Origin of the sequence: Nocardioides sp. GCM10028917 (assembly GCF_042666175.1) — a bacterium.
Lineage (GTDB): Bacteria > Actinomycetota > Actinomycetes > Propionibacteriales > Nocardioidaceae > Nocardioides.
On the sequence record NZ_JBHTFL010000007.1, the window covers coordinates 377,491 to 432,213 of the forward strand.

Consider the following 54,723-nt stretch of genomic DNA (forward strand, 5'->3'; position numbering starts at 1 on the left):
CGTCGCCGACCACCGCGGTCACGACGAGGTCGGGGTTGTCCATCGCGGCGCCGTAGGCGTGCGACAGCACGTAGCCGAGCTCGCCGCCCTCGTGGATGGAGCCGGGCGTCTCCGGGGCGACGTGGCTCGGGATGCCACCGGGGAAGGAGAACTGCCGGAACAGCCTCGACATCCCGTCGCGGTCGTCGCCGATCGCGGGGTACACCTCCGAGTAGGTGCCCTCGAGCCACGCGTTGGCCACCGCCGCCGGCCCGCCGTGGCCCGGTCCGCACAGGATGATCGCGTCGACGTCGCGCTCGCGGATCAGCCGGTTGAGGTGGGTCCAGACGAGGTTGAGCCCTGGGGTGGTGCCCCAGTGGCCGAGCAGCCTGGGCTTGATGTCGTCGCGCTCGAGCGGACGCTCGAGGAGCGGGTTGTCGAGCAGGTAGATCTGCCCAACGGAGAGGTAGTTGGCCGCACGGAACCAGAGGTCGAGCTCGCGGACCTGGTCATCGGTGAGGGTCGCCATGCTTCTTCGTACCGGAAACCGGCGCCGCTGAACATCCCCCGTCGCGGACCCTTCTCACCCGTCTGGAGCGGGCGCACTCAGAGCGGGAGGTACGGCGAGAGGTCCGTGCGCTCACCGCTCGCCACGATCAGCCCTGCGTCGAGCGCCTCGCCCCACGTCGTACGACCAGTGGCGAGGGCCAGCCACGTCTCGCCGTCGGTCTCCACGACCGCCGGCGGAGTGCCGCGGGTGTGGCGCACACCCGGCACGACCTGGACGGCGGCGAAGGGCGGCACCCGGACCTCGACCGACCGCCCGGGGGCGAGCAACTCGAGGCGGGCGAGGTAGTGCTTGACCAGCGCCCGGGTGTCACCGTCGGCGTGCGCCGTCGCGAGCTGGTCGGGGGTCAGGACCTTGAGTCGGGCGGGCACGCCCCGAGGCTAGTCCGACACCGTGAAGGCAGTTCGCGCCAGGTCGGTGCTCGCTGAGCGTGACGGATCGACGCCGGCGTGCGAACTGCCTTCACGGTGCCTCACCCGATCGAGTCGAGGACCTCCACGCACGCCGTCCAGGCGTCGCTGTCGGTGTCGATCACCCCGAAGTGACCGCCGGTGACCTCGACGAGGGTGGCCTCGGCACCCGCGGCGGTCGCGGCGTCGACGTACGCCTCGGCCTGGCTGAACGGGACGGTGTCGTCGTCGCGTGCGTGGACCGCCCAGACCGGGACGTCGAGAGGCACCTGGGTCAGCGGGTCGGCCTGCTCGTACGTCGCTGCGTCCGGGTCGGGGTCGCCGAGGAACGCGAGCGCGGCGCCGTCCCCGAGGTCGTCCGCGACCGCCGCCCTCAGGTCCGGCACCCCGGCCTGGCTGACGACGTGGGTCAGGGCCGGGCCGTCGGCCCAGCGGGCGAGGCGCAGTCGGGCGCCCGCCCAGGTGGCGAGGTGCCCGCCGGCCGAGTGACCGAGCGTGACGACCGGACCCGGTGCGTCGGCGGCGACCGCACCGATCGCGGTGTGGACGTCATCGAGGGTTGCAGGGAAGCCGCCGCCGTTGCCGACCCGGCGGTACTCCACGTTGGCGACCGTCCAGCCGCGCGCGACCAGGTCCTCGGCCAGCGGCGCGCCGTAGTCGGCGCCGTACTGCGCCTTCCAGAACCCCCCGTGCAGGACGACGACAAGCCCCCGGCTGGCGCCCCCCGCGGGGACGTGCAGGTCGACCCACTGGCTCGGGTCGTCGCCGTAGGTGATCCGCTCGGGTTCGCTGGGCACGCCTCCCACCCTGCCGGACGTCTCGTCGGCGCACCCGGCGAGGACGGCCGACACGCCGACCGCCAGCACGGCGCGCCGGCTCGGTCGTGTCACCCGTCGGGCTCGGTCGGCTCGTCGGGCTCGGTCGGCTCGTCGGGGTAGGGCTGCACCATCTGCACGAGCAGGTAGGTCCGGCGCTCCGGGTCGCGACCCCGCGTGCGGTCGGCCCACGACTCGACGAGGTCGTCGATCTCCTGGCGCAGCCGGCCGGCCTCGTCGTCGGTGAGCTTGAGCGCGTGGTCGGAGGTGGCGAAGACGCCGCGACCCTTCTTCCGGCTCATCGCGAAGGACCGGTCGACCACCTGGTGCAGCCAGGCGAGCCTGTTGGAGCGGAACACCTCCACGGCCGCCTTGCCGCCGGGCTCCTTGGCCAGCTTGCCCAGCTCGACCCGGTAGCCGCCCGTCGCCGAGGCCCGCCACACCCGGTCGCGCTTGTCGCGCGCCTCCTCCGGGGCCTCCTCGACGAGGCCGTACTTGCCGAGCTGGCGCAGGTGAAAGCTGGCCTGGTTGGCCGGGATTCCGAGCTCCCGCGCGATGTCTGCCGCGCGCGCCGGCCCCGACGCGCTGAGCTCGTCGAGGATGCGGTTGCGGACCGGGTGGGCGATCGCCCGCAGCACGCGCGGGTCGCTCAGGGGCTGGGGATCGACCATGGCGCCACCCTACCCGAATTGCGCACGTACTATTGCGCAACATTACGTGCGCAACATAGGGTGCGGACATGCCCGGATACCGCCAGCTCTCGCGCAACCGCGACTTCACCGTGCTCTGGATCGGCGACACCGTCAGCGAGCTCGGCAGCACGCTGTCGATGTTCGCCTTCCCCCTCATCGCCTATGCCCTCAGCGGCTCGGCGATGACTGCCGCCCTGGTCGAGGCCGCATACCTCGGCGGGCTGTGCGCCACGCTGCTGCCGGCCGGTGTGCTCGCCGACCGGGTCGACCGCAAGCGGATCATGCTCGTCTCCAGCGCCACCGGCTGCGCGGCGTACACCTCGCTCGCAGTCGCGGGAGCGACCGGCAGCCTCACGCTCCCCCATCTCGTCGTGGTCGCGCTGGTCGCGGGCGTGGCGGCCGGCGCGTTCAACCCGGCACAGCTTTCAGCGATCCGGTCGGTCGTGCCCACGGACGACCTGCCGACCGCGCTCAGCCAGAACCAGGCTCGCCAGCACGTCGCCTCGCTGCTCGGGGGACCGCTCGGCGGTGCGTTGTACGCCGTCACCCGGTGGCTGCCGTTCGCCGTCGACGCGATCACCTACGCGATCGCGTGCGCCACGGTCAGTCGCGTGCGCACCGACCTGACGGCACCGCGCCGTCGGCGCGAGCCCTTGGGCCGGCAGCTCGCCGAGGGCTTCCGGTTCATCTGGCGGCGCCCGTTCTTCCGCACGCTGGTGCTCTGGTCCTCGCTGACCAACCTGGTGACCAACGCGATCTTCTTCGTCGTGCTCCTCCGCATGATCGCCGAGGGCGTGCCCGCCGCGCAGATCGGCCTGGTCTCGATGGCCGCGGGCCTCGGCGGCATCGTCGGCGCCGTGGTGGCCCCGAGCCTGATCCACCGCATGCCGACCGGCCGCCTGACCGTCCTCATCGGCTGGATGTGCTGCCTGCCCCTCGTGCCCTTGACGGTCTCGTCGAGCGTGTGGACCGCGTGCGCGAGCACGTTCTTCCTGCTGCTGCTCAACCCGGTCGGCAACGCCGGCATCAGCTCCTACCGGATGGCCGTCACACCCGCCCACCTCCAGGGCCGGATCGGCTCCACCAGCCAGTTCGCGTCGATGTCGGTGATGCCGCTGGCACCGCTGCTCGGCGGCTCCCTGCTCGAGCACCAGGGCGGCGCCACGGCGATCACCGCGCTGGTCGTGGCGAGCGCGCTGCTCGCCGTCCTGCTCACCTCGAGCCGGTCGATCCGGTCGGTGCCGCGTCCCTCGGAGTGGGTGCCGGAGGCCGACCCGGAGCTGGTCGAGACAGCGGTCGCGGCCTAGCCGACGCGGGAGAAGCGTGCGCCGACCTCTGCGACCTTCTCCGCCAGCTCGGGCGGCGACTCGACGACGAAGTCCGCGCCGGAGCCGGCCAGCACCATCACCGGCCAGTCGAGGTCGTCGACGTTCATCTCGAGCACGCACCCGGTGCCGTCCGCGCTCACGGTCCCCCAGCGGCCCACCTGGGCGGCGAGTTCCTCGGCCAGCATCGCCACGCGGACGCGTACGGCGTGGCGCTGGGGCATCCGGCGGATGCCCTGCTGGACGAATGCGAGGGCGTCGTCGGTCGGCAGCTCGCGCGGGCGGAAGCGCTGGCCGGTGGGCTCGGGGTCGGTGACCCGGTCCAGGCGGAAGCTGCGCCAGTCCGTCCGGTCGCGGTCCCAGGCCACGAGGTACCACCGGCGGCCGAGGGAGACGAGGCGCAGCGGCTCGACGCGGCGATGGCTCACCTCGGCCTCGCGCGCGGCGTAGTCGAAGCGCAGCAGCTCACTGTCGCGGCAAGCCTGGGCCAACGTCGTCAGCACCGTCGCGTCGACCACGGGCGCGCCCTCCCACGGGCCGGGGGCGTCGGTCTGCGACGCGACGGCGTCCATCTGGCGGCGCAGCCGCGGGGGCATCAGGGACAGCACCTTGGACAGCGCCTGCACCGACCGGTCATCGGTCCCGCCGACCGCGCCGACCGCCGCCGTGCGCAGGCCGACCGCGATGGCGACGGCCTCCTCGTCCTCGAGCAGCAGCGGCGGGAGCGAACCGCCGGCGCGCAGCTGGTAGCCGCCGGCGGCGCCCCGCACGGCGTCCACGGTGTAGCCGAGGTCGCGCAGCCGGTCGACGTCGCGACGGAGGGTCCGGGGGCTCACCTCGAGGCGGTCCGACAGCTCCGGGCCCGACCAGTAGCGGTGGGTCTGGAGGAGGGACAGCAGCCGCAGCATCCGCTCGCTCGTGCTCATGGGATCCAGATTAGGTGCCAATGCGGACAGGAACTGACCGCATGGATCCCTAGCGTCGATGTCATGACCTACCAACACCACACCGGACCGGCGATCGTGACGCGTGGCCTGACCCGCCACTTCACCTCGCGCAAGCAGACGGTCGAGGCCGTGCAGGGCCTCGACCTCGAGATTCGGCAGGGCGAGCTGGTCGCCTTCCTGGGCCCCAACGGCGCCGGGAAGTCGACGACCCTGCGCATGCTGACCACCCTCATCGCCCCCACGTCGGGCTCGGCCACCGTCGCCGGCCACGACGTCGTCAGCGCCCAGCGCGACGTACGCCGGGCGATCGGCTTCGTCGGGCAGGGCAACGGTGCCGGGCACCGCCAGCTCGGCCGCGACGAGCTGATCAGCCAGGGCCGTGCGCACGGGCTGTCCCGCGTCGACGCGCGGCGCCGCGCCGCCGAGCTGGTCGAGGAGCTCGACCTCGCCGCGGTCGCCGACCGCAAGGTGTCCTCCCTCTCCGGGGGACAGCGCCGGAGGCTCGACATCGCGATGGGGCTCGTCCACCTGCCGCGGGTGCTCTTCCTCGACGAGCCCTCCACCGGCCTCGACCCGCAGAACCGCGCCAACCTCCAGGAGCTGATCCGGCGGCTGCACGCCGAGACCGGCAGCACCGTCGTGCTCACCACGCACTACCTCGAGGAGGCCGACGCGCTCGCCGGTCGCGTCGTGGTCGTCGACCACGGCCGGGTGATCGCCGACGACACCGCAGCCCGGCTCAAGAGCGGGTTGGGCGACCTGGTCCGGCTCGGCTTCGGCTCGGCCGGCGACTCCGCCCGGGCCGCCGCCCGGCTGGAGCGGGTGCCCGACGCTCGCGTCGAGGTCGACGACTCCTCGCTCGACCTGCGGGTCATGGACGGCTCCGCGATGGTGGGTGAGCTGCTCGCGGACCTGGCCGCGGACGGCGTACCCCCGACGCGGGTTGAGGTCGCGCGACCCACCCTCGACGACGTGTTCCTCGACCTCACCGGGCGCAGCCTGCGCGAGACCCAGTCCACCGACACCACCGGAGCCACTCCCACCCCCTCCACCGAGACCGAGAGCGAGGTCGCAGCATGAGCACCTTTGTCGCCGACACCTGGAACGTGATGAACCGCGAGCTCAAGCCCGTGTGGCGCGAGCCGATGGCGGTGGTCTTCGCGATGATCCAGCCGCTGGTCTTCCTCGGCCTCTTCGCGCCGCTGCTCCCCGAGATGGCCGACGGCGCGGCGCTGCAGTGGTTCGTGCCCGGCATCGTGGCCATGACCGCGCTGATGGGGGCGTCGTTCACCGGGGCCAACCTGATGGAGGAGATGCAGTCCGGCTCGCACGAGCGGCAGCTGGTCTCGCCGCTGGGCCGTCCGGCGCTGCTGGTCGGTCGCGCGCTCAAGGAGGTCGTACCGATGCTGATGCAGGTCGCGATCATCGTCGCGGTCGTCACGCCGTTCAGCTTCGACCTGCACCTCGGCGGGGTGCTCGTGGCCACGCTCGTCCTGTCGATCTTCAGCGTCGGGGTCGGCGCGCTGTCCTTCGCGCTGGCACTGGCGTCGAAGGGCCAGGACTGGATGTTCTGGACGATCCAGCAGACGCTGCTGTTCCCGACCCTCCTCACCGCCGGCGTGCTGCTGCCGGTCGACGGGGCGCCGCGCTGGCTCGAGGTCATCTCGATGCTCAACCCGATGACGTACGTCGTCGACGCGACGCGCGCGCTGTTCGCCGGGACCTTCCCGGCCGACGTCGTCCTGCAGGGGTTCCTCGGCGCCGGCGTCGTCGCGGCCCTCGGGCTCGTCGTCGGGGTGCGGGCGATGCGCCGCTCGAGCTGACGGTCGCTGCGCGATCCCCGGATATCCGGGGAACCTCCCGCTTGTCGGCTGAAACTTCGGCCGACAAGCGGGAACTTCGGCGTCGAAGTCCGCCGGTCAGGAGCCGAGGACCGCCGGAAGGGTCGCGCGCCAGGCCGCCTTGGCCTCGACGACCGGGAGGTCGAAGGCATCCTCGACCGAGATCGCGTCGCCGCCGGTGCGCCCGATCGGCGTGACGGGTACGCCGTGGCGCTCGGCCAGGGCGACCAGCGCGTCGGCCTGCTCGTCGGTCACCGTCACCAGCGCCCTGGCGGTGGACTCGGAGAAGAGCGCGACGAACGCGTCGCCGGAGGCGACCGCGGCCAGCGAGACCGAGACACCGATGTCACCCGCGAAGGTGGACTCGGCGAGCGCCTGGGCCAGGCCGCCGTCCGAGAGGTCGTGGGCGCTGGTGACGACGTCGTCGCGGGCGGCGTCCTGCAGCAGCGCGGCGAGCGCGTGCTCGGCCGCGAGGTCGAGCGCCGGCGGCAGCCCGCCGAGGTGGCCGTGCACGACGTGCGCCCACTCGGACCCGGAGAGCTCGTCGCGGGTCTCACCGAGCAGGAAGACCCGCTCCCCCGCGGCGCCGAAGCCGGTCGGCGTACGCCGGGTGACGTCGTCGATGACCCCGAGGACCGCCACCACCGGTGTCGGCAGGATCGCCGTCTCGCCGGTCTGGTTGTAGAGGCTGACGTTGCCGCCGGTGACCGGGATGCCGAGCTCGAGGCACGCGTCCTTGAGCCCGCGGCAGGCCTCGGCGAACTGCCACATCACGTCCGGGTCCTCGGGCGAGCCGAAGTTGAGGCAGTCCGAGACGGCGAGCGGGCGGGCGCCGCCGGTGGCGACGTTGCGGTAGGACTCGGCCAGCGCGAGCTGCGCGCCCGTGTAGGGGTCGAGCTTGGCGAAGCGGCCGTTGCAGTCGGTGGACACCGAGACGCCGAGGTTGGTGTCGGCGTCGACGCGCACCATGCCGGAGTCGGCCGGCTGGGCCAGGACGGTGTTGCCCTGCACGTAGCGGTCGTACTGGTCGGTGATCCACGACTTGTCGCAGAGGTTGGGCGAGGCGACGAGCTGGAGCAGGGTGTCGCGCAGCTCGGCGCCGGACGACGGACGGGGCAGCGCCTCGGCACCGTCGGCCTGGAGGGCGTCCTGCCACGCGGGACGGGCGAACGGCCGCTGGTAGGTCGGACCGTCGTGCGCGACCGACCGCGGGGGTACGTCGACCACGCGCTCGCCGTGCCAGTCGATGTGCAGCCGTCCGGAGTCGGTCACCTCACCGATGACGACGGCCTCGACGTCCCACTTCTCGCAGATCGCCATGAACGCGTCGACATCAGATGGCTCGACGACCGCCATCATCCGCTCCTGCGACTCGCTCATGAGGATCTCCTCCGGAGCAAGGGTGGAGTCGCGCAGGGGCACGCGGTCGAGCTCGACGTGCATGCCGCCGTCGCCGGCCGAGGCGAGCTCGGAGGTGGCGCACGAGAGCCCGGCGCCGCCGAGGTCCTGGATGCCGGCGATCACGCCCGCGGCGAAGAGCTCGAGCGTGCACTCGATGAGCAGCTTCTCCATGAACGGGTCGCCGACCTGCACGCTCGGCCGCTTGGCCGGGCCGGTCTCGTCGAACGTCTCGCTGGCCAGCACGGAGACGCCGCCGATGCCGTCGCCGCCTGTGCGCGCGCCGTAGAGGACCACTTGGTTGCCGGCTCCGGACGCCTTGGCGAGGTGGAGGTCCTCGTGACGCAGCACGCCCACGCAGAGGGCGTTGACCAACGGGTTGCCGGCGTAGGTCTCGTCGAAGACGGCCTCGCCGCCGATGTTGGGCAGGCCGAGGCAGTTGCCGTAGCCGCCGACGCCGGCCACGATCCCGGGCAGCACGCGCGCGGTGTCGGGGGCGTCGAGGGGACCGAAGCGCAGCGGGTCCATCACCGCGACCGGGCGGGCGCCCATCGCGAGGATGTCGCGGACGATGCCGCCGACGCCCGTTGCGGCGCCCTGGTAGGGCTCGACGAACGACGGGTGGTTGTGGCTCTCGACCTTGAAGGTCACGGCGTAGCCCTGACCGATGTCGAGCACGCCGGCGTTCTCGCCGATGCCGGCGAGCATCTTGCCGACCGGCGTCTCCTGCGGGATCTCGCCGAACTGCTTGAGGTGCACCTTGGTGGACTTGTACGAGCAGTGCTCGCTCCACATCACGCTGTACATCGCGAGCTCGGAGCTCGTCGGACGACGGCCCAGGATCTCGCGGATCCGGGCGTACTCGTCGGTCTTGAGGCCGAGGTCGGCCCAGGGCTGCTCGCGCTCGGCGTCCGTGGCCGCCAGGGCCACCGTGTCGAGGGTGCCGGTCGCGCCTGACGTCGTGAGACTGGCGTTCGTGGCAGGGCGGGACTGCGGGGCGGCGCTCGTGTCGGGCACGGCGCCAATCTACCGGCGGTCCTCGCCCACCGGGCGGCCGGGAGTCGCCTCGTGGACGACCCGCACGGCCTGACGGCGCTCCCCACCCTCCGGCTGCTCGTCGTCGGCGTCCGTCCCCGTCTCCGAGCCGCCGGGCTCACCCTCGAGCGGCAAGGTCCCGTCCGCCTCGTCACGGTCGTCGTCGTCGCGCCGCGAGTCCTTGCCGGCAGCCCTCGCCCGCGCCTCGCGCGCCGCCTCCCGCTCGGCCTTGCGGGCCGCGCGCTCGGCGCGCTTCTCCTCGAGGGCCGCACGCTTCGCCTCGCGCACGGCCTCCTGCTCCCGGGCGGCGCGGGCGGCAGCCTCCTCCGAGGCCGTGCGATCCAGCCGCGGGATCTGCATTCGGGCGGGCCCGCCGCGGCCGCTCGCCATCCCCCGCGACATCGTCCCGGCGCGCGCGGCCATGCCGGCTGCCCCCATCCCGCCGACGGGTGGCGTGCCGGTGGCCGGCAGCCTCGCCCCGCCCCCGCTGCGGCCGAGCAGCCCGCCCGCCGCGGCCGCGGACAGCGACGTCAGCCCGGCGGCGGAGAGACCCGTCAGGTCGGGGACGGCCACCGACACCGGGGCCACCGGCGGCAGCGCGGAGACGCCGGCCTGGGCCGCACCCTGCACCGAGGTAGACGCGACCGTGCCGACCCCCGACTCCTCGCCCCCGACCCCGCCGAATCCCCCGAATCTGCCCCCGGCGAGCGACAGCAGCTCGGTGCGCACGGTGACCAGCTCGGCGCGCGCCGACCGGAGCCGGGCGCTCTCCTGGTCGAGCGCCACGGCGAGCCGGTGTCGGATGTCGTCGGTCTCGGCCTGGCCGCGGGTGACCTTGCCGCGTTCCTCGTCCTCGGACGGCTTGAAGACCAGGTGCCGCGACTCGCCGACCACCTCGTGGGGCACCGCCGCGACCGTCGCCCAGGCGCGGTCGAGCTCCTTCTGCGACGACGTCATCAGCGTGGCGGACGCGCGGAGGCAGTCGGCGATCCGGTCGGCCAGGGAGGTGAAGCGGTCGAGGTGAGCGAGCACCTGCTTGCGGTGGTGCTCGTAGCTCTCGGCCGACGCCGCTTCCCACCCCTCGGTGGCGCGCCGTGCGGCGTCGACGAGCTCGTCCCCGCGACGTGACACCAGCGCACTGACCTCGGTCCACCGCTGGGCGGCGGCCTCGAGCGGCCGGACGTCGGCGCGCAGCTCCCACGGGTTGGCCGGCACGGTCAGCGACCTCCCGGGCCCGGCATCGTCCCGAACGGCCCCTCACCCAGCAGGTGAGTGGCTCGGTCGAGCTCGGCGGCGATCGAGTCGTCGGCGCGCAGGGCGTCGCGGGCGGCGTCGACGAGCCCGGCGACGCCCAGCTCGAGGGCGCCGACGAGGCAGGTCAGGACCTCGTCGGCATCGGCCAGCGCGTCGACGTACGACGCCGCGAGGTTGGCGGTGCCGGTCGCGTCGCCGAGCGCCACGCAGGCCTCGGCGAGCTCGTCGACGGCGTCCGCCCAGTCCTGCCTCATCGCGTCGAGGACGCGCTCGGAGGAGCCCGCCAGCTCCACCAGCCGGGCCGGCTCGACCTGCATCAGGGATCGCTTGCCGCTTGCTCTCACCTCAGCGGGATACCCCCGCCGACGGCGGCCAAACACGGTCACGCCTGGCCTGTGCGCAAACAGTCCGGCGGGGCCGGTTTCGCACCGTCGCGTCCGGGGAAGACGATCGGGCACTACCCGCACCGACCGCCCCGCCCGCTCCAGGAGCCGCGATGAACGCCGTGATGACCGTCGACCTCTCCGAGCTCGACGCCTGGTCCGCGCAGGTCCAGCGCGCCGGCGACGACCTGTCCGGCATCGCCCGCAACGGCGGCCATGCGCTCGTCCAGGCCGACTTCGGCCCCATCCTCGAGACCATGATGGGCGCCTACAACGCCCTGCTGCCCTCGGTGCACCAGTCGCTGGAGGACAACGGCACCGGGATGCACGACCACGCCGAGGCGCTGCGGGCCACCGCCCGCGACTTCACGCTGACCGAGGACGGCGTCGTACGCCGCCACCACGCCACCGGCGTCGACGGCCGGGACGGGTCGAGCAGCTTCTGGGACGTCGCCGACACCACCATCCGGCGGGCCGCCCCGACCGAGAGCAGCCTGCCGCAGGTCAGCTTCGGCTTCCCGTACGACACCGTGTGCGACCTGGTGCGGATGCTGACCGGCTTCGACATCCGCGCCGAGCTCGCGGAGAAGATCGGCGGCGACGTCGTCGGTGCGTCCACCCAGGGCTCGTCCTTCGGTGCCCTCGGCCAGTCGATGCACGGCGTGGCGGCCAACCTCGAGAGCGGCAGCCGGACAATCTCGCAGACGTGGCAGGGCGGCGCGTCCGACGCGGCGGTCAGGCAGATCGGCACGTGGGTCGGCTCGCTCGACGCCCAGGCCGGCCAGCTCGTCCAGATGGGCCAGACCGTCGTGCAGATCTGCCGCGACGCCTGGCAGACCGCCCTCTCGGTCGTGCAATGCGTGAAGGCGGCGGTGCAGACCGTCTCCGCCGCGCTGGCGACGATCAGCATCCCGGGCGTCGGCTGGGCCCGCGTCGTGCAGGCCGTCTTCCAGGCCTTCCAGGCGGTGATGAAGGCCCACAAGGCGCTGATGAAGCTCATCACCATCCTCCAGCAGGTGAAGTCGCTCATCACGACGGTGAAGAACTTCTTCGACGGCGACAAGGCGCCGGTCTCGACGACCGGTGCCCCCGTCTCCAGCGGTACGCCGAGCAGCGTGACGCGCGACCCGAGCACCGTCGCAACACCGACGATCGGCCAGCGCCCCGCGCCGGTCGCGCCCGTCGCACCCGCTCCGGCGTAGCCTCCCGCCATGGATGACCCCCGCAGCCAGGCGGAGATCCTCGCGGCGATCAGCGCAGCGCGCGAGGAGCTCACCTCGAGCCTCGCGGACCTCCGATCCACCGTCGACCAGCTCACCGCGCGCCCGCTGCTGACCGACGAGGAGAAGCAGGCACTCGAGGAGCAGGCCCGGTCGGGCGAGCTCGGCGAGGACATGAAGACCCTCGTGGAGAAGATCCGCGGCGGGGAGGACACCTGGGAGCAGGTTTTCTCCGGCGAGTCCCCCCACGGCGCACTGCTCCAGGGTCACCTGACCCGCATGGTCGAGGAGCACCAGGACGACATCGCGCTCGCCTTCGAGGAGCTCGTCGAGGAGGAAGAGGCGAAGGGCAACTTCCTCCTCGACGACGTGCCGACCACCGACTGACCCGCGTCGAACTACAGATCTGTAGTTCTTCCGAACGACTGTTACGCGTGTGACTGATGTGGTCCTATGGGTCGGCCTGCCCGCGACACACCCTTCCCCGCCTGCCTGGAGCCACCCATGCGCCGCGTCCGCCAGACCCGACCTCGTACGCTCGTCCGGACCGTGACAGCCGCCCTTGCGCTGGTCCTCCTCGCACCGCTCGTCGGGTCGACGACCGCGACCGCCGACGAGCCCGCACCACGGGCTCGCACGCTGGCCTCGCAGCGCCAGGTCGCCCTTGCCACCCCGGGGGACTTCACCGGCTTCGGCTTCGACCAGTGCGTGGCGCCGGCCCAGTCGGCGATGGACGCGTGGTGGAAGAAGTCGCCGTTCACCGCGGTCGGCATCTACATCTCCGGCGACTCCCGCGCCTGCCGCACCCAGCCCAACCTCAGCCCCACCTGGGTCGCCACCCAGGTCGCCCGCGGCTGGCGGCTGCTGCCCATCGCCCTCGGCCCGCAGGCGTCGTGCCAGCCGCGCTTCCCGCGCTACAAGGACGACTTCAAGATCTCGCCGAGCCCCACCGGCGGCTACGCCACGGCGGCCGCGCAGGGTGCGGCCGAGGCCGACAAGAACGCCGCCGACGCGGCGGCGTACGGCATCGGTGCGGGCAGCACGATCTGGTATGACCTCGAGGGCTTCAACCTGCAGGACACGCACTGCCGCGAGTCCGCCCTGGTCTTCACGTCCGCGTGGGTCACCCGGATCAAGGCGCTCGGCTACACCGCCGGCTTCTACTCCAGCGCGAGCTCGGGCATCAAGATGCTCGACGACGCCCGCACCCAGCGGCCCGGCAAGTTCGCGCTGCCGGACCGCATCTGGATCGCCCGCTGGGACGGCGCGGCCAACACCTCCACGACCTACATCCCCGAGGACGGCTGGCGCCCCGGCGGCCGGATGAAGCAGTACCTCGGCGGCCACAACGAGACCTGGGGCGGCGTCACGATCAACATCGACAGCAACTTCATCGACCTCGGCGCCGGTTCCCAACCGCGACCGGAGGGACGCTGCCCCGGCACCCGGCTCGGCTTCTGGAAGTACCCCGCGCTCTCCCCCGCCTCCGCGAAGTCCACGCGCGTCAAGGCGCTGCAGTGCCTGCTCGCCGAGCAGGGCACCTACTCCGGTCCGCTCAACGGCTCGTACGACGCGGCCACGATCGCCGGCGCGCGCGCCTGGCAGGCCGCCCGCAAGTTCACCCCGAGCAACACCTTCGAGAAGCGGCACTGGACCGCGCTGCTCGCCGCGGGTGCCCGTACGACGGTCAAGCGCGGGTCGGTCGACGAGTCGGTGCACCGGCTCCAGCGGGCGCTCAACGCGGCCGGCGCGGGACGCTTCCGGGCGACCGGTGTGTTCGACGCGAAGACCGAGGCGGCCGTGCGGACCTACCAGTCACGCCTCAGGATCGGCGTCTCGGGCGTCGCCACGCGCCAGACCTGGAACAAGCTGCAGCAGGGTCGCTGACCGCTCGCCCTCGCCCTGGCCGCAGCGCGGTCAGGCGGGCGGGCCGACGACGAGCGCGACACCCGTCAGGCCGGCCACGGCGACCAGGCCGACGAGCGCGCCCTGGGCCGGACGGCGGACCAGCCACCCGGTGAGCCGCTCGAGGAGCCCGTGCGGAGCCTCGGAGCGCAGGCGCCAGGAGTCGCCCAGCAGCCCCGCGCGCTCGGCGTACCGCTCGAAGGGCACCGTCGCGAACGGCGGCACGGCAGCGGCGAGGCCCAGCACCAGCCGGCTGACCGGCCACTTGTGGTCGACGAACAGGAGGACGGTCACCAAGCAGTAGGCGATGAACACGACGCCGTGGACCATGCCGAAGACCTGGACGCCCAGCTCGGTGGTCGCGGTGACGTACTTCAGGAACATGCCCGTCAGCAGCAGCGCCCACGTGACGGCCTCGGCGACGGCGACGGTGCGGTAGAGCGTGCGGGGATTCATGCGAAGGCCTTCTCGGCGAGCGAGGTGAAGAAGCCGAGACCGTCGGTGCCGGGACCGGTGAGGTCCTCGACCGCGTGCTCGGGGTGCGGCATGAGGCCGACGACGTTGCCGCGCTCGTTGGAGATGCCGGCGATGTCACGGAGCGAGCCGTTGGGGTTGTCGTCGAGGTAGCGCGCGACCACCCGGCCCTCGCCCTCGAGCATGTCGAGCGTGGACTCGTCGGCGACGAAGCCGCCCTCACCGTTCTTCAACACGATCGTGACCTCAGCGCCCTCGGCGTAGGCCGACGTCCACGGGGTGTCGACGCGCTCGATGCGCAGCCGCTGGTCGCGGCAGACGAACTTGCGGTGGTCGTTGCGGATCAGCGCGCCCGGCAGCAGGTGCGACTCGCAGAGGATCTGGAAGCCGTTGCAGATCCCCAGCACGGGCAGGCCCTTGCCGGCCGCCTCGATCACCGACGTCATCACCGGGGCGAAGCGGGAGATCGCTCCGCAGCGGAGGTAGTCGCCGTAGGAGAAGCCGCCTGGGAGCACGACCGCATCGACGCCCTTGAGGTCGTCGTCGCCGTGCCACAGCGCGACCGCCTCGTTCCCGCCGATCGTGACGGCGCGGCGGGCGTCGACGTCGTCGAGCGAGCCGGGGAAGGTGACGACACCGACCCTCATGCGCGACCGGCCTCGTGCGCGACCTCGGCGACCGAGTGCGCCTCGACGTGCACCTCGAAGTCCTCGATCACCGGGTTGGACAGCAGCGTCCCGGCGACGTCCTCGATCTGGGCGAGCACCTCGGGCGTGATCTCGCCGTCTACCTGGAGCTCGAACCGCTTGCCCTGCCGGACGTCGGTGACGAGGTCGAACCCGAGCCGGGGCAGCGCACCGAGCACCGCCTTGCCCTGGGGGTCGAGGATCTCGGGCTTGGGCATGACGTCGACGACGACTCGGGCCACGGGGATGCTCCTGGGTGACAGGGTGGGACGGGCGGGTCGATTCTACGGAGCCGCCGCGGGAGCGTGCCCGGCGGGCATGACGGTGGACTCAGCGGGTACGCGGGGGGTGGCCGCACGGCGCGCGACGGGAGCTCGACATGGCACGGATCGGCATCTCCGGCTGGCGGTACGCCGGCTGGCGTGGCCACTTCTACCCGCCCGGGCTGCAGCAGCGCCTCGAGCTGGCCTATGTCGGCGAGCGGCTGACGAGCGTCGAGGTCAACGGCTCCTTCTACTCCCTGCAGCGGCCCTCGAGCTGGCGGTCGTGGGCCGAGCAGGTCCCCGACGACTTCGTCTTCGCCGTGAAGGGGCCTCGCTTCGTCACGCACATGAAGAAGCTCAACGACGTCGAGACGCCCCTCGCCACCTTCCTCGCCTCGGGGGTGCTGTCGCTCGGCGACCGGCTGGGTCCTCTCCTGTGGCAGCTGCCGCCCAACCTGGGCTTCCACCCCGACCGCCTCGCCGCGTTCTTCGACCTGCTGCCGCGCACGACCGCGGCCGCGTCGTCGTACGCCGCTGACCACCACGACCCGGGCAAGCTCAAGGAGCCCGCCGACACCTCCACCCCGGTCGACCGCCCGCTGCGCCACGTGCTCGAGGTGCGGCACGCCTCCTTCCGCACGGCCGAGTTCTGCGAGCTGCTGCGGGCCCACGACATCGGGATGGTGGTGGCCGACTCCGCCGGCACGTGGCCGATGTTCGACGAGGTGACCAGCGGCGTCGCGTACGTCCGGCTGCACGGCGACACCGAGCTCTACGCCAGCGGCTACTCCGAAGCCTCCCTCGACCACTGGGCCGACAAGGTGCGGGCCTGGGAGGCCGGCGGCCTCGACGTCTACGTCTACTTCGACAACGACGCCAAGGTGCACGCCCCCTTCGACGCCATCGCGCTCCAGGAACGGCTGGGGATCAGCCCGGCCTGAGCCGTTGGGGAACCAGACCCAGGGGGATCGGCGTCGCGCGCCTGCATCTGGTTCCCCATTCACTCCAAGGACCGGTGATGCTCGAGCATGATCGCCTCGAACGCCGCTTCGTCCGCGTCCGGCAGCGGCGGCGCAGGGACGAAGCGTCCCGGTCGCCACCGTCGTCTGTCCTCGGGGAGCCACCTCGCCCGAGCTCGAGCCGACTGCATCCGCTCCCGCCAGACCCGCTCGGAGTCCCCGGCTACGAGGACGAAGCCCTCGAGGCCAGCGCGACGCAGCGCGTCCGCCCGGGCCTCGTCACGCCGCTGGCGCTCGCGGCTGCGGTGCGACGCGCCGTTGTACTCCCCGTAGGTGCCGGAGTCGACCTCGAGCAGGTCGACCACCGCGATCGCCCGACCGGACAGGTCGAGGACCTCGCGGTTCATCTGCGGCCGCGGAAGGTCGAGGTCGCCCTCCCACACCTGGAGCATCTCCGACTCCTTCGGTGACCGGCACTCGGCGCACGCGCGTCGCAACGCGTACGCGACGACGGCGGACGGTCGCCGCCAGGACGCGACGTCCCGGAGCCGCTCGAGGTCGACGACGCGTGCAGCGAGCGCCATGTCCACCATCACCCCGGCCACACGCTCGGACCGTGCACGCCGGAGCTCGTGCAGCAGTGCCGCCTCGGTTGGCACGCACGGGATGCCGTGCCTGACGACGGCGCCAGGGAGCCGTCCGCGCGTGCGCTCGACCAGCACCCCCGGTCCGCGGATGCGGGACGTGTGCGGCAGCAGCACGGGCACCGGCAGGGACCTGCATGTGCCGGGAGCGAGACCGTCGAAGAAGGCAGCACCGGCCAGGCGAAGCGCACCCCAGCCCGTGACCATGCCCCCTTCGGGCATCCGAACGGCTGCCTCGAGGATGCGCTGTTCGACGGTCTGCGGAACCTCGGCAGGGACCACCAGCCCGTGGCTGCTGGTGCGCCACGACGGGCCCGCCGCGGTGCCGCGTCGCGGTCCGGACCGACCCTCGGGATCAACTCGTACCGGACGCACCAGACCTGTCGGCGCGCGGCAGCAGGGATGGAAGTCGTCCACACAGGGCGCCTGCCCCGCCGGCGAGCGACGTACGCACGACGCCCTGTGCCTGTGGACGACCACTCGGGGATCCAGACGCAGGCCGAGCGACCGGGAATGCCTGCGGGTGGTTCCCCAGCGCGCCCGCGTACGTCACTCCCGCCGGCGGGCGGCGACGATCACGAGGGCGAGCCCGAGGCCGGCGACGAGGGGGCCGAGGATTGCCCAGATGCTCTGGTCGGTCATCGGGCTGCCCTCGAGGTAGCCGAGGCCCTGGAAGGTCCAGACGGCTCCGGTGATCACCATCACCGCACCCAGCGCGATGCCGAGCGCGCGCATCAGCCGAGCTCGCGCTTGAGGATCTTGCCGGTCGCGGTCATCGGCAGGGCGTCGACGAACTCGACGATGCGGGGGTACTTGTAGCCCGCCATCTGCTCCTTGCCCCACGCGACGAGCTCGTCCTCGGTCACCGTGGCGCCGTCCTTGCGGATGACGACGGCCTTGATCTCCTCCCCGTGGCTCTCGTGGGGTACGCCGATGACGGCGGCGAGCGAGACGTCGGGGTGCGTGAGGAGGACCTCCTCGATCTCGCGCGGGTACACGTTGTAGCCCCCGCGGATGATCATGTCCTTGGAGCGGTCGACGATGTAGTACCAGCCGTCGGCGTCCTTGCGCCCGAGGTCGCCGGAGCGGAACCAGCCGTCCACGATCGCCTCGGCGGTCGCGTCGGGGCGGCCGTAGTAGCCCTTCATGATGTTCGGACCCTTGATCGCGATCTCGCCGATCACGTCCTCTGCGTCCTCGACGTCCTCGCGCACGCCGGGTTCGGGGTTGATCAGCTTCATCTCGACGCCCGGGATCGGCTTGCCGATGGAGCCGACGCGGGCGGGCTCGCCCCACACCGAGAAGCTCGCGACGGGAGAGGTCTCCGACAGGCCATAGCCCTCGAGGATCGTGACGCCGAACCGGTGCTCGAACTCCTTGTGTACCTCGACCGGCAGGGCCGAGCCACCGGCCGCGGCGACGCGCATGTTGGCAGCGAGCTTCTTCACGTCGACGCCGGAGTCGTCGAGCGCGCCGAGCAGGCCCCAGTACATCGTCGGGACGCCGGCGAAGAACGTCACGCCCTCCTGCTCCATCAGCGCCAGCGCAGGGCCGGCCTCGAAGCGCGGCAGCAGCACGACGGTGCCGCCGAAGGCGAAGCCGGCGTTCATGATCACGGTCTGGCCGAAGGAGTGGAACAGCGGCAGCACGCACAGGAGCGTGTCGGGGTTGTCGGCGTCGGCGCCGAAGAGCGCGTCGCTGGCGAGCGCGTTGCTGATCATGTTGCGGTGCATCAGCTCGGCGCCCTTGGGCTGGCCGGTGGTGCCGGAGGTGTAGAGGATGACGGCGGTGTCGTCGGCGTCGACCTCACGCGTCTCGAACACCGGAGCCTGCCCCTTGAGGGCCTGGCCGAGCGTCTCGGTGCCCTCGATGGGCGAGTCCGCGGCCGGGTCAGCGGTGATGACGAAGAAGTGCTCGCACGCGTCGGTCTGCTCGAAGCCGGCGTGGCCCTCGGCGCCGATCGGCAGCTCCGGAGTCCCTTGGAAGCAGAAGTACGCCTTCGCGTCCGAGTCGTCGAGGTGGTAGGCGACCTCGCGTCCCTTCAGCAGCACGTTGAGCGGCACGACGGTCGCCCCGGCCTTGAGGATGCCGTAGTAGACGATCGGGAAGTACGGCAGGTTCGGGCAGCTCAGCGCGACCTTGTCGCCCGGCTCGATGCCGCGCGAGACCAGCAGGTTGGCGACCTGGTTGGCGGCGGCGTCGACCTGGGCGTACGTCAGGCGCGTGCCGCCCAGCACGACGGCCGTGCGGTCGGGGTAGGACGCGGCAGAGCCTTCGAGCAGCGAGGAGAGGTTCGACATGGCGCCAACCTACTCAGGGGTGGCCCATCGGTCGACGACCTCGCGCACTCGGCCTTGACGTCCGCCATGGACTTCCTCGCCAGCGTCGCCATCGTCCTCGTCGGCGCCCTGGGTCACTCCTCGGCGCGCTGCGCGATCCGGTGGCCTGCGGTCTTGAGGTCGGCGGCGATCGCCCGTCCGGCCAGCAGTCCCGAGCTCCTCGCGGCGACGGCGTACATCCCGGCGCCCGACACCTCGCCGTCGGCGACGACACGGCAGCCGTCGCGGGTGCCGGTGAAGCGCAGCCGCAGGGTCGCCTCGACCCCGCGCCACGTGCCGCGCTCGGCCCACGACCGGAACGGCTCGAACTCGACGACCTCCAGGCTCGGGCGTACGCCGACGACGGTCAGCTCGGTCCAGGTCTGCCCCAGGTGGGGCTCCTCGTCCTCGGGCACGTCGACCGACAGCAGGCTCGACTGCCACTCGGGGCGGCGACGCGGGTCCACGAGGTAGGCGAAGGCCTGCTCCGCCGAGTGCGGGAGCTCGATGGTCGCGGTGAAACGCCTGGTCGTCAGAACGACTCCCCGGTCAGCAGCTCGTAGGCCTCGAGGTAGCGCGCACGGGTGCGATCCACGACCGCCTCGGGCAACGGCGGAGGGGCCCCGCCGGACGTGCGGTCCCAGCCGGACTCGCCGGTGAGCCAGTCCCGCACGATCTGCTTGTCGTACGACGACTGCGCGCGGCCGGGCTGCCACTCGTCCGCGGGCCAGAACCGCGAGCTGTCGGGGGTGAGGACCTCGTCGGCGAGGATCGTCGTGCCGTCCGGTCGCCGGCCGAACTCGAGCTTGGTGTCGGCCAGGATGATGCCGCGCTCGCGTGCGATGGCGTGCGCCTTGTCGTAGACCTCCATGGTCAGCATCCGCAGCTCTGCCGCGGCGTCGTCGCCGATCGCCTCGACGACGGCCTCGTAGTCGACGTTCTCGTCGTGGTCGCCGAGGTCGGCCTTGGTGGCGGGCGTGAAGATCGGCTCGGGCAGCCGGCTGCCGTCCTGCAGCCCGGCGGGGAGCGGGATGCCGCAGACCTCGCCGGTGCGGGCGTAGTCGAGGAGACCGGAGCCGGTGAGGTAGCCGCGGGCCACGCACTCGACGGGGAACATGTCCAGCCGCTCGCACACGACGGCGCGGCCGGCGACGGCGGCCGGGACGTCGGTCGAGACGACGTGGTTGCCGACCAGCCCGGCGAGCTGCTCGAACCACCACAGCGACATCCGGGTGAGGATCTCGCCCTTGTCGGGGATGGTGGTGTCGAGGACGAAGTCGTAGGCGGAGATCCGGTCGCTGGCCACCATCAGCAGCCGTCCCTCGTGCTCGCCCGAGTCGATCCGGTAGAGGTCGCGGACCTTGCCGGAGTGGAGGTGCGTGGTGCCCTCGACCGGAGGGGCTGCGGGAATGTTCAGCTCGGCCACGCGCCGAGCCTAGCCGTCACGCGCGGTGCAGCCACCAGCTCATCCGGCGCGTCATCCACGGCAGGAAGACGTACGTCATGAGCGGCGTCATCACCGACGTCACCAGCACCACACGCGGCACGAGCGGCCAGCCCGAGATCGTGCGCGAGGCGACGAAGTTGGCGAGCAGGCTGAGCGGGAGGAAGACCATGAAGATGACGACCATCTGCTTCCACCGCGGGGGCGGCACGGGGGCCGCGCTCAGGGCCTCGACCGTGGCGGGCTCGTCGAACCACCCCTCGATGCCCGTACGCCGCTCGCGGTGCCTCTCCTCGACGCTGCCCTGGGCGGCCTCGAGCCACCACTCGCGCTGCGGGGAGGCCTCCCACGTGGTGAGGGAGTCGGCGTCGGCGAAGCGGTAGAGCATGTGCCACTCGGTGGAGTCCTCGCTGGGCCGCACCCACCCCGATCCGAGGAAGCCGTCGAACTTCTCCGCCAGCGACGTGCCCGCCTGCACCCACGCCAGCATCTCCGTCGTGCGGGAGGGGTCGACGTGGCGGGTCACGGACACGGTCACGGGGGCGGTCATGCGGGGTCCCCGCGGCGTTGTTCGGGGGAGCGCAGCGGAGGAGAAGAACGCCGTGGGGTGCTCATGGGCTTTAGTCTCGGGCGCGGTGGGCGCCGGGACGAAGCCGAGAGCGACGAGATCCCGGCCACGTAGGACGGGCCTGAGGCACCGGGAGCTGGAGATAAGGCGTCTGCCCGATGTGCGAGCGGGGGCCTTAGCCGGAGCGTGGAGGCATCGCCCAGCACCCGACCCAGGAGCCCGCCATGAACAACGCCGCCATCGACGCCACCGCCCGCATCGCCAGCTTCCACCGCGCCGACGTCGCCCGCGAGGTCGCCGCGGCCCGAGCCGCTCGTCGTACCCGCCAGCCCGTCGAGCCGGTCGTCACCGAGGTCCCGTCGCCGCGCCGCAACGGGTGGAGCCGCTGGCTCCCGGCACCTCGCCCGGCTCACTGATGGCGGTCGCACGTGCCGACCGTCCACCCGTGGTCAACAGCCTCGCCGCCTGCGACCATCGGCAGATGGTCGGGAGGCTCGTCGGCCGCGAGGCCGAGCTGGACCGTATCGCCGGGGCCGTCGTGAGCGCCCGCGGCGGCACGAGCTGCTGCCTGCTCATCACCGGCGAGGCAGGCATCGGCAAGAGCCGGCTGGTCGCCGAGGCCGTGGGAAGCCTCGACGACGCGCTCGTGCTCACCGGGCACGCCGCCGACATGACGACGGGCGAGATCCCGTTCGGCGTGGTCGCCGACACGCTGCGCGACGTCGCGCGGGTGGCGGGCGTCGACGTGCTGCTGCCGGCCGAGCGGGAGGCGCTCGCACCGCTGCTCCCCGGCGCCGCGCCGCGCCAGCCGGTCGAGCGGGTGCAGCTCCTCTCGACCTTCCTCGACCTGCTCGAGCGGCTGGCCGGCGAGCAGCTCGTCGTGTGGGTCGTCGAGGACCTGCACTGGGCCGACTCGGCGACGCGGGACCTGGTCGGGCTCGCGGCGCGGACGCTGCCTGCGGGCCTGCTGATCGTGGCCACGGTGCGCACCGACGATCCCGAGCGCACGCCCGAGGCGGAGGCCGCCGTCACGTCGTACGTCGCCGGGCTGGCTCGGACGCCCGGCTGCGAGGTGCTGCCTCTCACGCGGCTGAGCGCGGACGCTGTCCAGCAGCAGCTGCGAGACCTGCTCGGGTCACGCCCGCCGGCTGACGTCGCCGGCCGCGTCGAGCGGCTCAGCGACGGCATCCCGTTCGTGGTGGAGGAGCTGGTCGCTGCGGCCGGGCGACCGGAGCTGACGACTGCGGCCGCGGTCGCGTCGGGACGTCTCGACGGGCTGTCCGCGGAAGCGCGGCGGCTGGTGGAGGCGGCGGCGGTCGGCGACGGCCACCTGCGGATCAGCCTGCTGGAGCAGGTCCTCGACGCCACGCCCGAGGAGCTCGACGCCGCGCTGGTGGAGGCCCTGCGGGCGGGCATCCTGACCGTCGACCACGAACGCGACTCGGTGGGCTTCCGGCACGCGCTGCTCCGGGAGGCCACGGACCGGGAGACGGGCCCGGGGGCCCGGCGGTCGTGGCACCGCAGGTGGGCCGAGGTGCTGGAGCACAACCCGGGGGTGCTGGCCGCCGACCCGGCGGCGCTCGCGGTTGCCGAGCACTGGCACCAGGCACGCGACGTACGCCGTGCGCTCGCGGCGACGATCACAGCCATGCCCGCCGCGGAACGGATCTGCCGGGCGGACGAGGAGCTGGCCCTGTGGTCACGGGTCATGCGGAGCTACGCCACGCTGGACGACGCCGCGCAGGTGGCGGGCCTCAGCCTCCGCGAGGCCTACGCCCGCTCGGCGCTCACGGCGGGTGTCGCGTCCCTCGCCGCCGAGCGGGAGTGGATCGACGCCGTGCCCAGCGAGCTGCTCACCGAGCCGGTCCGCAGATTCCATGCGCTGCGCCAGGTCGTCCACGGGAAGGGCGAGGCCAACGCCTATGCCGACGACGAGCTTCTCGCCATCTCCTCCGCCGTCGACGAGGAGGAGAACGACCTGCTCGCCGTCATGGTGCGGGCGTTCACCGGCAGCAACCTCACCCAGCACACCCAGCGCGGCGATGAGCTCATCGCCCGCGCCTGGACCGACGCCCGTCGGCTCGACGACACACGCGTCGCCTTCATGGTCGCGGCGGTCGAGTCCTACCGGGCCCAGGTGCTCGGCGACCCGGAGGGCGCGGCGACGCGCCTGCGCGAGGTGCTGGAGGAGATCGGGGACACCACGTGGCTCGGCGTCTTCCACCTGTGGGGCAACCTCGCCTGGTGCGAGGTGGTGTGCGGCAACCAGCACCGTGCGGACGCGGCGGTGACCGAAGGGCTGTCGCGGCTCCGCCGCCCGCACCTGTCGATCAACGTCTGGGAGCACCTGGTCGAGAACGCCACCGCCACCTGGATCCTGAGTGGTCAGTGGGCTCGCGCGCGCAGGCTGTTCGAGGAGTCCGATCCGTGGTGGGAGGACGACGTCCGCACGAGCAACGCGCGCCACGACCTCCTCGACCTCCAGCAGCGTGGGACCGCGGACCTCGAGCGGTGGCGAGCCCACCTGGGGTCCCCCGCGCCCGGCGGGGCCGCAGACTGCATGGTCCGTGAGCTCCTGGGCGCCGGCGCCGCGGCGCAGGGGGACCTCGCGGGGATGCGCACCACGCTCCGGCCCCTGTGGACCGGGGACCGGCTCACCCTCGACGACGACCAGCTGTGGAACACCGCCGTCCTTGTCGCCCGGGTCGAGGCCGACGCCGCACTGGCGGGTCCCCGCGACGACGGGCCCGCGGCCCAGGAGCACCTGTCGGAGGTCGAGGGGGCTGCGCTGCGCTTCCGCCGCTTCGGTCGCCTGGGCGAGGTCTGGCCCCTCGACCTCGCCGCCCAGCTCGACCGCTTCCACGGCCGGGACGCCCGCCCGGCGCTGCGGGCGGCCCTGGACGGCTGGGAACGGATCGGGCACGTCCCGGACGTGGCTGTCACGCACCTGTCGCTGGCGGAGCAGGAGGCGGTCCACGGCGCCCGCGACGCCGCTCGGCGCCACCTGGCAGCCGGGCGGGCGGTCGCGGAGCGACTGGAGGCCGCGCCGCTGCTGGCGCGCGCCGACGCACTGGCGGAGAGGTGGGCGATCGGCCCGCGCGAACGTCGTACGGACGGGGTGCTGACCGAGCGTGAGGTCGAGGTGCTGCGGCTGGTGGCCGAGGGGATGACCAACGGGCAGATCGGCGTGAAGCTCTTCATGTCCCCCAAGACGGCGAGCGTCCACGTCTCGCACATCCTCGCGAAGCTCGGGGCGGCCAACCGCACGGAGGCCGCGGCGACGGCACGCCGGCAGGGGCTGCTCGGCTGACGCCACCCACCGGTTGCGGGACGGGACCACCGCAGCCGGTGCGCGCGTCCTCGAGCCACCGCGCGAGGGGTGTGGCGGAGGATTGTCTAGTGACTTAGTCTACTAAGTGACAGCACCTCACCCCGGGAGGGAACGTGCCCCGAGCACCACGCCCCGACTTCCTCGTGATCGGCGCCCCCAAGGCCGGCACGACCGCGCTCCACGCCGCCCTCGCGCAGCACCCGGACGTCTTCGTGTCGGACCCGAAGGAACCGAAGTACTGGCTGTGCGACGGCGCCCCGCCGCCGGCCTGGCGGGGGCCGGGCGACAAGCACTCGCAGCAGGAGTGGATCTGGCGCGCCGACCACTACTTCCCGCTCTTCGCCCCGGCGGCGCAGCACCAGGTGCGCGGCGAGAGCACCCCTTTCTACCTGTGGAGCCGCGGCGCCCACCGCCGCATCGCCGAGGACCTGCCCGACGTGCGTCTCGTCGCCGTGGTCCGCGACCCGGTGGACCGCGCGTACAGCAACTGGATGCACCTGTGGTCCGACGGCCTCGAGCCGGAGGCGGACTTCGTGTCGGCGTTCGGTCGGGAGGACGAGCGGGTCCGCGCCGGTTGGGCGCCGTTCTGGCGCTACCGAGAGCTCGGGCGGTACGGCGAGCAGCTGGCCCACCTGCACCGCTACGTCGACCCGGAGCGCATCCTCGTCATCCGCTACCGCGACCTGGTCGACGCGCCCGGCGCGACGGTCGACCGGGTGAGCCGGTTCCTGGGGATCCGGGAGGGCCTGGTCGACTCGATCCCGGCCGACAACTCGCGCAGCTTCGTCCCGCCGGGCTGGCGACCGCGGCTGTTCGGGCCGGTCGTGCGCGGCGGCGCGCGGCTCGGGCAGTTCGCGCCGCCGCAGGTGTGGCGGGCGGTCCACCCGCTGTCGCTCGGCCTGCTGGGCGACCACCGCGACGCGCACCGTCCCCGCCTCGACGCGGTCAGCCGGCAGCGGCTGATCGAGACCTACGCCGACGACGTCCGGCTGCTCGGCGAGCTCACCGGGCAGGACTTCGGCGACTGGCTCAACCCGGAGAGCCGCGGCTCGTTCGCCCAGCGCTCCGCGACCGTGACCCGCCTGGTCGAGCGCGAGGCCGACCCGGTGGGCCGGGTGGGCCAGGAGGGCACGGCCGGACGGGCGAACGGGGCGGCGGCCCGCGGGGTCAGCGCACGCAGGTGACGAGGTCGTGCGCGCCGTCGGGACGCGCGGCCTCGACGTAGTAGCGCACCCGGCCGTCCGGGAGGGGCACGGCGGTGGCGTAGCGGAAGGCGCCGTCGGAGTGCGGGGAGGCGATCGGCGGCTGCGCGGAACGGGTCAGGGCGGCGCCGTCCCACGTCGCCACCCCGGTGGTCTCGAACCAGTTGGACTCGGCGTCCGGCCGGCCGTCGTACAGCACCGTGCCGTCGGGCAGCACCGCGCTGACCCGCGCGCCGCGGGCGTCCCACTGGCCATCGCGGCCGGCGAGCACCTCGCCGCGGTCCTCCCACTCCAGGCCGTCGGCGCTGGTGAGCCGCCGCGTGGTCATCCGGTCCTCGTGGCCGGGCTCGTCAAGGGGGTGGCAGCACAGCCACATCTCGTAGCCGTCCTCCCCCACCGTGATCACCGGGTCCTTCACGCCGGTGTCGCGGTCGCCCTCGTGCACCCGGCGCCGTACGCCGTCGGGCAGTCCCTCGACCGTGTCGGCGGTCAGGCTGTCCACCCACCAGTGCTTGGAGCCGGGGGTCGCGCAGGACAGGTAGAGCCGCCAGCCGCCCTCGCGCAGCGGCACGAGCACGGGCCGCTCGAAGGACTCGGCGCCGAACGCCTCGCGCGCCACCTCGGCGACGGGCTCGAAAACGACGCCGTCCCCGGACCGGGCGACGACCACCGACACGCCCCTCCCGTCGGTCAGCGGCCGGCGGACCCGCCAGGTCAGCCAGAACTCGCCGTCGACGAGGACGGCGCTCGCTGCTCCGGCCCAGTTGCCGGCGCCCGGCCCCGGTGCCGGCACCACGACCTGGACGTCGTCGTAGGTCGGCGGAGCTGCTGTCACGGTGGTCATGCGCCCACAATAGTCGACAAATTCACTACAGTTCGACGACGTGCCGGTCGGTCAGCCGGTGACCTCGAAGGAGGACGCGCCGCTCACCGCCGCGTCGCGGGCGGCGAGCTCGCGCACCCGCGCCGACGGCGGTCCGTGCCGGCACCACTCCACGAGCGCGTCGACGGCGTCGTCCTCGCCCTCGGCGTGCACCAGGACGCTGCCGTCGACCTCGTTGCGCACCCACCCTGCGACACCGAGCCGCTGGGCCTGCTCCTGGGCGTGCCACCGGAACGCCACGCCCTGCACCTGTCCGGTCACGCGCGCCTGGATCGCCTTCATGGACCCATCCTGCCCCCTCCCGCCGGGCGGTCCTCGGCGCTGGGACCGGGTGAGAGGCTGGCGCGGATGACCCAGGACGAGCAGGCCGAGCGCACGGGCGGCGACGAGACGGCGTACGAGCCCGACCCCCGACGCTGGCGGGTGCTCGCCGTGTCCCTCGTCGTGGGCTTCATGTCGCTGCTCGACGTCACGATCGTCAACGTCGCCGTGCCGTCCATCCGGGCCGGGCTCGACACCTCGGCCGCGACCATCCAGTGGGTGGTGTCGGGCTACGCGTTGGCCTTCGGCATGACCCTCGTCGCCGGCGGCCGGCTCGGTGACGCGCACGGACGGCGCCGGATGATGACGATCGGGCTCATCGGCTTCGTCGTCTCGAGCGCCGCCGTGGGGCTGGCCCCCAACGCGGCCGCGATCGTGCTCGCCCGCCTCGTCCAGGGCGCCAGCGCCGGCCTGCTCACCCCGCAGAACTCCGGGCTCATCCAGCAGCTCTTCCGCGGCGCCGAGCGCGGCCGCGCCTTCGGGATGTTCGGCTTCACCGTGGCCGTCGCCTCGGCCACGGGTCCGCTCATCGGCGGCCTGCTGATCGGCCTGCTGGGCGAGGAGAACGGCTGGCGCTCCCTCTTCCTCATCAACGTGCCCATCGGCCTCGTGGCGCTGGTGCTGATCCGCCGCCTGGTGCCCGACAACCACGTCGGTGCGGGGCCGGAGGGCGCGCCGAAGGACCCCCGCATCGACCTCGTCGGCGCGGTGCTGCTGGGCCTCACCGTGCTGGCGGTGCTGTTCCCGCTGATCAGCCTCGAGGGCGGCGCCGGCCTTCCGCTGGTCGTGCTGGTCGCCTTCCCCCTGCTGGCGTGGGCGTTCGTGCGCTGGGAGGCGCGGACGGTCGAACGGGGCCTTCCGCCGCTGCTCGACATGTCACTGCTGCGCGGCCTGCCCGGCTACGCCAACGGCCTGCTCGTCGGCACCCTCTACTTCACCGGCTTCACCGGGATCTTCCTCGTGCTGTCGGTGCACCTGCAGGAGGGCGAGGGGTTCTCGCCGCTGCAGGCCGCCCTGCTGATGACCCCGTTCGCCGTCGGCGCCGCCACCACCTCGCCGCTCGCCGGGCGGCTCGTCGGCACCCTCGGCCGGCGGGTGACCCTGGTCGCGCTCGGCGTGATGATGACTGGCACCGCGCTCGCCGCGTGGCTGGTGACGTCGCCCACCGACACCCTGTGGTGGACCCTTGCGCCCGCGATGTTCCTCGCCGGCGTCGGCGGTGGTGGGGTCATCTCCCCCAACTTCACCCTCACCCTCGCCGAGGTGCCGCCTGACATGGGTGGCGCGGCGGGCGGCGCGCTCCAGACCGGGCAGCGGATCGGCTCCGCGCTCGGAGCCGCGCTGCTGATGACCGTCTACCAGGCGGTCGGCACGGTGACCTCAGCGCCGGTGGCGGCCCGGGCGGCCCTGCTCGCGGCGCTCGCCGTCCTGACGCTGGCCTTCGCCGCGGCCATACGCTCCTGGCGGCTCGGCGACTGAGCATGTTGCCGCCGCTCCCGTGATCCCCGGCTGACCGGGGATCGCTGAACTTGTCGGCCCGTGCACGGCCTGACAAGTTCAGCGAAAGGCCGACAACCCCCAGCGAATCGGAGGTCGCGGCTCGGTCAGAGGATGGCGCCCGGCTCGTACGCCGCTGCGGCGGGGTGGGCGGCCGCGAGGGCCTCGACCCGGGCGACGACCGCGCGGGTCTGGGCCACGGCGGCACCGGTGAACTCGATCGGGTCGGCGACGAGCGCGTCGATCTGCTCACGGGTCAGGCCGAGCCGCTCGTCGGCGGCGAGCTTGGCGAAGACGTCGTTGTCGGCCTGGCCGGCGCGCATCGCGAGCGCGGTGCCGACGGCCGCCTCCTTGATCGCCTCGTGCGCGGCCTCACGACCGACGCCGTTGCGGACCGCCGCCATCAGCACCTTCGTCGTGGTGAGGAACGGCAGGTAGCGGTCGAGCTCGCGCTGGATGACCGCCGGGAACGCGCCGAACTCGTCGAGCACGGTGAGGAAGGTCTGGAAGAGCCCGTCGGTGGCGAAGAACGCGTCGGGCAGCGCGACGCGACGCACGACGGAGCAGGAGACGTCGCCCTCGTTCCACTGGTCGCCGGCGAGCTCGCTGACCATCGAGAGGTGGCCGCGGATGATGACGGCGAGGCCGTTGACCCGCTCGCACGACCGGGTGTTCATCTTGTGGGGCATCGCGGACGAGCCGACCTGGCCCTCCTTGAACCCCTCCGTGACGAGCTCGTGCCCGGCCATCAGCCGCACGGTGGTGGCGAGGTTGGACGGGCCGCTGACCAGCTGCACCAGCGCGGAGACGACCTCGAAGTCGAGCGAGCGGGGGTAGACCTGGCCGACGCTCGTCAGCACCTGCTCGAAGCCCAGGTGACCGGCGACCCGCTCCTCGAGGGCGTCGAGCCGGTCGGCGTCGCCGTCGAGGAGGTCGAGCATGTCCTGGGCAGTGCCCATCGGACCCTTGATGCCGCGCAGCGGGTAGCGGGCGAGGAGCTCCTCGATCCGCTGGACGGCGATGAGCATCTCGTCGGCGACGGTCGCGAAGCGCTTGCCGAGGGTGGTGGCCTGCGCGGCCACGTTGTGCGAGCGTCCGGCCATCACGGTGGTCTCGTGCTCCGCGGCGAGCCGGCCCAGGCGGACCAGCGTGGCGACGGCGCGGTCGCGCACCACCTCGAGCGAGCGGCGTACCTGCAGCTGCTCGACGTTCTCGGTGAGGTCGCGCGAGGTCATGCCCTTGTGGATGTGCTCGTGCCCGGCGAGTGCGGAGAACTCCTCGATGCGCGCCTTCACGTCGTGCCGGGTGACCCGCTCGCGCGCGGCGATCGAGGCGAGGTCGACGCCCTGCTCACCCCTGGCGACGACCGCCTCGTAGGCCTCGACCACGCCGTCGGGGACCGCGATGCCGAGGTCGCGCTGGGCCTTGAGCACCGCGACCCAGAGCTGCCGCTCGAGGACGATCTTGTGCTCGGGCGACCAGATCTCGGCGAGATCGGCGCCGGCGTAGCGGGTGGCCAGGACGTTGGGGACGCTCACGCCCGTGATTCTTCCACCCGCTGCCGGGGTGACCGACACGGCGCCGACGGCGAGACGGTCGACACCGCCGTGGGCCGCACCTATCGTGCCGGGATGGCTCCGGACCCGGCGATCGACCTCCGCGCACGGGCGCGGGAGGTCGTGGCGGCGGAGAGGTACGTCGTCCTCGCGACGGTGTCGCCGGAGGGCGTCCCGTGGTCGTGCCCGGTCTGGTTCGCCCACGACGACCTCGACGCCTTCTACTGGCTCTCGCGACCCGGACGCACGCACTCGGTCAACGTGGCACACCAGCCGCGGGTGGGCATGGTCGCCTTCGACTCCCGGCAACCGACGGGCGTCGGCCTGGCGGTGTACGCCTCGGCAGACGCGGCCGTCGTGCCGGACGGCGACCTCGACGACGCACTGGCCGTCGTCTCGGCGCGCAGCCTCGCCCACGGCGGCGGCGCGTGGGACCGGGCACGCATCTCCTCGACGCCGCTCGAGCTGTTCGTCGCGCGCCCCGTCGAGCTGTGGCTCAACCCCGGACTGGGGACCGACGAGCGCCAGCGCGTGCCGGACGCCTGACCCGGCTCACGCCTGCGGCACCCAGTCGTCCCACGCGGACCACCAGCGCTCGCCGTTATCGAGCAGGTCCGCGACCTCGGCGGCGGCAGCGAGCGTCGCCAGCAGCTCCTCGTGGGTGATGCGCCCGGACGCCAGGCTGGGGGCCAGGTCCTGCACGTCCTTCCACCGCCACGCGCCGTCGGGCGCGATCACGATGTCGAGCTGGAGGTCGTTGACGTCGACGCCGTCGGCGGTGCGCACGACCGGCGTCTCGAAGTTGACGTACCAGGAGAGCGGGCGGGAAGCGTCGAAGAACCTCCACAGCGAGTACCAGTCGCCGTCGCGGCGCAGCTTGAGCACCGTCGTGCCCGTCCAGGCCTCGAGGTGCCCCCACGGGTGCGGCACCGGGTGCGGCGGGAAGACCATCGGGGTGCCGTCGGCCTTGACCGTGACGAGCACCGTCCCGTCGTCCGCGACGACGCGCTCGTCCCACGACGCCCACTCGGCGCCGTGCAGCACCTCACGGACGCGCACGTCGGCCCCGCCCGCGAAGGGCTCAGCCACGGGACGCGGCGCCCTCGACCACGCCGAGCGGCTCGGCGGCGATGTCACGTCGCCACTGGGCACCCGGGAAGCCGATGCTCGCGATGCCCTCGTACGCCTTGGCGCGGGCGTCCGCGACGTCCGACCCGGTCGCCCGGACGGCGAGCACCCGACCGCCGGCGGTCACCAGCCCGGCGCCGGTCCGCGCGGTGCCGGCGTGGATCACGTCGACGTCGTCCTCGACGGCCAACGTCTCGGTGCCGACGATGACGTCGCCCGTGCTGGAGCCCTCGGGGTAGCCCGCGCTGGCCATCACCACCGAGACCGACGCCCCGTCGGCGAAGGTCGGCGCCGGGACGGCCGCCAGGTCGCCGTCGGCGGCCGCGCGCAGCAGGGTGCCGAGGGGGGAGGTCAGCAGGGCGAGCACGGGCTGCACGTCGGGGTCACCGAAGCGGCAGTTGAACTCGATGACCTTCGGGCCGGCCGCGGTGAGCGCGAGCCCGACGTAGAGGCATCCGACGAACGGCGCACCGCGCTGCTGCATCTCGGCCAGGGTCGGCGCGACGACGTCGGCCATCACGGCGTCGACGATGCCGTCGGGCAGCCAGGTCAGCGGGGCGTACGAGCCCATGCCGCCCGTGTTGGGCCCGCGGCCGCCGTCGAAGATGCGCTTGAAGTCCTGCGCCGGCAGCAGCGGTCGCCCCACGGTGCCGTCGCAGACGACGAAGAGGGAGAACTCGGGTCCGTCGAGGAACTCCTCGACCACGACCCGGCCGCACCCGGCCGCGTGGGCCAACGCCTCGTCGCGGTCGGTGGTGACGACGACGCCCTTCCCCGCCGCGAGCGCGTCGTCCTTGACGACGTAGGGGGGCCCGAACGCATCGAGCGCCGCGGCGACCTCGTCGGGCGTCGTGCAGGTGTGGGAGCCGGCGGTCGGCACGCCGGCGGCGGCCATGACCTCCTTGGAGAAGGCCTTGGACCCCTCGAGCCGGGCCGCGTCACGGGAGGGTCCGAACACCGCGACCCCGGCCGCGCGCACCGCGTCGGCGACACCCGCGACCAGCGGGGCCTCTGGCCCGATGACCACCAGGTCCGCGCCGACCGAGGTGGCGAGCGCGGCGACGGCCGGGCCGTCCATCGGGTCGACGTCGTGCAGGGTGGCGGCCTCGCCGATGCCGGGGTTGCCGGGCGCGGCGTGCACCTCGGTGACCGCCGGGTCGGCGGAGAGGGCGAGGACGAGGGCGTGCTCGCGGCCGCCGGTCCCGACGACGAGGGTCCTCACCCGTGCACCACCAGGGTCTGCTCGCGACCCGGTCCGACCCCGACGCCCCAGATCTTGGCGCCCGACATCTCCTCGAGCGCCTGGACGTAGACCTGCGCGTTCTTGGGGAGCTCGTCGAAGGAGCGGCAGCCCGAGATGTCGCTGTTCCAGCCGTCGAAGTACTCGTAGACCGGCGTGGCGTGGTGGAACTCGGTCTGCGTCATCGGCATCTCCTCGACCCGCTGCCCGTCGACCTCGTAGGCCACGCAGACCGGGATCCGGTCCCAGGAGCCGAGGATGTCGAGCTTGGTGAGGAACAGCTCGGTGAGGCCGTTGACCCGGCTGGCGTAGCGCGCGACGACGGCGTCGTACCAGCCGCAGCGGCGGGTGCGCCCGGTGGAGACGCCGATCTCGCCGCCGAGCGTCTGGAGCTGGATCCCGTCCTCGTCGAAGAGCTCGGTCGGGAACGGGCCGGAGCCGACGCGGGTCGTGTAGGCCTTGATCACGCCGACCACCCGGTCGATGCGGGTGGGGCCGATGCCGGCGCCGACGCAGACACCGCCGGCGACCGGGTTGGAGGACGTGACGAACGGGTACGTGCCGTGGTCGACGTCGAGCATCGTGGCCTGGGCGCCCTCGAACAGCACCGTCTGGCCGGCGTCGAGCGCCTGGTTGAGCAGCAGCGAGGTGTCGCACACCATCGGCCGGAGCCGGTCGGCGTACGACAGGAGCTCCTCGACGACCGCGTCGACCTCGATGGCGCGCCGGTTGTAGACCTTGGTCAGCAGGTGGTTGCGCACGTCGAGCGCGGCGTCGATCTTCTCGCGCAGGATCTTCTCGTCGAAGAGGTCGGCGACCCGCACGCCGACGCGGCTGATCTTGTCGGCGTAGGCAGGACCGATGCCCCGGCCGGTGGTGCCGATCTGGTTCTTGCCGAGGAAGCGCTCGGTGACCTTGTCGATGGTGGCGTGGTAGCTCGCGATGACGTGGGCGTTGGCGCTCACCTTCAGGTCGGCCACCTCCACCCCGCGGGCGAGGAGCCCGTCGAGCTCGCGGAACAGCGCCTCCGGGGAGACCACCACGCCGTTGGCGATCACCGAGGTGGCCCCCGGCGTGAGGATGCCGCTCGGCAGCAGGTGGGTGGCGTACTTCTCACCGTCGATCACGATGGTGTGGCCGGCGTTGTGGCCGCCACTGGTGCGGACCACGAAGTCGATCGGGTCCGTGGTGGCCAGCAGGTCGGTGGCCTTGCCCTTGCCCTCGTCGCCCCACTGGGCGCCGAGCACGACGATCGCGGGCATCTCAGCCCTCCCTCTGTCATTCGGCAGAAACGGTCGGTGCGGGAAAATGCAGGAGCCCCGGCACAAGGCACCGGGGCTCTTGCGACGCCACGCTATCGCACAGGGGTCGGCTAGGGTCCGCACGTGCGCTCCCTGCTGGTCATCACCAACGCCGACGCCGGCACCTCCGACGAGGAGCGGCTCGCCGAGGCCCTCGCCGTCCTCCGCGAGAAGGCCTCCGTCGAGGTCGCCAAGACCTCCAACCCCGGCGAGCTCGACGGCGTGCTCCACCGCGCCGGCGGTCGTACGGTCGTGGTGGCCGGCGGTGACGGCAGCCTGCACGCGGTCGTGACGGCGCTGCACAAGCGGCGCGAGCTCGACCAGACGACCCTCGCCCTCCTGCCGATGGGCACCGGCAACGACTTCGCCCGCGGCAACGACATCCCGCTCGAGGTCGAGGACGCGGCCCGGCTCGTGCTGTCGGGCCAGCCCCGCAAGGTCGACCTGATCGTCGACGAGACGGGCAACGTCGTGGTCAACAACGTGCACGTCGGTGTCGGCGCGCAGGCCAGCCGCAAGGGGGCGAAGTGGAAGACCCGGCTCGGCGCCGTCGGCGTCGGCAAGGTCAACCTCGGCAAGCTCGGCTATCCCATCGGCACCGTCCTGTCCGCCTTCCACCCGCCCAGCTGGCGCCTGCGCGTGGAGCTCGACGGCGAGGTCGTCAACGACGTCGACCGCCCGGTGCTGATGGTGGCCATCGGCAACGGCAGCAACGTCGGCGGCGGCACCGAGCTCAACCCCGACGCCGACACCGAGGACGGGCTGCTCGACGTGATGATCAGCCGCGCCGTGAAGCCGGCCGCCAAGCTCGGCTACGTCCTGCGGCTCCGCAAGGGCGAGCACGACGAGCGCGACGACGTCACCACCCTGCGCGGCACGTCGGTGAAGGTGAGCGGCGACGAGTTCTGGCTGTCGGCCGACGGCGAGATCTCCGGGCCCGAACGCAGCCGCAGCTGGCGCCTCGAGCGGGCGGCGTACGAGATGATCCTGCCGCGCTGACACGGGACCCGTCCCGAGGACCGTGCGGCGGTCACAGCCAGCCGCGCCGGACCGCCTCGACCCCCGCCTGGAAGCGGGTGTCCACGCCGAGCTCGGTCATGAGGCCCGCGATGCGTCGCCGTACCGTGCGCAGGCCGATGCCCAGGTTGCGGGCGATGACCTCGTCGGTGGCTCCGTCCATCAGCTGCTCGAGCAGGAACTGCCGTCCGCCCGGCCCGACCCTCCCGGCCTCGAGCTCGGGCATGGGCGCGGCCCGGTCCCACAGCGACTCGAACCACATCGTCAGCGCCGCGACGATCGAGCGCTGGCGCACGTGCACCCGCGGCTCGTCGGTGAAGCCGATGGGCTCGGGGATGACCGCGTGGGTGTCGCCGAAGATGAACATGCGGGTGCGCACCTCGGAGATGATCCGCACCTGCTCCCCCATCCCGGCCCGCACGCGGAGGGCGTCGGGCGCCTCGGTCAGCGCCCGGGCCGGGTAGATCGCCCGGGAGCGTCGACCCGTCGCCATCGCCTCGCCGACCAGCTCGCTGACCTGCGACTCGCGCGGCATGGCCCACGCGTCGGGACGCAGCCACAGCATGTCGCCGCGGCTGGTGCGCAGCATCAGCGTGAGGAGCTCCAAGGGGTTGCCGCCCGAGCTCAGCTCGCCGTCGAGGGGGCGGACGTCGGTGACGTGGCGCGGGTCGGGGCGCGTCGTCGAGGCCACGAGGTGCGGGACGGCGCTCGAGAGCTCGGCCAGCATGGCCGCCGACGACGCCGCCGACCGCGCCTGGCGCAGCACGAGCTCGGACACCGCGTCGGCGAGCGCGGGGACCACGATCCGCTCGTCGGACACCACGACGAGTCCGCGCTCCAGCAGCGGGGCGAGGCTGCGCACCAGCTGGTCGGGGCGCTGCTGCACCAGCTGCGCGACGCCGGTGACCGTGTGACCGGACACCGGGGCCAGGCGGAAGTAGAGCTGCTCGGTCCGCCGGTCGAGCCCGAGGGCCGCGAGGACGGAGGACGGGTCGCCGGGCATGGTGGCAGTTTAGTGCCACCGGCACTCAGGATCCGCGTGGCAACGAACGGCCAGTCGATACTGTCTGCGCCGGTCGCCGCGGGGGTGTGCGGCTGGCCCGCTCCTCGGAGCACGGCGTCGGAGCCGCCACGGGGGTCGGCTCCGGCGCCATACGGCGTCCCTTAGCCTTGCGCGCATGGCACGAGGACGGCAGGCGCAGGGCGATCCGGTCGACTGGGTGACGCGGGCGGCGGACGACGCCGTACGCCACGCTGGCGAGGGGAACCTGGTGACCGTCGCGTCCGGTGCCTCCCCGAGCGGGCCCATCCACCTGGGCAACCTGCGCGAGTTCATCACCCCGCACTTCGTGGCCGAGGAGCTGCGGCGACGCGGCGTGCCGGTGCGCCACCTGCACTCCTGGGACGACTTCGACCGGTTCCGCAAGGTGCCGGCCGGCGTGCCCGCGGAGTGGGCCGACCACATCGGGCGGCCGCTGACCGCGGTGCCCGACCCGTGGGAGTGCCACGCCAGCTGGGCCGACCACTTCAGGGCACCGCTGCAGGACGCGCTGCGCGAGCTCGGGGTCGAGATGGAGGAGATCTCGCAGACGCAGATGTACACCTCCGGCGCGTACCGCGAGCAGGTCCTCGAGGCCGTCTCGCGCCGCGACGAGATCGAGGCGGTGCTCGCCAAGCACCGCACCCGGAAGCTCGCCCCCGCCGAGGACGCGTCGGAGCAGGAGGCCGCCGACCTGGCGGACTCGGTGGCCAACGAGGACGACGAGGAGGGCGACCCGTCCGCGGCCTCCTCCGCCGACGCGATCGCCCGCTTCCCCTACCGCCCCTACTGCCGCCAGTGCGGTCGCGACACCGTCACCACGACGGCGTACGACGACGCCACCACGACGCTGTCCTACACGTGCTCCTCGTGCGGCTTCGAGGGCACCACGGACCTCTCCACCGACAACGACGGCAAGCTGGTCTGGAAGGTCGACTGGCCGATGCGGTGGGCCTACGAGAAGGTGAACTTCGAGCCCGCCGGTCGCGACCACATGACCCCCGGCTCGTCCTACACCGTCGGCACGGAGATCGTGTCGTCGATCTTCGACTGGCGCGCCCCGGCCCGGGTCATCTACGCCTTCGTCGGCTTCGCCGGCGTGCAGAAGATGTCGTCGTCGGCGGGCGGCGTGCCCACCGCCGCCGACGCGCTGCGCATCCTCGAGGCGCCGATGCTGCGCTGGCTCTACGTCCGCCGCGCTCCCACGCAGGCCTTCGACATCGACTTCGGCGCCTCCGTCGTGCGGCTGTACGACGAGTGGGACGCGCTGGGCCGCAAGGCCGCCGACCCGGCCAAGGCCGACGTCGCGACGCTGGCCTGGCACCGCGCCTCCGAGACGGCGTCCACCGGCCGGCTCCCCTCCCCCGCCGTGCCGGTCCCGTTCCGGACGCTGTCCTCGGTCGCCGACGTGACAGCGGGATCGGCCGACCTCATCTCGCGGATCATCGAGTCGTCGGGCTTCCCGCACGACTCGGTCGGCGACCTGGAACCCCGGCTGTCCAAGGCGATGCAGTGGACGGCCGAGCACGTGCCCGCCGACGAGCGCACGACGGTGCGTGAGACGCCCGACACCGAGCGGCTCGCCTCGCTCAGCGAGGACGAGGAGCTGTGGCTGCGGATCTTCCTCGACCGGCTCCCTGACGACGGCGACCTCGACGCCGTCACGTCGGTCGTCTACGGGGTGCCCAAGGTCGCGCGCGGCCTCGGTCTCGACGACGCCCCCACCGACCAGGTGAAGGCGGACCAGAAGGACTTCTTCCGGCTGCTCTACAACCTGCTGGTGGACGCCGACCGCGGTCCGCGCCTGCCCACGCTGGTGCTGGCGCTGGGCCCCGCGAAGGTGCGGCAGCTCCTCGGCGCCTGACGCAACGTAGGCAGCTCGAGCGCACGGCCGCGGCCGTCAGGCGTACGCACCTCGCAGGGGTCGCGAACTGCCTACGTTGGTCCCGTCAGCAACCGCCGCGCCTGCCGGCGTACGTCGTCCGGACGAGCATCAGCGGCGGAAGCCGACAGGGTCGCCGAGGTAGCGCTCCAGGTCGGCGCGCACGGCGTCGCTGATCGTCCACGCCGTCTGCGCACGGTGGTCCCACAGCACGTTGACGCACTCCCAGACCGCGGCCGGGCGACCGCCCGCCTCGACCCGGAGCTCGGCGGCGACGGTGAAGGACGAGCGGCCGAGCCGCGAGACCCACAGCGAGGCGAGGAACGGCTGGTAGGGCACGAACCGCATCTCGGCGTGGTACTCGATCGTCTGCGAGGCGACCAGCTCGGACACGCCGGCGTCGGTGCCGTGCAGCAGCCCGGTCGCCTCGGCGGGCAGGCCCGGCAGGCGGGCGAACCGGAGGAACTCGTAGCGCGCCTCGTCGAGCACCCGGACCGCCTCGACGTTGTCCACGTGACCGGCGAGGTTGATGTCGCGGTAGCGCGCCTGGATCTCGGTCGTGAAGGTCTGGCCCATGGGGGAAGTCTGTCCGACGCCCATCCGGGGTGGTCCTAGGGTTGCCCCATGACCTCCGGTTCCTTCGGCGGCGACCTGATCGCCGGTCCCCCGCCCACCCACCTGCCCGTCGACCCCGCCGACGCCGAGCTCGCCGGGGGCGACTCCCCCGCGGCCGTCGTACGCCGTCACCCGGACTCCCCGGCCGCCTGGGCGGCCCTGGCGCAGCAGGCGCAGGACGCGGGCGCCGACGACGTGACGGTCTACGCCTACGCCCGCGTCGGCTACCACCGCTCCCTCGACCGGCTGCGCCGCAACGGCTGGAAGGGCCACGGACCGGTGCCGTGGGAGCACGACCCCAACCGCGGCTTCCTGCGCTCGCTCGCGCTCCTCGCCCTCGCTGCCCGGGCGATCGGCGAGACCGACGAGTGGGAGCGGTGCTCGACCTTCCTCCGCGACTCGAGCCCGGCCGCGGCCGACGAGCTGCTGGCCGACGCCTGACCGCTCGGCGCGTCAGACCGACCGCTGGTCGCGACACCCCGGGGGAGGGGTGACGGTCGTCACCGCGCGAGTAGGGTCGCGCGGGTGAATTCCGGGAACACACCACCTCAGTCGCGCCCCGAAGCGGGCGTCCCCCCGACCGACAAGGGCAAGATGGCGCTCGCTGCCGTCCTGCTCGCGATCCCCATCATCGCCCTCCTGTGGGTGCCGTCCTACAGCAAGGACGCGCCCGAGCTGTGGGGCTTCCCCTTCTTCTTCTGGTACCAGTTCCTCTGGGTCTTCATCTGCTCCGCCCTGACCTTCGCGGCCTATCGGCTCACGCTCTCGGCCCGCGGCCTGACCTCCCACAAGGTCGGTGAGGACCGATGACACCCGAGGTCACCCTCCTGGCCGCCGACACCGGCGGCGTCAACGGCGTCGCCCTTGCGGTGCTGATCGTCCTGTTCCTGATCGTGACGGTGGCCGGCTTCATGGCCAGCCGCTTCATGCGCGCCGACTCCATGGAGTCCCTCGACGAGTGGGGCCTGGGCGGACGCAAGTTCGGCACCTGGATCACGTGGTTCCTGCTCGGCGGCGACCTCTACACGGCGTACACGTTCGTCGCGGTCCCTGCGGCGATGTTCGCCACCGGCGCGGTGGCGGGCTTCTTCGCGGTGCCCTACACGATCGTGCTCTACCCGATCATCTTCATCTTCATGGCTCGGCTGTGGTCGGTGAGCCACCGGCACGGCTACGTCACGACCGCCGACTTCGTCCGGGGCAGGTACGACGACCGCGGGCTGTCGCTCGCCGTCGCGGTGACCGGCTTCGTGGCGACGATGCCCTACATCGCGCTGCAGCTCGTCGGCATCCAGGCGGTGCTCGAGGTGGCCGGCCTCGGCGGCGGCGACAGCATCATCGCCAAGGACGCACCGCTCTTCATCGCCTTCGCCCTGCTCGCGGCCTACACCTACTCGAGCGGACTCCGGGCGCCGGCGGTCATCGCGTTCGTCAAGGACATCCTCATCTACCTCGTCATCATCGTGGCGATCGTCTACCTGCCCGGCCAGGTGGGCGGCTGGGACGCCATCTTCGGCGCCGCGCAGGACAAGATGGAGACCACCAACGAGGTCACCGGCAAGCCCACCGGGGCCTTCATCCCGGGTGTCGGCCAGTACTGGGCGTACGCCACCCTCGCCCTCGGGTCGGCGATGGCGCTGTTCATGTACCCGCACTCCGTGACGGCCTCGCTGTCGTCCAACTCGCGCAACACGATCCGCCGCAACGCCGCCATCCTGCCGGCGTACTCTTTCGTGCTGGGCCTGCTGGCGCTGCTCGGCTGGGTGGCGATCGCGGCGGGCACGCAGCCCATCGGGCTGGACGGCGAGCCCAACGCACAGCTGGTGATCCCGCAGCTGTTCGAGGACATGTTCCCGGCGTGGTTCGCCGGCGTGGCCTTCGCCGCCATCGCCATCGGTGCCCTCGTGCCGGCCGCGATCATGTCGATCGCCGCGGCCAACACGTTCAGCCGCAACATCTACAAGGAGTGGTTGAACAAGGACGCGACCCCGGCGCAGGAGGCCAAGGTCTCCAAGCTGATGTCGCTGCTCGTGAAGGCGTTCGCCCTGATCTTCGTGCTCACGCTCGACAAGCAGAACGCGATCAACTTCCAGCTCCTCGGCGGCATCTGGATCCTGCAGACGTTCCCGGCCGTGGTGTTCAGCCTCTTCACCCGCTGGTTCCACCGCTACGCCCTCCTCGTGGGCTGGGCGGCCGGCATGGTCTACGGCACGATCGAGGCCTACCAGGTGATCAACCCGCTGACCGGCAAGCACTTCGGCGGCTCGCTCGGGATGATCCCGGGCATCGGCGAGATGGGCTACATCGCGATGACGGCGTTCACCATCAACGTCGTGCTCACGGTCGTGCTCAGCGCGGTGCTCAACGCGACGAAGGTGTCCAACGGGCGCGACGAGACCATCGCGTTCGACTACTTCGCCGACGCCGACGACCCGCGCGTGCAGAAGGACCTCGCCGAGCACGACACGCACGAGGACCCCTACGGCGACCCGGACGACATCCGGGGCAACGCGGCGGCGCGCTAGCGGCGTACGGCACCACCGCCGTCACCACGAGCGGTGCGTCAGGGGGACTTCCGACCACGGGAGTCCTCCTCTCGCACCGCTCGCGGTGTGTCGGGGGCACGACTCCCGGGCCGGCGGTGGCAGAGGGGGATCCCAGCCGACCGGAATCCCCCTCACGCACCGCCCATGGCTGGGTCAGCCGGCGAGCGACGTCCCGGCGGAGCGGAGGTTCTCGCAGGCCTCGACGATGCGCGCGGCCATGCCGGCCTCGCCGGCCTTGCCCCAGGCGCGCGGGTCGTACTGCTTCTTGTTGCCGACCTCGCCGTCGACCTTCAGCACGCCGTCGTAGTTGGCGAACATGTGCGCCGCGACCGGGCGGGTGAAGGCGTACTGGGTGTCGGTGTCGACGTTCATCTTCACCACGCCGAAGTCGACGGCGTCGCTGATCTCCTGCGCGGTCGAGCCCGACCCGCCGTGGAAGACGAGGTCGAACGGACGCGCGTCGGAGCCGAGGCCGAGCTCCGAGGCGGCGGCCTCCTGCGCGGACTTGAGGATCTCCGGGCGGAGCTTGACGTTGCCGGGCTTGTAGACGCCGTGCACGTTGCCGAAGGTCAGGGCGGTCATGTAGCGACCGCGGTCGCCGGCACCGAGCGCCTTGATGGTGGCGATGGCGTCCTCGGGGGTGGTGTAGAGCTGGTCGTTGATCTCGTTGGCGACGCCGTCCTCCTCGCCGCCGACGACACCGACCTCGATCTCGAGGATCACGTGGGCCGCGGCGCAGCGGGCCAGCAGGTCCTCGGCGATCTGGAGGTTCTCGTCGAGGGGCACGGCCGAGCCGTCCCACATGTGCGACTGGAAGAGCGGCGCCTCGCCGCGGGCCACGCGCTCGGCCGAGATGTCGAGCAGCGGGCGGACGAAGCCGTCGAGCTTGTCCTGGGGGCAGTGGTCGGTGTGGAGCGCGATGTTGACCGGGTAGTTCTTCGCGACCTCGGCGGCGTAGGCCGCGAAGGCGACGGAGCCGGTGACCATGTCCTTCACCGACGGGCCGGACAGGTACTCCGCGCCGCCGGTCGAGACCTGGATGATGCCGTCGGAGCCGGCGTCGGCGAAGCCCTTGAGCGCGGCGTTGAGGGTCTGGGAGGACGACACGTTGATGGCCGGGTAGGCGAAGGACTTCTCCTTCGCGGCGTCCAGCATCTGTGCGTACACCTCGGGAGTGGCGATGGGCATCTGGAGATCTCCTCTGAAGCGGTCAGGCAGGCGCTCACAACCCTAGTGGCTACCCGCGGGTCCGCCCCGGCGTGACCGGTCGTCTCACCACGTGACAAGCGGGTGGCAGCCGGTGGCAGGGGGAGGGTGGCTGCACCCTCCCGGGGCTGGCGTTCCCCCCTCGTCAGGCCTAGGTTGACGTACAGGCGGGCGACCGCCGCTCGACCTTGGGAGGAGCCGGGTCCGGGGTGCCGTGGGGACATCCCGGGCCCGGTCGGGCGTCCGGATGGGCGGGCGTCAGCCGCGCCAGGCGTCGTCGCCGCTCAGGTCGGCGTGCTCGCGCACCCAGCTGTGCATCGCGATCGCCGCCGCCGAGCTGGCGTTGATCGACCGGGTCGAGCCGAACTGGGCGATCGAGAAGGTGCCGTCGCAGATCTCGCGCGCCGACTCCGACAGCCCGGGGCCCTCCTGGCCGAAGAGGAAGCACACGCGTCGCGGCAGCTCCATCGTCTCGAGGTGGAGCGACCCGGGCAGGTTGTCGATGCCGAGCAGCCGTACCGGTCCGCCCTCGTCGGCCGGGACGGCATGGAGGTACGACGCCAGGCTGGCGGCGTCCGGGTGGTGCCGTACGTGCTGGTAGCGGTCGGTCACCATCGCGCCGCGGCGGTTCCAGCGGCGGTTGCCGACGATGTGCACCTCCGCGGCGAGGAAGGCGTTGGCGGTCCGCACGATCGTGCCGATGTTGAAGTCGTGCTGCCAGTTCTCGATCGCGACGTGGAAGCCGTGCCGGCGGGTGTCGAGGTCGGCGACGATCGCCGCCATCGTCCAGTAGCGGTAGCGGTCCACCACGTTGCGGCGATCACCGTCCCGCAGCAGCTCGGGGTCCCAGTGCTCGCCCTCGGGCCACGGTCCGTCCCACGGACCCACTCCCACCTCGGGCGGACCGTGCGGCATCGGGTCGTACGGCGCCCGCTCCTCGTCCTGCATGGCAGCACCCTAGGCAGCAGCGACGAAGCGTGGAGGCGGGGAGTCCGCCGTTAGGGTGGCACGCGTGAGCACGCTGTGGGACCTGCAGTCCATCCTGACCTCGGGCATCCAGCCGATGCTCCTCGGCATCGACTGGATGGACCCCAACTGGCTGCTCGACCGCTTCGGCACGGCGCTGTTCTGGATCAGCCTGCTGATCGTCTTCGTCGAGTGCGGGCTGTTCTTCCCGATCCTGCCCGGCGACACGCTCCTGTTCGCGATCGGCCTCTTCATCGCCACCGGCCAGCTCGACCTGTTCCCGGGTCCTCCCATCGTCGAGCTGCTCATCGCGATGTCAGCGCTGACCGTCGCCGCGTTCCTCGGCAACGTGGTCGGCTACGAGATCGGGCGCAAGATCGGGCAGCCGCTCTACGAGCGCGACGGCCGGATCATCAAGCGCAAGTACTTCGACCAGACGACCGCGTTCTTCGACCGCCACGGCAACAAGGCACTGGTCATCGGCCGCTTCGTCCCGTTCGTGCGGACCTACATCACCGTGGTGGCCGGGGTGACCCGGATGGAGCGGCACCGGTTCTTCCTGTGGAGCCTGATCGGCGCGGTCATGTGGGTGGTGTCGATCTGCCTGCTCGGCTTCTTCCTGGGTGACGCGTTCCCGACGCTCGGCGAGAGCATCGACAAGCTGATCATCGTGATCCTGGCCTTCTCGGTGGTCCCGGTCGTCATCGAGTGGTGGCGCCACAAGCGCACCCACGCCGCCGGTGCCGAGATCGGTCCGCAGGACGGTGGCCCCGACCGCGACATCATGGGCCGCGACGTCGACTGACCCTCCCCGCCCGGCGTCAGCCCCCGACCGCGAGCGGCGTCGGCCTCAGCCGCGCGCGGCGTCGAGGTCGGCCCGGGTCAGCACCGACCGCACCTCGAGACCGACGTCGGCCAGCGGGTCCTCGCCCTCCGGCGAACGGTCGATGGCGCAGACGACGACCTCGACGGTCGCGCCGAGCTCCCGCAGCGCACGCGTGGCGTCGCGGACCGCTCCGCCCGTGGTGATCACGTCCTCGATGATCGTGACCCTCCGGCCGGCGACGTCCGGCCCCTCGGCCAGCTTGGCGGTGCCGTACTCCTTGGCCTTCTTGCGCACGAACAGTGCCGGCAGCCCGGTCTTCGCCGACACCATGGTCGCGATCGGGATGCCACCGAGCTCGAGGCCGCCGAGCAGCTCCGTCCCCTCCGGGAGCAGCTCGACCATCCGGGCGGCCACGCGGTCGAGCAGGGCCGGCTGCGCCTCGAAGAGGTACTTGTCGAAGTAGGTGTCAGCCACCTGCCCCGAGCGGAGCGTGAACTCCCCCGTGAGGCGGCAGGCAGCGTCGATGTCGGCAGCGAGGGTCGCGTCGGTGGTCACGGCACCGACCCTAGTGGCGCCCGGCCGCCCGCTCGCGCTGGGTAGCGTGGGCCCGTGCCCACCGCGAAGCCCCTCGCCGCCCGCCTGGCCCACATCCCGCCGACCGTCTTCAGCGAGATGTCGGCGCTCGCGGTCCGGACCGGCGCGATCAACCTCGGCCAGGGCTTCCCCGACGTGGACGGGCCGGCGTCCGTGGTGGCGGCGGCCGAGGCCGCGCTGGAGGCGGGAGCCAACCAGTACGCCCCCGGCATCGGCGTACCTGCTCTCCGCGCCGCCATCTCGCGACACCAGCAGCGACACTACGGGCTCGAGCCCGACCCCGACCGCGAGGTCGTCGTCACGACCGGATGCACCGAGGCGGTCGCGGCCGCGCTCCTCGCGCTGGTCGACCCGGGCGACGAGGTCGTGGTGCTCGAGCCCTACTACGACTCCTACGTCGCGATGCTCGACATGTGCGGTGCCCGGCGGCGACCCGTGACGCTCCGGGCGCCCGACTTCCGCCCGGACCTCGACGAGCTGCGGGCCGCGGTCACCGACGACACCCGGCTGATCCTGCTCAACACGCCCCACAACCCCACCGGCACCGTCCTGACCCGCGACGAGCTCCAGGTCGTCGCCGACCTCGCGATCCAGCACGACGTCATCGTGGTGACCGACGAGGTCTACGAGCACCTGGTCTTCGACGACGCCCGCTCGACCGAGGGCCACGTCCCGGTCGCCACCCTCCCGGGGATGTGGGAGCGCACCCTGACGCTCTCGAGCGCCGGCAAGTCCTACAGCTTCACCGGCTGGAAGGTCGGCTGGGCGACCGGTCCGGAGCCGCTCGTCCAGGCCGTCCTCGCGGCCAAGCAGTGGCTCACCTTCACCTCGGGCTCCCCTCTCCAGCCCGCCGTCGCCCACGCGCTCGACCACGAGCCCGACTGGCCCCGCGAGCTCGCCCGCGACCTGCAGGCCCGCCGCGACCTGCTCTGCGACGGGCTCACCGCCGCCGGGCTGGTGCCGCGCGTGCCGGAGGGCACCTACTTCGCGACGACCGACGTCAGCCACCTCGGCTGGCCCGACGGACGCGCGTTCTGCCTCGCGCTGCCCGAGGTCGCCGGCGTCGTCGCGATCCCCACGCAGGGGTTCTACGACGACCGGGAGGCCGGTCGCCAGCTCGTGCGGTGGGCGTTCTGCAAGGAGCGCGACGTGATCGGCGAGGGCGTACGACGGCTCGCCGCCGCGGACCTGTCGCGCTGACGCCGGTGCCCCGCGGGCTGAACTGACCTCAATTCACTTCGGGACGGGCCCCTCGTGATCGGGGAGGTCAGCGCCCGGGGTAGTCCCGCGGCGGGTGCTCGGAACCGCCCTCGTCGCTCGGCCGCGGCTGACCGTACGGGTTGTCCTGGCCACCCTGACCGGCCTGGCCGTACGGGTCGTCCTGGCCCGCCTGGCCGTAGGGGTCGTCCTGGCCGTAGGGCGTGCTGCTCGGCGGCGGCGGGTACTGCGGCGACGTCGGCTGGCCGGGCTGCGAGCCGTACGAGTTGCCGTAGGGGTCACCCGACTGGCCCGGGTAGGCCGGGTAGGCGCCGGCACCGGACGGGACGCCCTTGAACCAGGCGCTCGCGCCGCCGACGAAGAGCAGCACGATCACGGCGATGGCAGCGACCAGCGTGACAGCGGAGACACCACTGGTCACGCCGAGCAACGAGAACAGCGCCACGACGGCGCTGGAGATGACGAGCAGGATCCGCGCGACGTTGGACCGCCGCATGACGAGGACCGCCAGCACGATGGCGATGACCGCCCAGACGACCAGGCCCAGGATGACGGCGACCAGCACGCCCACGGCGGCGTCGGCGTCGATGTTGGCGTCCTGGAACTCGGGGACGCGCTCCATCTCGGTGATCACCTGGTCGCGGGCGATGAACAGGCCGAGGCCGGTGAACCCGAACAGCGCCGCGGTGATGGCCGAGAGGACGATGGTGATCCAGGCAGCGGCGGTCACGGTGCCGGGGCGCCGGTCGCCACCCGGCTGCTGGCCATAGGGCTGCTGGCCGTAGGGCGACTGCTGTCCGTAGGGGTAGGGCTGTCCACCCGGCTGCTGGCCGTAGGGGTCCTGGCCGTAGGGCTGGTGCGTCGGGTCGCTCATGCGCCCATCTCACCACGTCTGCCGTCGGCACCGCCGTCGACGAGCGGGAGGAGGACGAGGCTCAGCGCGGGTCGAGCTGGAACCAGCGCCGCACCTCCACCCGGCGCAGGCACACGACGGTCGCCACGGCGGCCGCGGCCGGCAGCAGGACGAGCGGGGTGTTGAGCACGAGGGCGAGGCAGGCACCGGCGCTGAAGGCGGCGCTGACCATCAGGCCGCGGCGCGCCCACTCGCGGCGGGCCATCGCGAAGCCGGCCAGCACCAGCGCCAGGACGCACCACACGACGAACACGCCCGCCAGCGCGAGCACGGTCGTGCGCACCTGCTCGAGGCTGAGGCCGTCGTCGAGCATCTCGGGCTGCTGCTGCTCCATGACGCTGCGCAGGAAGTCCGGCGAGAAGCCCGCGATCGCCAGCCACAGGAGCGAGAGCCCGAGCAGCCCGCCGGCCGTGACGACCGTGATCACGAACGCCGCGACCATCGCGCCCGGTCGGGCCTGGAGCAGCTGGCGGCGCTGCCAGTCTCGCGCGGGGTGGGCGGCGTACGGCGCCGGCGCGGGCTGGCGCTGGTCGGGTCGGGGCGGATAGGCCTGCCCGTACGGCGACTCGGCGGGCCGACCGACGGGGTGCTGCTGGGCGGGCGGCCCGGGCTCGCCGAAGGGCCGGCTGGCAGGCGGCGGGACGGTCGGTGACGTGTCGGACGGAGTGGACGGCGGCTCGGACGGCGGCGCGGACGGCGCATCGCTGCCGGCGGGCGGCCGGCCCCAGGGGTCGGCCTGTCCGGAGGCATCCCGGTCGGCGCGCCCGGCGTCCTTGGACGGCGCCGGGGCGGGCGGCGTCCAGCGGCCGGTGGCGAACCACTCGCGGGCGGGCTGCATCCAGAGCATCGCCGCACCGGCGGCGACGAACGAGCCGGCCAGGCCGCCCGCGGGGATGCCGGTGACGAAGACGACGACCGCGAACAAGGTCAGGCCCAGGCGCGCGGGCCGGTCGGGCGTGCGGACGTACCAGCCGAGGATCGCGGTCGCGCACGCGCACGCCGCAGCGACCATGCACGAGACCCGCAGCAGCTCGGTCGTGCTCGACACGGTGAGCCCGAGCGACGAGAAGGGCGCGTCGGCGAGGACGCCGCGGATCGCGTCCTGCGTCTCGAGCGAGCCGAGCGAGGTGACCCGCTCCCACGCGGTCAGGAGGACCACCACCGAGGAGAACATGACGATGCCCGAGGCCAGGCTGACCTGGGGCGGACGCTGCGTGGTGGGCTGACTCACCCGTCCATTGTCCCCGCTCGGGCCCAACTCCGCCCATCCGCACCCCGGGGTCCCGGTGCGGGGTTTCTCAGGGTCGTCCTCAGGGGCCGGCGGGGTGCCGTCCCCGATGTGCCGGGTGCCCCTGCGCCACGAGGGTTGGACCCATGATCAGCGTCGAGCACCTCACCAAGCAGTACGGCCACTTCACAGCCGTCGACAACGTCTCCTTCACGGCCGCGACCGGTCGGGTGACCGGCTTCCTCGGCCCCAACGGCGCCGGCAAGTCCACCACCATGCGCATCATGGTGGGACTCACCCGGCCCAGCACCGGTCACGTCACCATCACCGGCCGCGACTACCGCGACCTCGTCAACCCCGGCCTCGAGGTCGGCGTCCTGCTGGACGCCTCCGCGCAGCACGCCGGGCGCACCGGCCGCGAGATCCTGGCGATCGCCGCGCAGACGATGGGCCTGCCGAAGTCCCGGGTCGGCGAGACCCTCGCCCGCGTCGGGCTCACCGCCGACGAGTCCGAGCGCCGGGTCCGCAACTACTCCCTCGGCATGCGTCAGCGCCTCGGCATCGCGACCGCCCTCATCGGCGACCCGCAGGTGCTGATCCTCGACGAGCCCGCCAACGGCCTCGACCCGGCCGGCATCCGCTGGATGCGCGACCTGCTCCGCGGCTTCGCCGACCAGGGTGGCACCGTGCTGCTCTCGTCGCACCTGCTCCACGAGATCGAGGTGATCGCCGACGACCTCGTGGTCATCGGCCAGGGCCGCATCGTGGCCCAGGGCAGCAAGGCCGAGCTCCTCGCCGCCGCCGGCACCCTCGTCCGCACCGCCGACGTCGACCGCCTCGCCCGTGCCCTGCACGAGGCGTCGGTCGTCACCACCCCCATCGACGGCGGCCTGCGCGCCGACGCCGACCCCGAGCTCGTGGGCGAGACGGCACACCGTGCCGGAGTCGTCCTGCGCGAGCTGCGCGCCGCCGACGGCGCCGGCCTGGAGGAGATGTTCCTCGAGCTCACCGCCGAGACCGCTCGTGAAGGAGCAGCAGCATGACCACCGCGACCCAGACCCCCAGCCCGGCCCACGCCTCGCGGCCCCCGGCTCGTACGCCGGACGCGGCCGCCGCGCCACGGACGGTCAAGCCGATCCCGATGACCCGCCTGGCCGGCGTGGAGCTGCGCAAGATGTTCGACACCCGCGCGGGCTTCTGGCTCATGGCGAGCGTCGGCATCGTGGCCGTCCTCGCCACCGCAGCGGTCATCCTGTGGGCTCCCGACTCCGCCATCGACCAGGAGACGTTCTCCAGCGCGATCGGCTTCCCCCTGTCGGTGATCCTGCCGATCATCGGCCTGCTGTCGGTGACCAGCGAGTACAGCCAGCGGACCGGCCTGACGACGTACACGCTGGTGCCCTGGCGAGGCCGGGTGATCACGGCCAAGATGATCGTCACCCTCGCCATCGGTGTCGCCTCGATGTTCCTCGCCCTGGCGGTCGGCGCGGTCGGCAACCTGGTCGGCTCGGCGATCACCGGCCTGGACCCGGTCTGGAACGTCTCGGTCACGGAGTTCGGACAGATCGTGCTCGCCAACGTCCTGGGCATGCTCATCGGCTTCACGCTCGGAGTCCTGCTCCGCAGCTCGGCCGCCGCGATCGTCGGCTACTTCGTCTACTCCCTGGTGCTGCCCGCAGCCCTTGGAGCGCTCGCCGCCTTCCAGGAGTGGTTCCGCGACCTGCAGCCGTGGGTCGACGTCAACTACGCCACGACCCGGCTCTTCGACAGCTCGATGACGACGGAGTACTGGCAGCAGCTGGCCGTCACGACGATCGTGTGGCTCTGGATCCCGCTGGCCATCGGCCTGCGCGCGGTCCTGCGTGCCGAGGTGAAGTAGATCCCCTCTGCTTCCCTCGTGCCCATCAGCGGCTGCCGGTCGGGGGACCGGCGGCCGCTGATGTCTGTCTGGGGGGCGCGTCGAACCGGCGGTCACCGGATATCCGGTGACCGCCCCACTTGTCGGCCGAGATCTCGACCGCGAAGTCCGAATCTCGGGTGCACAGTCCGGTGCCCGCGCCGCTGAGCGACCCCGCCCCCGGCTCTGACAGGCTGGCCACATGCACGCCGACGCCTGGCTGGTCGTCATCGACCCGCAGCGGATCTTCGCCTCCCCGGACAGCGAGTGGGGGTCGCCGATGTTCCCCGACATCGTGGAGCCCGTACGACGACTCGCCTCCGCCGCGGGCGGGCGCACCGTGGTCACGCGCTGGGTGCCCGCCCGTGAGGCGCAGGGCAGCTGGCGGGCCTACCTCGACGCGTGGCCGTTCGCCGACGTGCCCCACGACGACCCGCTGCTCGACCTCGTGCCCGAGGCACAGGGGCTGACGGACACGGTGGTCTCGCTGCCGACCTTCGGCAAGTGGGGGCCCGAGCTCGCGGCCGTCACCGGGCCGCTCCCCCACCTGGTGCTGGCCGGGGTGAGCACCGACTGCTGCGTCGTGTCGACGGCGCTCGCGGCCGCCGACGCCGGGGCGACCATCACCGTCGTGACCGACGCGTGCGCCGGCTCGACGCCGGACAACCACCGGGCCGCGATGGACGTGATGGCGCTCTACCCGCCGCAGATCACGTTGGCCACGACCGACGAGGTGCTGCGAGGAGCCCCGTGAGCCGGGTGATCCACACCGGCCAGGCCCTCGTGGACGTGGTCGTCGAGGTCCCGGACCTCCCGGACCGCGGGCAGAACGTGATGGCCGCCTCCGCGACCGACTACGCCGGTGGGGCGGTGACCGTGCTCGTCGCGGCCGCGCGCTTCGGGGCCGACTGCGTGCACGCCGGCGCGCACGGCACCGGTCCGCACGGCGACCTCATCCGTGACGCGCTCGCCCGGGAGGGGATCGCCGCGTCCGCGCAGCCGGTCGAGGGCCTCGACACCGGGATCTGCGTGGTCATGGTCGAGCCGAGCGCCGAGCGCACCTTCGTGACCACGCTCGGGGCCGAGCGCCGGATCAGCGTCGCGTCGCTCGACACCTCCCAGCCCGGCCCGGGCGACCTGGTCTGCGTCACCGGCTTCTCGCTCGCTCTCGACAGCACCCGCGACCCGCTGCTCGCGTGGCTGCCGAGCCTTCACCCCGACGTGGTCGTGGTGCTCGACCCCGGGGCCGCCTTCGCGGGCCTCGACGCCGACGTCCGCGCGGCGATGCTCGAGGTGACCGACGTCTGGTCGAGCAACGCCGAGGAGGCCGAGGACCTCCTGCGTGCCGTCGACCAGGACGCGCCCGACGACCTCGCGGCGCTCACCACCGCGATCGCACCCCTGCTGCGCGGCGACGCGGTCGCGATCGTCCGCGACGGGCCGGAGGGCTGCGCCGTCCACGTCGCCGACATGACGACGTACGTCCCCGGGTTCCCGCAGACGCCGGTCGACACCAACGGCGCCGGCGACACCCACACCGGTGCGTTGCTGGCCGAGGTGGCCGCCGGTACGCCCTGGGTGGAGGGCTGCCGTCGCGCGAACGCGGCCGCCGCCATCAAGGTCACCCGGCGTGGGCCGCAGTCGGCGCCGACGGCTGCCGAGGTGGACACGTTCCTCGCGACCGCCCCTGATGAGTCAGGAGCGGTGAGCCCGGAGCGGTGAGCTAGGAGCGGTGAGCTAGGAGCGTCGTCCCTGCGACTCGCGCAGCTTGCGCCCCCGCTCAATGTCCTCCTGCTCCTTCGCCGCAGCCTTGTCGGACTTGCGGGTGTCGCGGGGAGGCAGCTGGAGCTCCTCCTCGGCCGCGATGCCTGCCTGGAGCTGACGGCCCCGCTCGAGCTCGGCGTCGAGCTCGGCACCGAAGAGCAGGGCCAGGTTGGTGATCCACAGCCACAGCAGGAACGCGATGACGCCGGCGAGCGAGCCGTACGTCTTGTCGTAGCTGGAGAAGTTCGCCACGTAGAAGCCGAACGCGGCCGACGCGATCACCCACACCACGATGGCGACGATCGCGCCGACGCTGATCCAGCGGAACTTGGGTTGCTCCACGTTGGGGGTGGCGTAGTAGAGCAGGGCGACGATGAGCACCACGACGAGCAGCAGCACCGGCCACTTGGCGATGCTCCAGGCCGTCACGGCCGCGGACTCCAGCCCGATCGCGCTGCCCACGGCCTCCGCGGCGGGGCCGGTCAGCACGAGGCCGACGGCGACGAGGGCGGCGAGCACGACGGTGATAAGGGTGACGAGGAGCATCGTCGGGCGGAGCTTCCAGATCGGCCGTCCCTCGTCGATCTCGTAGATGCGGTTCATCCCGCGGCCGAAGGCGCCGACGTAGCCCGAGGCCGACCACAAGGCGGTCGCGAGGCCGATGACGAGGGCGAACCCGGCACCCTGGCTCCCCGCGAGGTCGGTGAGCGTCGGCTCGAGGGTGTCGGCCGCCGACGAGGCACCGATGTCACGCAGGATCTGCAGGAGCGTGTCGACGGTCTGCTGCGGCTGGCTCACGAGGCCCACCAGCGAGAGCATCGCGATCGCGCCGGGGAACATCGCCAGCACCGAGTAGTAGGTCAGCGCGGCCGCGAGGTCGGTGCACTCGTCGTCCATGAACTCGCGCACGGTCTTGCGCAGGGAGTAGCCCCACGTCGGCTTGGCGATGTCACCGGGCGAGTCGGGCTTGCCCGGGGCGTCGGGCGCGGGCGCTGTCCGCTCCCGCTCCTCGCTCGTGGACTCTCCGTCGGTGGTGGATCGGTTCGTCATGTCACCCCAGTGCCCGAGCGGGGGCGACCCATGCGGGGTCGGGCCACTCCCGCGTGGGGCGCTCGACCCGGACGCGGTCGATCCCCACCGGCAGGGTCGGCATGCGCGTCGGGTCGGCCGCACCCGGGGTGACCTCGAGGTCCAGGCCTGCCAGGACCCGGATCGTCTCGGACAGCAGGCGCAGGGTCAGGGACTCACCCGGGCAGCGGTGGCCGGACGGGTGCCCGCCTCCTTGCGGCACGAGGTCGAAGGCGGACTCCGCCGCGACCTCGTCGTGGTCGAGGAAGCGGTCGGCGTCGAACAGGCGCGGTGCCGGCCAGCGGCTCTCGAGGTGGTCGATCCCGATGACGTCGAGCAGGAGCCGGTCGCCCGCGCGCACCCGAACTCCCGAGACCTCCGCCCCGCGGACGGCCAGCGCGGTGAGTGCGGGCACGAAGGGAGAGGTACGTCTCACCTCCTGCGCGAAGGCGTACCGCTCGTGCACCGCCTCCTGCGGCACCAAGCGCGCCCGCTCCTCCGCGGGCACCGACGCCAGTGCGAGCCCGGCGAAGCAACCCAGCCAGCTGACGGCGACCGTCGGGCGCAGCACGTTGAGCAGCTCGACGGCTGCCTGGCGCTCGTCGAGGTCGGTGGCGGCGATCATCTGCAGGGCGCTGCCGGCCACGGGGCTCGTCCGCCCGTCGCGCGCGTCGCGGACCGCGGTCCGGGCCCAACGTTCGGCCCACCGTCGGGCGCGCCAGCCGCGGACGTACGCCCGCCCGGCGAAGCCGAACCCGTCGACGATCTCGGCCAACCGCCGACCGACGAGCTCGGCCTCGCGGCGGGTGACGTCGAGTCCGGCCCAGTGCAGGGTCGCCGCGCCGTAGACGCTCACCAGCTCGCGGTGCAGGTCGACCTCCCGCCCGACCCAGCCGCCGGCGCGGGTGATGAGCGCGCCGCGCACCTCGTCGACGAGCGAGTGCAGCCCGTCGGGGTCCAGCACGTCGAGGAGCAGCCGCTTGCGGTCCCGGTGCTCGGTGCCGTCCATCCCGTGCACGGCACCGCGCCCGAAGAGCAGCCACGCGAGGGGCGGTGGGACCGCTCCCGCGCGGCGCGCCAGGGACTCGTCGTAGAACGCGCGGGCGCCGTCGGGGTCGCCCAGGACCACGGTGCGGCGTCCGAGCAGCCGGGAGATGTAGGTGTCCGCCCCGCCGTGGGCGGTGCGGTCACGGGCCACGGCGTCGTAGCCATGGCGCGCCAGCAGGAATCCGAGATCGGTCATCCCTGCCCGTTCCCGGCTGTCCGGGCTTCATGCGTCGGCCGTCAGGACGGGTCGAGCGGAACCTCAGCGCACCGTCATCGGACGAGGCAGGGGCGCTTGGGGTCGAACGTCCAGTCGTCGACGAGGTACTGCATGGCGACCGCGTCGTCGCGGGCACCGAGCCCGTGCTCGAGGTAGAGCTCGTGCGCCTGCGCCAGCCGGTCGCGGTCGAGCTCGACGCCGAGGCCCGGGGTGTCGGGGACCTCGATGGCGCCGCCGCGGATCTGCAGCGGCTCCCGCGTCAGGCCCTGGCCGTCCTGCCAGATCCAGTGCGTGTCGAGCGCGGTGATCTCGCCCGGGGCGGCCGCGCCGACCTGGGTGAACATCGCCAGCGAGACGTCGAAGTGGTTGTTGGAGTGCGAGCCCCACGTCAGGCCGAAGTCGTGGCAGAGCTGGGCGACCCGGACGGAGCCCGCCATCGTCCAGAAGTGCGGGTCGGCGAGCGGGATGTCGACGGCGTTGGTGCGCACCGCGTCGGCCATCTGGCGCCAGTCGGTGGCGACCATGTTGGTGGCCGTGCGCAGTCCGGTGCGGCGCTTGAACTGCGCCATCACCTCGCGTCCGGAGTAGCCGCCCTCGGCACCGCACGGGTCCTCGGCGTAGGCGAGGACGTCGTCCTTCCCGGCCAGCAGGCGGACCGCGTCCTCGAGCAGCCAGCCGCCGTTGGGGTCGAGGGTGATCCGCGCGTCCGGGAAGCGCTCGTGCAGCGCGGTGACGGCCGCGACCTCCTCCTCGCCCGGCAGCACGCCGCCCTTGAGCTTGAAGTCGGCGAAGCCGTATCGGGCCTGCGCGGCCTCGGCCAGGCGGACGACCGCCTCCGGGGTCATCGCCTCCTCGCGCCGGACCTTCTCCCAGTCGTCGGCGCCGCCTTGTTCGCGGAGGTAGGGCAGGTCGGTGCGGTCGGGGTCGCCGACGTAGAACAGGTAGCCGAGCATCGGCACGCTCCTCCGCTGCTGGCCCTCGCCGAGCAGCTCGGCGACGGGCACGCCGAGCGCCTGACCGGACAGGTCGAGCAGCGCCGACTCGAGCGCCGTCACCGCGTGGATCGTGGTGCGGAGGTCGAAGGTCTGCAGAC

At 72.6% G+C, this 54,723-nt stretch carries 56 protein-coding genes (2 of these 56 cut by a window edge); 23 read left to right on the top strand and 33 right to left on the bottom strand.

What is annotated here, in order from left to right; all coding sequences use genetic code 11:
- The 4 genes from ACFQW6_RS11210 to ACFQW6_RS11225 all read right to left on the bottom strand — a co-directional run.
- A protein-coding gene (locus tag ACFQW6_RS11210) for a phosphoketolase (protein WP_378544643.1) crosses the window boundary here: on the bottom strand, window positions 1–508 show its start. 1,910 nt of this gene lie to the left of the window's left edge; 508 of the gene's 2,418 nt are visible here — the first part of the coding sequence; it begins with the start codon at window positions 506–508; the stop codon falls past the left edge of the window.
- A gap of 77 nt (window positions 509–585) precedes the next feature.
- The gene (locus ACFQW6_RS11215) at window positions 586–918 is read right to left on the bottom strand and encodes a sterol carrier family protein (RefSeq protein ID WP_378544646.1); all 333 of its coding nucleotides are present in this window, start codon (window positions 916–918) and stop codon (window positions 586–588) included.
- Between the two features lie 101 nt (window positions 919–1,019).
- Entirely contained in the window at window positions 1,020–1,847 is an 828-nt protein-coding gene (locus ACFQW6_RS11220; RefSeq protein WP_378544649.1) for an alpha/beta hydrolase family protein, read from the bottom strand.
- The gene (locus ACFQW6_RS11225) at window positions 1,844–2,443 is read right to left on the bottom strand and encodes a winged helix-turn-helix domain-containing protein (RefSeq protein ID WP_378544652.1); all 600 of its coding nucleotides are present in this window, start codon (window positions 2,441–2,443) and stop codon (window positions 1,844–1,846) included. Before ACFQW6_RS11225 ends, ACFQW6_RS11220 begins: the two co-directional genes overlap by 4 nt.
- A 68-nt stretch (window positions 2,444–2,511) precedes the next feature.
- Between ACFQW6_RS11225 and ACFQW6_RS11230 the strand changes: the two genes are divergently transcribed.
- Complete coding sequence (locus ACFQW6_RS11230) at window positions 2,512–3,771, top strand: MFS transporter (RefSeq protein ID WP_378544655.1); 1,260 nt, start codon at window positions 2,512–2,514, stop codon at window positions 3,769–3,771.
- Here ACFQW6_RS11230 and ACFQW6_RS11235 read toward each other — a convergent pair.
- On the bottom strand, window positions 3,768–4,715 hold the full coding sequence (locus ACFQW6_RS11235) for a helix-turn-helix transcriptional regulator (RefSeq protein WP_378544658.1): 948 nt from the start codon (window positions 4,713–4,715) through the stop codon (window positions 3,768–3,770). The two genes, ACFQW6_RS11230 and ACFQW6_RS11235, sit on opposite strands and share 4 nt — an antisense overlap.
- A 63-nt stretch (window positions 4,716–4,778) precedes the next feature.
- Between ACFQW6_RS11235 and ACFQW6_RS11240 the strand changes: the two genes are divergently transcribed.
- Complete coding sequence (locus tag ACFQW6_RS11240; protein WP_378544661.1) at window positions 4,779–5,816, top strand: ATP-binding cassette domain-containing protein; 1,038 nt, start codon at window positions 4,779–4,781, stop codon at window positions 5,814–5,816.
- Window positions 5,813–6,559, top strand: coding sequence for an ABC transporter permease (locus tag ACFQW6_RS11245; protein WP_378544664.1), 747 nt, complete (start codon window positions 5,813–5,815; stop codon window positions 6,557–6,559). Before ACFQW6_RS11240 ends, ACFQW6_RS11245 begins: the two co-directional genes overlap by 4 nt.
- A 96-nt stretch (window positions 6,560–6,655) precedes the next feature.
- Here the strand turns inward: ACFQW6_RS11245 and purL are convergent, their stop codons facing one another.
- The 3 genes from purL to ACFQW6_RS11260 form a co-directional block, all read right to left on the bottom strand.
- Window positions 6,656–8,905: a phosphoribosylformylglycinamidine synthase subunit PurL gene (gene purL, locus ACFQW6_RS11250; protein ID WP_378547537.1), complete on the bottom strand. Its 2,250-nt coding sequence runs from the start codon at window positions 8,903–8,905 to the stop codon at window positions 6,656–6,658.
- A 96-nt stretch (window positions 8,906–9,001) separates the two neighbouring features.
- Complete coding sequence (locus ACFQW6_RS11255) at window positions 9,002–10,225, bottom strand: hypothetical protein (protein WP_378544667.1); 1,224 nt, start codon at window positions 10,223–10,225, stop codon at window positions 9,002–9,004.
- A 2-nt stretch (window positions 10,226–10,227) separates the two neighbouring features.
- Window positions 10,228–10,581 (bottom strand): hypothetical protein, encoded by a 354-nt coding sequence (locus ACFQW6_RS11260; protein WP_378544670.1) that lies wholly within the window; start codon window positions 10,579–10,581, stop codon window positions 10,228–10,230.
- A gap of 179 nt (window positions 10,582–10,760) precedes the next feature.
- Here ACFQW6_RS11260 and ACFQW6_RS11265 point away from each other — a divergent pair, with 179 nt between their 5' ends.
- The 3 genes from ACFQW6_RS11265 to ACFQW6_RS11275 all read left to right on the top strand — a co-directional run bounded on the left by ACFQW6_RS11265 (window position 10,761) and on the right by ACFQW6_RS11275 (window position 13,754).
- The gene (locus tag ACFQW6_RS11265; protein ID WP_378544673.1) at window positions 10,761–11,849 is read left to right on the top strand and encodes a hypothetical protein; all 1,089 of its coding nucleotides are present in this window, start codon (window positions 10,761–10,763) and stop codon (window positions 11,847–11,849) included.
- A 9-nt stretch (window positions 11,850–11,858) separates the two neighbouring features.
- Complete coding sequence (locus ACFQW6_RS11270; protein WP_378544676.1) at window positions 11,859–12,254, top strand: hypothetical protein; 396 nt, start codon at window positions 11,859–11,861, stop codon at window positions 12,252–12,254.
- A gap of 162 nt (window positions 12,255–12,416) precedes the next feature.
- Window positions 12,417–13,754: a glycoside hydrolase domain-containing protein gene (locus ACFQW6_RS11275; protein ID WP_378544679.1), complete on the top strand. Its 1,338-nt coding sequence runs from the start codon at window positions 12,417–12,419 to the stop codon at window positions 13,752–13,754.
- Between the two features lie 30 nt (window positions 13,755–13,784).
- Here ACFQW6_RS11275 and ACFQW6_RS11280 read toward each other — a convergent pair whose 3' ends face one another.
- The 3 genes from ACFQW6_RS11280 to purS are packed head-to-tail and all read right to left on the bottom strand — an operon-like array spanning window position 13,785 to window position 15,174.
- Window positions 13,785–14,228 carry a DUF3817 domain-containing protein gene (locus tag ACFQW6_RS11280; RefSeq protein WP_378544682.1) on the bottom strand — a complete coding sequence of 148 codons (444 nt, stop codon included), beginning with the start codon at window positions 14,226–14,228 and terminating at the stop codon, window positions 13,785–13,787.
- The gene (gene purQ / locus ACFQW6_RS11285) at window positions 14,225–14,893 is read right to left on the bottom strand and encodes a phosphoribosylformylglycinamidine synthase subunit PurQ (RefSeq protein WP_378544685.1); all 669 of its coding nucleotides are present in this window, start codon (window positions 14,891–14,893) and stop codon (window positions 14,225–14,227) included. The genes ACFQW6_RS11280 and purQ overlap by 4 nt, the downstream gene beginning before the upstream one ends.
- Entirely contained in the window at window positions 14,890–15,174 is a 285-nt protein-coding gene (purS, locus tag ACFQW6_RS11290; protein ID WP_378544688.1) for a phosphoribosylformylglycinamidine synthase subunit PurS, read from the bottom strand. The genes purQ and purS overlap by 4 nt, the downstream gene beginning before the upstream one ends.
- Before the next feature lie 137 nt (window positions 15,175–15,311).
- Between purS and ACFQW6_RS11295 the strand changes: the two genes are divergently transcribed.
- Window positions 15,312–16,136, top strand: a complete 825-nt coding sequence (locus ACFQW6_RS11295; protein ID WP_378544691.1) for a DUF72 domain-containing protein — start codon at window positions 15,312–15,314, stop codon at window positions 16,134–16,136.
- A gap of 59 nt (window positions 16,137–16,195) precedes the next feature.
- Here ACFQW6_RS11295 and ACFQW6_RS11300 read toward each other — a convergent pair whose 3' ends face one another.
- The 6 genes from ACFQW6_RS11300 to ACFQW6_RS11325 all read right to left on the bottom strand — a co-directional run bounded on the left by ACFQW6_RS11300 (window position 16,196) and on the right by ACFQW6_RS11325 (window position 21,110).
- Window positions 16,196–17,020: a hypothetical protein gene (locus ACFQW6_RS11300; RefSeq protein ID WP_378544694.1), complete on the bottom strand. Its 825-nt coding sequence runs from the start codon at window positions 17,018–17,020 to the stop codon at window positions 16,196–16,198.
- A gap of 327 nt (window positions 17,021–17,347) precedes the next feature.
- The gene (locus ACFQW6_RS11305) at window positions 17,348–17,533 is read right to left on the bottom strand and encodes a hypothetical protein (RefSeq protein ID WP_378544697.1); all 186 of its coding nucleotides are present in this window, start codon (window positions 17,531–17,533) and stop codon (window positions 17,348–17,350) included.
- Window positions 17,533–19,098, bottom strand: a complete 1,566-nt coding sequence (locus ACFQW6_RS11310; protein ID WP_378544700.1) for a long-chain fatty acid--CoA ligase — start codon at window positions 19,096–19,098, stop codon at window positions 17,533–17,535. The genes ACFQW6_RS11305 and ACFQW6_RS11310 overlap by 1 nt, the downstream gene beginning before the upstream one ends.
- Before the next feature lie 113 nt (window positions 19,099–19,211).
- The gene (locus ACFQW6_RS11315; RefSeq protein ID WP_378547540.1) at window positions 19,212–19,760 is read right to left on the bottom strand and encodes an SRPBCC family protein; all 549 of its coding nucleotides are present in this window, start codon (window positions 19,758–19,760) and stop codon (window positions 19,212–19,214) included.
- Window positions 19,649–20,542: a phosphoribosylaminoimidazolesuccinocarboxamide synthase gene (locus ACFQW6_RS11320; RefSeq protein WP_378544703.1), complete on the bottom strand. Its 894-nt coding sequence runs from the start codon at window positions 20,540–20,542 to the stop codon at window positions 19,649–19,651. The genes ACFQW6_RS11315 and ACFQW6_RS11320 overlap by 112 nt, the downstream gene beginning before the upstream one ends.
- A 16-nt stretch (window positions 20,543–20,558) precedes the next feature.
- Window positions 20,559–21,110, bottom strand: coding sequence for an antibiotic biosynthesis monooxygenase (locus ACFQW6_RS11325; protein WP_378544706.1), 552 nt, complete (start codon window positions 21,108–21,110; stop codon window positions 20,559–20,561).
- A gap of 242 nt (window positions 21,111–21,352) precedes the next feature.
- Between ACFQW6_RS11325 and ACFQW6_RS11330 the strand changes: the two genes are divergently transcribed.
- The 3 genes from ACFQW6_RS11330 to ACFQW6_RS11340 all read left to right on the top strand — a co-directional run bounded on the left by ACFQW6_RS11330 (window position 21,353) and on the right by ACFQW6_RS11340 (window position 25,643).
- Window positions 21,353–21,544 (top strand): hypothetical protein, encoded by a 192-nt coding sequence (locus ACFQW6_RS11330; RefSeq protein WP_378544709.1) that lies wholly within the window; start codon window positions 21,353–21,355, stop codon window positions 21,542–21,544.
- 29 nt (window positions 21,545–21,573) lie between these two features.
- A complete protein-coding gene (locus ACFQW6_RS11335) occupies window positions 21,574–24,438 on the top strand; it encodes a helix-turn-helix transcriptional regulator (RefSeq protein ID WP_378544712.1) in 2,865 nt (954 codons plus the stop codon).
- 134 nt (window positions 24,439–24,572) lie between these two features.
- Complete coding sequence (locus ACFQW6_RS11340; protein ID WP_378544715.1) at window positions 24,573–25,643, top strand: sulfotransferase family protein; 1,071 nt, start codon at window positions 24,573–24,575, stop codon at window positions 25,641–25,643.
- On the opposite strand, the gene ACFQW6_RS11345 is transcribed toward ACFQW6_RS11340, so the two are convergent.
- Both ACFQW6_RS11345 and ACFQW6_RS11350 read right to left on the bottom strand, forming a co-directional pair.
- Window positions 25,627–26,505 (bottom strand): hypothetical protein, encoded by an 879-nt coding sequence (locus tag ACFQW6_RS11345; protein WP_378544718.1) that lies wholly within the window; start codon window positions 26,503–26,505, stop codon window positions 25,627–25,629. The genes ACFQW6_RS11340 and ACFQW6_RS11345 overlap by 17 nt on opposite strands.
- A 51-nt stretch (window positions 26,506–26,556) precedes the next feature.
- Window positions 26,557–26,826: an acylphosphatase gene (locus ACFQW6_RS11350; RefSeq protein ID WP_378544721.1), complete on the bottom strand. Its 270-nt coding sequence runs from the start codon at window positions 26,824–26,826 to the stop codon at window positions 26,557–26,559.
- A 66-nt stretch (window positions 26,827–26,892) separates the two neighbouring features.
- Here ACFQW6_RS11350 and ACFQW6_RS11355 point away from each other — a divergent pair, with 66 nt between their 5' ends.
- Window positions 26,893–28,344 (top strand): MFS transporter, encoded by a 1,452-nt coding sequence (locus ACFQW6_RS11355; protein ID WP_378544724.1) that lies wholly within the window; start codon window positions 26,893–26,895, stop codon window positions 28,342–28,344.
- 125 nt (window positions 28,345–28,469) lie between these two features.
- Here ACFQW6_RS11355 and purB read toward each other — a convergent pair whose 3' ends face one another.
- Window positions 28,470–29,900, bottom strand: coding sequence for an adenylosuccinate lyase (gene purB / locus ACFQW6_RS11360; protein ID WP_378544727.1), 1,431 nt, complete (start codon window positions 29,898–29,900; stop codon window positions 28,470–28,472).
- Window positions 29,901–29,993: 93 nt separating this feature from the next.
- Here purB and ACFQW6_RS11365 point away from each other — a divergent pair, with 93 nt between their 5' ends.
- Window positions 29,994–30,464 (top strand): pyridoxamine 5'-phosphate oxidase family protein, encoded by a 471-nt coding sequence (locus ACFQW6_RS11365; RefSeq protein ID WP_378544730.1) that lies wholly within the window; start codon window positions 29,994–29,996, stop codon window positions 30,462–30,464.
- 6 nt (window positions 30,465–30,470) lie between these two features.
- Here ACFQW6_RS11365 and ACFQW6_RS11370 read toward each other — a convergent pair whose 3' ends face one another.
- From ACFQW6_RS11370 to ACFQW6_RS11380, 3 genes are read right to left on the bottom strand one after another with little or no spacing between them, the layout of a single operon-like run.
- Complete coding sequence (locus ACFQW6_RS11370) at window positions 30,471–31,007, bottom strand: DUF402 domain-containing protein (protein ID WP_378544732.1); 537 nt, start codon at window positions 31,005–31,007, stop codon at window positions 30,471–30,473.
- Complete coding sequence (gene purD, locus ACFQW6_RS11375; protein ID WP_378544735.1) at window positions 31,000–32,268, bottom strand: phosphoribosylamine--glycine ligase; 1,269 nt, start codon at window positions 32,266–32,268, stop codon at window positions 31,000–31,002. Before purD ends, ACFQW6_RS11370 begins: the two co-directional genes overlap by 8 nt.
- Window positions 32,265–33,548 carry an adenylosuccinate synthase gene (locus ACFQW6_RS11380; RefSeq protein ID WP_378544737.1) on the bottom strand — a complete coding sequence of 428 codons (1,284 nt, stop codon included), beginning with the start codon at window positions 33,546–33,548 and terminating at the stop codon, window positions 32,265–32,267. The genes purD and ACFQW6_RS11380 overlap by 4 nt, the downstream gene beginning before the upstream one ends.
- A gap of 123 nt (window positions 33,549–33,671) precedes the next feature.
- Here ACFQW6_RS11380 and ACFQW6_RS11385 point away from each other — a divergent pair, with 123 nt between their 5' ends.
- Window positions 33,672–34,586 carry a diacylglycerol/lipid kinase family protein gene (locus ACFQW6_RS11385; protein ID WP_378544740.1) on the top strand — a complete coding sequence of 305 codons (915 nt, stop codon included), beginning with the start codon at window positions 33,672–33,674 and terminating at the stop codon, window positions 34,584–34,586.
- Window positions 34,587–34,617: 31 nt separating this feature from the next.
- On the opposite strand, the gene ACFQW6_RS11390 is transcribed toward ACFQW6_RS11385, so the two are convergent.
- Window positions 34,618–35,607, bottom strand: coding sequence for a DNA-binding response regulator (locus ACFQW6_RS11390; RefSeq protein ID WP_378544743.1), 990 nt, complete (start codon window positions 35,605–35,607; stop codon window positions 34,618–34,620).
- A gap of 175 nt (window positions 35,608–35,782) precedes the next feature.
- On the opposite strand from ACFQW6_RS11390, the gene lysS reads away from it, so the two are divergent.
- Window positions 35,783–37,507: a lysine--tRNA ligase gene (gene lysS, locus ACFQW6_RS11395; protein WP_378544746.1), complete on the top strand. Its 1,725-nt coding sequence runs from the start codon at window positions 35,783–35,785 to the stop codon at window positions 37,505–37,507.
- Between the two features lie 129 nt (window positions 37,508–37,636).
- Here lysS and ACFQW6_RS11400 read toward each other — a convergent pair whose 3' ends face one another.
- Window positions 37,637–38,101, bottom strand: a complete 465-nt coding sequence (locus tag ACFQW6_RS11400) for an acyl-CoA thioesterase (RefSeq protein WP_378544749.1) — start codon at window positions 38,099–38,101, stop codon at window positions 37,637–37,639.
- A 48-nt stretch (window positions 38,102–38,149) separates the two neighbouring features.
- Here ACFQW6_RS11400 and ACFQW6_RS11405 point away from each other — a divergent pair, with 48 nt between their 5' ends.
- The 3 genes from ACFQW6_RS11405 (at window position 38,150) to mctP (ending at window position 40,665) form a co-directional block, all read left to right on the top strand.
- On the top strand, window positions 38,150–38,581 hold the full coding sequence (locus ACFQW6_RS11405; RefSeq protein WP_378544752.1) for a DUF3151 domain-containing protein: 432 nt from the start codon (window positions 38,150–38,152) through the stop codon (window positions 38,579–38,581).
- A gap of 84 nt (window positions 38,582–38,665) precedes the next feature.
- Complete coding sequence (locus tag ACFQW6_RS11410; RefSeq protein WP_378544755.1) at window positions 38,666–38,950, top strand: DUF3311 domain-containing protein; 285 nt, start codon at window positions 38,666–38,668, stop codon at window positions 38,948–38,950.
- On the top strand, window positions 38,947–40,665 hold the full coding sequence (gene mctP, locus ACFQW6_RS11415) for a monocarboxylate uptake permease MctP (protein WP_378544757.1): 1,719 nt from the start codon (window positions 38,947–38,949) through the stop codon (window positions 40,663–40,665). The genes ACFQW6_RS11410 and mctP overlap by 4 nt, the downstream gene beginning before the upstream one ends.
- 174 nt (window positions 40,666–40,839) lie before the next feature.
- Here the strand turns inward: mctP and fbaA are convergent, their stop codons facing one another.
- Both fbaA and ACFQW6_RS11425 read right to left on the bottom strand, forming a co-directional pair.
- On the bottom strand, window positions 40,840–41,874 hold the full coding sequence (gene fbaA, locus ACFQW6_RS11420; protein ID WP_378544760.1) for a class II fructose-bisphosphate aldolase: 1,035 nt from the start codon (window positions 41,872–41,874) through the stop codon (window positions 40,840–40,842).
- A gap of 276 nt (window positions 41,875–42,150) precedes the next feature.
- Window positions 42,151–42,840 (bottom strand): TrmH family RNA methyltransferase, encoded by a 690-nt coding sequence (locus tag ACFQW6_RS11425; protein ID WP_378544763.1) that lies wholly within the window; start codon window positions 42,838–42,840, stop codon window positions 42,151–42,153.
- 64 nt (window positions 42,841–42,904) lie between these two features.
- Here ACFQW6_RS11425 and ACFQW6_RS11430 point away from each other — a divergent pair, with 64 nt between their 5' ends.
- Entirely contained in the window at window positions 42,905–43,663 is a 759-nt protein-coding gene (locus tag ACFQW6_RS11430) for a DedA family protein (RefSeq protein WP_378544766.1), read from the top strand.
- A gap of 45 nt (window positions 43,664–43,708) precedes the next feature.
- On the opposite strand, the gene pyrE is transcribed toward ACFQW6_RS11430, so the two are convergent.
- Entirely contained in the window at window positions 43,709–44,239 is a 531-nt protein-coding gene (pyrE, locus tag ACFQW6_RS11435) for an orotate phosphoribosyltransferase (RefSeq protein WP_378544769.1), read from the bottom strand.
- A 54-nt stretch (window positions 44,240–44,293) separates the two neighbouring features.
- Here pyrE and ACFQW6_RS11440 point away from each other — a divergent pair, with 54 nt between their 5' ends.
- Complete coding sequence (locus tag ACFQW6_RS11440) at window positions 44,294–45,478, top strand: pyridoxal phosphate-dependent aminotransferase (RefSeq protein WP_378544772.1); 1,185 nt, start codon at window positions 44,294–44,296, stop codon at window positions 45,476–45,478.
- A 67-nt stretch (window positions 45,479–45,545) separates the two neighbouring features.
- Here the strand turns inward: ACFQW6_RS11440 and ACFQW6_RS11445 are convergent, their stop codons facing one another.
- Together ACFQW6_RS11445 and ACFQW6_RS11450 are read right to left on the bottom strand one after the other, a co-directional pair.
- Window positions 45,546–46,370: a hypothetical protein gene (locus tag ACFQW6_RS11445; protein ID WP_378544775.1), complete on the bottom strand. Its 825-nt coding sequence runs from the start codon at window positions 46,368–46,370 to the stop codon at window positions 45,546–45,548.
- Between the two features lie 61 nt (window positions 46,371–46,431).
- Complete coding sequence (locus tag ACFQW6_RS11450) at window positions 46,432–47,640, bottom strand: hypothetical protein (RefSeq protein WP_378544778.1); 1,209 nt, start codon at window positions 47,638–47,640, stop codon at window positions 46,432–46,434.
- A 143-nt stretch (window positions 47,641–47,783) separates the two neighbouring features.
- Between ACFQW6_RS11450 and ACFQW6_RS11455 the strand changes: the two genes are divergently transcribed.
- From ACFQW6_RS11455 to ACFQW6_RS11470, 4 genes are all read left to right on the top strand, one after another.
- A complete protein-coding gene (locus tag ACFQW6_RS11455; protein WP_378544781.1) occupies window positions 47,784–48,680 on the top strand; it encodes an ABC transporter ATP-binding protein in 897 nt (298 codons plus the stop codon).
- Entirely contained in the window at window positions 48,677–49,516 is an 840-nt protein-coding gene (locus ACFQW6_RS11460) for an ABC transporter permease (RefSeq protein ID WP_378544784.1), read from the top strand. Before ACFQW6_RS11455 ends, ACFQW6_RS11460 begins: the two co-directional genes overlap by 4 nt.
- A 220-nt stretch (window positions 49,517–49,736) precedes the next feature.
- Window positions 49,737–50,288: a cysteine hydrolase family protein gene (locus tag ACFQW6_RS11465; protein WP_378544787.1), complete on the top strand. Its 552-nt coding sequence runs from the start codon at window positions 49,737–49,739 to the stop codon at window positions 50,286–50,288.
- A complete protein-coding gene (locus ACFQW6_RS11470) occupies window positions 50,285–51,256 on the top strand; it encodes a PfkB family carbohydrate kinase (RefSeq protein ID WP_378544790.1) in 972 nt (323 codons plus the stop codon). The genes ACFQW6_RS11465 and ACFQW6_RS11470 overlap by 4 nt, the downstream gene beginning before the upstream one ends.
- Before the next feature lie 15 nt (window positions 51,257–51,271).
- Here the strand turns inward: ACFQW6_RS11470 and ACFQW6_RS11475 are convergent, their stop codons facing one another.
- The 3 genes from ACFQW6_RS11475 to ACFQW6_RS11485 form a co-directional block, all read right to left on the bottom strand.
- A complete protein-coding gene (locus ACFQW6_RS11475; RefSeq protein WP_378544793.1) occupies window positions 51,272–52,348 on the bottom strand; it encodes a YihY/virulence factor BrkB family protein in 1,077 nt (358 codons plus the stop codon).
- A gap of 1 nt (window position 52,349) precedes the next feature.
- Entirely contained in the window at window positions 52,350–53,609 is a 1,260-nt protein-coding gene (locus tag ACFQW6_RS11480; RefSeq protein ID WP_378544796.1) for a cytochrome P450, read from the bottom strand.
- A 74-nt stretch (window positions 53,610–53,683) separates the two neighbouring features.
- A protein-coding gene (locus ACFQW6_RS11485) for an enolase C-terminal domain-like protein (RefSeq protein ID WP_378544799.1) crosses the window boundary here: on the bottom strand, window positions 53,684–54,723 show its 3' portion. The gene runs 295 nt beyond the window's last position; the window shows 1,040 of its 1,335 coding nt (coding positions 296–1,335); the start codon falls outside the window, past its right edge — the gene reads right to left on this strand; the stop codon is at window positions 53,684–53,686.

What these genes read in the sequence shown, in the direction of transcription:
- ACFQW6_RS11225 (WP_378544652.1), bottom strand. Translation starts at nt 2,443, where the DNA reads ATGGTCGATCCCCAGCCCCTGAGCGACCCGCGCGTGCTGCGGGCGATC.
- ACFQW6_RS11230 (WP_378544655.1), top strand. Translation starts at nt 2,512, where the DNA reads ATGCCCGGATACCGCCAGCTCTCGCGCAACCGCGACTTCACCGTGCTC.
- ACFQW6_RS11235 (WP_378544658.1), bottom strand. Translation starts at nt 4,715, where the DNA reads ATGAGCACGAGCGAGCGGATGCTGCGGCTGCTGTCCCTCCTCCAGACC.
- ACFQW6_RS11240 (WP_378544661.1), top strand. Translation starts at nt 4,779, where the DNA reads ATGACCTACCAACACCACACCGGACCGGCGATCGTGACGCGTGGCCTG.
- ACFQW6_RS11245 (WP_378544664.1), top strand. Translation starts at nt 5,813, where the DNA reads ATGAGCACCTTTGTCGCCGACACCTGGAACGTGATGAACCGCGAGCTC.
- ACFQW6_RS11260 (WP_378544670.1), bottom strand. Translation starts at nt 10,581, where the DNA reads ATGCAGGTCGAGCCGGCCCGGCTGGTGGAGCTGGCGGGCTCCTCCGAG.
- ACFQW6_RS11265 (WP_378544673.1), top strand. Translation starts at nt 10,761, where the DNA reads ATGAACGCCGTGATGACCGTCGACCTCTCCGAGCTCGACGCCTGGTCC.
- ACFQW6_RS11270 (WP_378544676.1), top strand. Translation starts at nt 11,859, where the DNA reads ATGGATGACCCCCGCAGCCAGGCGGAGATCCTCGCGGCGATCAGCGCA.
- ACFQW6_RS11280 (WP_378544682.1), bottom strand. Translation starts at nt 14,228, where the DNA reads ATGAATCCCCGCACGCTCTACCGCACCGTCGCCGTCGCCGAGGCCGTC.
- purQ (WP_378544685.1), bottom strand. Translation starts at nt 14,893, where the DNA reads ATGAGGGTCGGTGTCGTCACCTTCCCCGGCTCGCTCGACGACGTCGAC.
- ACFQW6_RS11295 (WP_378544691.1), top strand. Translation starts at nt 15,312, where the DNA reads ATGGCACGGATCGGCATCTCCGGCTGGCGGTACGCCGGCTGGCGTGGC.
- ACFQW6_RS11300 (WP_378544694.1), bottom strand. Translation starts at nt 17,020, where the DNA reads ATGCCCGAAGGGGGCATGGTCACGGGCTGGGGTGCGCTTCGCCTGGCC.
- ACFQW6_RS11305 (WP_378544697.1), bottom strand. Translation starts at nt 17,533, where the DNA reads ATGCGCGCGCTCGGCATCGCGCTGGGTGCGGTGATGGTGATCACCGGA.
- ACFQW6_RS11310 (WP_378544700.1), bottom strand. Translation starts at nt 19,098, where the DNA reads ATGTCGAACCTCTCCTCGCTGCTCGAAGGCTCTGCCGCGTCCTACCCC.
- ACFQW6_RS11325 (WP_378544706.1), bottom strand. Translation starts at nt 21,110, where the DNA reads ATGACCGCCCCCGTGACCGTGTCCGTGACCCGCCACGTCGACCCCTCC.
- ACFQW6_RS11330 (WP_378544709.1), top strand. Translation starts at nt 21,353, where the DNA reads ATGAACAACGCCGCCATCGACGCCACCGCCCGCATCGCCAGCTTCCAC.
- ACFQW6_RS11345 (WP_378544718.1), bottom strand. Translation starts at nt 26,505, where the DNA reads ATGACCACCGTGACAGCAGCTCCGCCGACCTACGACGACGTCCAGGTC.
- ACFQW6_RS11350 (WP_378544721.1), bottom strand. Translation starts at nt 26,826, where the DNA reads ATGAAGGCGATCCAGGCGCGCGTGACCGGACAGGTGCAGGGCGTGGCG.
- ACFQW6_RS11355 (WP_378544724.1), top strand. Translation starts at nt 26,893, where the DNA reads ATGACCCAGGACGAGCAGGCCGAGCGCACGGGCGGCGACGAGACGGCG.
- ACFQW6_RS11365 (WP_378544730.1), top strand. Translation starts at nt 29,994, where the DNA reads ATGGCTCCGGACCCGGCGATCGACCTCCGCGCACGGGCGCGGGAGGTC.
- ACFQW6_RS11380 (WP_378544737.1), bottom strand. Translation starts at nt 33,548, where the DNA reads ATGCCCGCGATCGTCGTGCTCGGCGCCCAGTGGGGCGACGAGGGCAAG.
- ACFQW6_RS11390 (WP_378544743.1), bottom strand. Translation starts at nt 35,607, where the DNA reads ATGCCCGGCGACCCGTCCTCCGTCCTCGCGGCCCTCGGGCTCGACCGG.
- lysS (WP_378544746.1), top strand. Translation starts at nt 35,783, where the DNA reads ATGGCACGAGGACGGCAGGCGCAGGGCGATCCGGTCGACTGGGTGACG.
- ACFQW6_RS11400 (WP_378544749.1), bottom strand. Translation starts at nt 38,101, where the DNA reads ATGGGCCAGACCTTCACGACCGAGATCCAGGCGCGCTACCGCGACATC.
- ACFQW6_RS11405 (WP_378544752.1), top strand. Translation starts at nt 38,150, where the DNA reads ATGACCTCCGGTTCCTTCGGCGGCGACCTGATCGCCGGTCCCCCGCCC.
- mctP (WP_378544757.1), top strand. Translation starts at nt 38,947, where the DNA reads ATGACACCCGAGGTCACCCTCCTGGCCGCCGACACCGGCGGCGTCAAC.
- fbaA (WP_378544760.1), bottom strand. Translation starts at nt 41,874, where the DNA reads ATGCCCATCGCCACTCCCGAGGTGTACGCACAGATGCTGGACGCCGCG.
- ACFQW6_RS11425 (WP_378544763.1), bottom strand. Translation starts at nt 42,840, where the DNA reads ATGCAGGACGAGGAGCGGGCGCCGTACGACCCGATGCCGCACGGTCCG.
- ACFQW6_RS11445 (WP_378544775.1), bottom strand. Translation starts at nt 46,370, where the DNA reads ATGAGCGACCCGACGCACCAGCCCTACGGCCAGGACCCCTACGGCCAG.
- ACFQW6_RS11455 (WP_378544781.1), top strand. Translation starts at nt 47,784, where the DNA reads ATGATCAGCGTCGAGCACCTCACCAAGCAGTACGGCCACTTCACAGCC.
- ACFQW6_RS11460 (WP_378544784.1), top strand. Translation starts at nt 48,677, where the DNA reads ATGACCACCGCGACCCAGACCCCCAGCCCGGCCCACGCCTCGCGGCCC.
- ACFQW6_RS11465 (WP_378544787.1), top strand. Translation starts at nt 49,737, where the DNA reads ATGCACGCCGACGCCTGGCTGGTCGTCATCGACCCGCAGCGGATCTTC.
- ACFQW6_RS11475 (WP_378544793.1), bottom strand. Translation starts at nt 52,348, where the DNA reads ATGACGAACCGATCCACCACCGACGGAGAGTCCACGAGCGAGGAGCGG.
- ACFQW6_RS11480 (WP_378544796.1), bottom strand. Translation starts at nt 53,609, where the DNA reads ATGACCGATCTCGGATTCCTGCTGGCGCGCCATGGCTACGACGCCGTG.